A 57,671-nucleotide genomic window follows, 5' to 3' on the forward strand; every position below is an offset into this window, starting at 1 on the left:
ATAAAGATGCGAGTATTTGGCACCAATCACTCGTAGGTGCTGTAGAAAACATTTCGCCTAATGAAACAGCTTATTTCCACCGCAAGGCAATTATTGCTCAAGAATATATTACTTCTTGGAAATGCAACGATGAAGAAAATCGAAATATACGCTGGGTTAAAGATTTACGGGAAAGCTTAGATCCTTACACACTAGGAGACTATGTCAATTGGCCCGATATCGACATAAAAAATTGGCAAACTAGTTATTATGGCTCTAATTTTCAAAGGTTGCGTAAAGTGAAGACAGCATATGACCCTTGTAATGTTTTTCGTTTTCAACAAAGCATTCCTCCTTTCCATACGTAAAAAGGAAGAACAGAATTCTGTTCTTCCTTTTTACATTGAAAATCGTTCAATGGTTTGTTTCAAGTCCGCTGCTTGCTTCTCTAAATCCTTTAATAATTGATCGATTACTACCATATTTTTAGATTGTTGCAACGTCACACGTGCCACTTCTTGTGAACCAGCTGACGTTTCTTCCGCAATTGCTGCTACAGCCTTTGTTTGTGCTCCTGTTTGATGAATGTGACTCACTTGTTCATTCATATAACTACTAATTTGCTTAGTTGCATCGGCTACTTCCATAACACTTGATGACATTTCTTTTAAAATTAATTCTGTAGCTTCTCCGCGTTTCGCCTCTTCTTTAGCTGTCTTCACCTGCTCTGTCATTTTCAATGCGACTTGCTGTACTTCATCTTGCATATTCCGTAGTAACTGCGATATGTTTCTTGCGGAATGATCACTTTCATCAGCAAGTTTACGTACTTCTTCTGCTACAACCGCAAAGCCCCTTCCATGCTCTCCTGCACGAGCTGCCTCAATAGAAGCGTTGAGTGCTAATAAATTCGTTTGGCTAGCAATCTCACTCACAACAGAAACAATGTGTTCAACTTGTTTCATTCTCTCTTCTAATTTCTGTACATTTTCCATCGAATCTTCATTTTCTCTCGCCAATGTTTGAATACCTTGAATTAAAGACGTAAAGACACGTGTACTTTGTCCTAAAGCTTGAACCATTTCTGAAGACAACTCGTCAGACTGTTTTGCTTTTCCTTCTACTTCATTTGCAATAGAAGTCGTTGTATCAACAGTAGAAACGATCGCTTGAATCGATGCTGCTGATTGCTCGGCACCGTAAGAAATCTCCGCAAGAGTTTCAGACACACCTTGTGCTTGCTTTGTCGCTTCACCTGTTTGTTTTCTAATTTGCTGAATTTGATTATTTGTATACGAAAATGTAGTATCGATATTTTTTACCATGTCCCTTAAGTTCCCTAGCATCATATTAAATGCAACACTTAAAGATTTAATCTCATCATCGGTCTTTGGCAATGGGACATCTTCACGAATATCACCTTCAGCCGCTTTCCTTGCCGCTTCTTCCAACTTTCGAAGTGGTTTAATTAAAAATATTGCTGCCCCATACGCTAAAATTCCAGACCATACTACACCTAATAACATAACGATAATATTATAAACAGTTTGACTTACATAACTTTGAAAGTAATCATATATAACGTAAATGAAAATTAAACTTGTTGAATATGTAATGAAAGCTAAAACTGTAGTAAATAACATAAGCTGTATACGCAAGCCAAAGGAAAATGTTTTTCTTTCTTTTCCCATCTCTTCTTTCCCCCTTCTTATAAGCAATATAAGTACTACCTATATATTATTATCCATAATTTCGTTATAGAAAGATATAGGGATTTTAAAAATCATTATTTCTTTGAATATTAAATCCCTCTGAAAAAAATAAAGGATTCTGACAATTTATGACTAATAACAGAAATAAGGGGCAACATTTGTAAAATATATTTTTGACTGGGGGTTTTGTATGATTCAAGTTCGAAATCTAGTAAAATCATTTGGCTCACTTGATGTTTTAAAAGGAATTGATTTAGACGTAAAAGAAAAAGAAGTTGTTGTTTTAATCGGTGCCAGTGGTTCCGGCAAAAGTACATTACTTCGCTGTCTTAACTTTTTAGAAATGTACGATGAAGGTGAAATTCACTTACAAGGTGGACGAATTGATCCGAAGCATTCAAATTTAAACAAGGTCCGTGAAAATGTCGGTATGGTTTTTCAACACTTTAACCTCTTTCCTCATATGACCTCACTAGAAAACATCATAGAAGCACCTATTCACGTAAAAAAATTGGAGACAGCAGACGCGAAGGATGTTGGGAATCAACTCCTACAAAAAGTCGGCCTACAAGATAAGGCGGATGTAACTCCTCACCTACTTTCAGGTGGTCAAAAACAACGCGTTGCGATTGCACGAGCTCTTGCTATGAACCCTAAAATTATGCTATTTGATGAACCTACCTCAGCCTTAGACCCTGAACTTGTTGGAGAAGTATTGCAAGTTATGAAAGAACTTGCTGAAGAAGGAATGACCATGATTATTGTTACTCATGAAATGAATTTCGCAAGAGATGTAGCTGATCGCGTCATATTTATGGATGACGGAAAGATTGTAGAGGACGCTCCGCCAGCACAATTCTTTTCAGCTCCATCACATGAACGAGCAAAACAATTTTTACGCAACGTTTTATAATGTAACTTCTGTTTCAAATGAAAAGAAATACATCCATACGGTGCACAACTAATTGTCCAAATAAAATATCTCAGTAACATACTTAAAACCATCCGTATGATCAATATATAGGAGGGGTTTTATGAAAAGAAAACTATTAACCATTGTTGCGAGTATTACATTATGTACATCCTTCATACTAGGAGCCTGTAGTAAGGAAAGTGCTACTACTTCTTCAAATGGTGAAAAAGAATTTCGTTATGCGATGAGTGGATTATATAAACCTTTTAACTATAAAGAAAATGACGGAAAGCTTGCCGGTTTTGATGTGGAAATTGGTGAGGCACTTGCGAAAAAAATGAATATGAAACCCACTCCTATTACAAATCCATGGGAAACGCTAATTCAAGGTCTACAATCGAAAAAATATGATGCTATATTGGGCAGTATGGCAATTACAGAAGAACGCTTAAAAGCTGTTAGTTTCTCCAATCCTTATTATCGCTCTGGTGCCCAAATTTTTGTGGCTAAAAAGAATACATCTATCTCTTCTCCAGAAGATTTGAAAGGTAAGAAAATTGGGGTTGTAAAAGCTAGTACCTTTAAAGACCTTGTTGCAAAACATACAGATCAAATCACAGAATATGATAGCGATATTACTGCACTTATGGACTTAGAGCCTGGACGTATTGATGCAGTAATCACTGATCAAATGGTCGGTTTACGTATGATCAAAGAAGGTAAATCAAATATAAAAGAAGCTGGAAAACCATTAAATCTTGATGAAATGGGAATTGCTATTCGTAAAGATGATAAAGAAATGGTTGAGAAAGTAAATAAAGCTTTAGATGAAATCATTAAAGATGGTACGTATGAAAAGATCAGTAAAAAATGGTTTGGGCGTAATATTCTCGGTGAAGAGGAAAAAACGAAGTAAATTAGCTAGTCAAATGTTTCATATATTATGCCCCACTTTTTATGTGGGGTATTTCATTCCCTACTAAAATCCATACAATATGAGGTGACACATATGTTTGAAATTTTTATGTCTACTTATCCCACACTCTTAAAGGCTACTATTGTCACATTACAATTAACATTAACATCCCTATTACTCGGTTCATTAATTGGATTACTAGTCGCTTTCTTTCGAATCTCTAACAATAAGATTTTAAATAGTATTGCTCATGTATATATCGCCATTATTCGTGGTACACCTTTAATTGTTCAAATTGCCATTCTCTATTTCGGTATTACATCGATTATTGTCTTCACTCCTTTTTGGGCAGGAGCAATTGCTTTAGCAATTCATAACGGTGCATATATTACTGAAATTTTCCGCGGATCCATTCAGTCCGTTGACCGTGGACAATTGGAAGCTGCTCGCTCTTTAGGTATGCCTTACCCTTTAGCTATGCGCCGAATTATATTACCACAAGCATTTCGTCTGTCTCTTCCCCCTCTAGGGAACCAATTTATTATTGGATTAAAAGATTCTTCACTTGTCGCTTATGTAGGAATGTCCGAATTATGGGGATCCGGTTTATCAATTGCCGCAGGTAACTTCCAGCAATTAGATACATATATCATTGTTGGTGTATACTATCTCGCACTAGTTCTTCTATTTACTTATCTTGTTAGTCTTCTAGAAAAACGACTACAACGAAAAGAAAATAACTCTGTCCAGGTCAAGACGAAGAACAAGAAAGAAGTCTCTTTATAACAAAAAGCAAGCTCTAAGAGAGCTTGCTTTTTCATCGTAAGATATGTCTATTATTGATTTACTTTTTTTATAGTCTCTTTTTCCTCTATATGTTCCTCACGATATGAAATATTATGAGGATCCAATCCATTTCCTAAAGAACCATAGAAATGCTCCCTATGCGGATCAACTAATTCACTTCCGTGATAATACACACGTGGTGTATTCCAAAGTGCTGCCAAAGCTTTTGTCATCGGCATTTCGTGATAGCGTTCCGGCCACATTTCTTTAATTTTATCTTTTACTAATGGATAGTATTTAGAACTCATAGCAGGAAACAGATGATGTTCTGTATGGTATGAGAAATTGAAATGTAAAACGTCTACCCAGCGCGGTACTGTTACTGATAAACAGTTTGCTAAAGGATCATTTACTGGAACAATAGGATTTAAGCGGTGATTTGTTGCGATATACGCCATTACAATAAAGTTAGCAATTAACAACGGAATCACGTATGCAAAGAACCACTTTGTAGGTCCCATAATAAACAATAAACTAATCCAAACTGTCCAGGGCAAAAGAAGTTGAAGCCATACAGATTTTTGATTGGATGACTTAAATTCTTTTATAAAATGAAAGAACATTCGAGTCGAATGTAACGTAAATTGAATTGTTAGTGACAGGAAACTAAAGAATGAACGTACATGAAGAGGCATGCGATATACCCAACTCAAAAACTTACTCTTTTTCAGTTTCTCAAATGTCGGCCATGCATCTGGATCATTCTCTTCATGCTGTGTGTGAACATGATGCGTTGCATTATGCCACTTTCTCCAAAGTTTTGGGCCAGTTGATAATGGCATAAATGCTATCGCACCTAAAAAATCACGAAGCCATGCCTTTCTTACAACTGTTCCATGTAAAATTTCATGTCCTAAAAATCCAAGTGAAGCAAAACATAATCCAAGAACAATTGCAATTCCTAGATTTGCCCACACATTCAATTCAAATACACCGATCGTTATTAAACCAGCCAATGCCACAAGTAAATAAGCCAGTCCACCAAATAATCGATTAGGAACTGGTTTAAATGCTTTTTTCGGCAAATGTGGTGCTACACGTGCTGCATACCACCCAAACGTATGAAGCTCCTTCATCCTTTTGCCCCTTTCTTATGCCGCGCCCCGCGCAACTTGCATATATCAATTCTTGCTTCCAGATTGATTTTACTACGTGATCCAAAAAGCATTTATCATAAGGAAAATATACTCACTCTATCGTCACTTAATTTTCGCTTTTATTATCAATGAAAAACATTTCTCTTTTTACTCTCTATCAACCTTTCCACATGATGAATCATAACAATAGAATTTCTATATTGTCAACAACTTTTATGACCTAGTAATAAAAGTTGGTTATATTTTTATAATTATACTTTATTTCACTAAAGAAAAAGCATAGATTTCATAAGGCTTTATCAGGTATATATACATATCCACTTAAACAACATAGACTCTATCTTATTCAAGAACTCTCTATGTAATCAACAAATGGAATCACTTGAATTTAGCTTTATATAAATCCTACTTCTTCATACTGCCCCAATAAAATAATTATATTAAAATATTTTTTCTTTCGTTTAGTAAGAATAGAACGCTACGAAAACAACATACATGAATTCCATATAATATGGAAATATTAAAAGGAAAATTGTTCTAATTTGGAGGTTTTCAAAATGACAGATGACACATTTCCGCAGTTACCATCATCCTATTGGATTGAATCTACTCAATTTCCTACTTTTCCTCATTTATCCGAAAATATAAAGACAGAAGTTGCTGTTATCGGAGCTGGTATTACAGGCATTACCACCGCCTATTTACTCGCTAAAGAAGGAATGAAAGTCGTTTTAATTGATTCTGGTTCTGTTTTAAATGGAACAACTGGGCATACAACCGCAAAAGTAACAGCTCAACATGATCTTATTTATGATGAATTAATAAACAATTTTGGTGTTGAAAAAGCCAGGCTTTACTACGAATCAAATAGTAAAGCTCTACAATTCATAAACGAGACTGTACAAACATATAAAATCGACTGTAATTTCACAAATGAAGATTCGTATTTATATACAACTACCAATAATGGCCTGCGAAATTTAACGAAAGAATATGAAGCCTATCAAAAATTAAATATTCCTTGTGACTATGTTCAATCCCTGTCGATTCCTATTCCCGTACAATCTGCACTTGTGATGAAAAATCAAGCGCAATTCCATCCCCTCCTTTATTTAAAAACACTTTTAGAAAAGTTTGTGGAAATGGGTGGAAAAGTTTATGAGCAAACAACAGCTATTGATGTGGAAAAAGGAGATTATCCACAAGTTATTACAAAGGGTGACCATCGCATCACTTGTAAATATATTGTCTCTTGTTCACATTTTCCTTTTTATGATGCTAATAGCTTTTTCTTTACGCGAATGTACGCAGAACGCTCCTATGCCCTCGCAATAAAAGCAAAAACGGATTATCCAGGGGGCATGTATTTAAGTATCGATGATCCAAAACGCTCCATACGTTATACGACAAGCAATGGAGAAAAGTTGATATTGATTGGCGGAGAGAGCCATAAAACAGGCCAAGGAATTAATACGATGCTTCATTATGATGCACTATATTCCTTTGCTGAATCTACTTTTGGAGTAGATGAAATTCCTTATAGATGGTCAGCGCAAGATTTAATCACGCTAGATAAACTCCCTTATATCGGACATATTAACGAAAGGAATCCAAATATATTTGTGGCAACTGGATATCGTAAATGGGGAATGACGACTGGAACTGCAGCAGCTCATTTACTGAAGGACTCCATTCTAAAAGTCCACAGCCCATATAAAGAACTGTTTGCACCATCACGCTTTCATGCAAATCCGGATATAAAAACTTTCCTCTCTCAGAACATTGATGTTGCTAAACACTTAATTGAAGGAAAAATTGAAACCGCATTACGTAAGCCAGAAAATCTTGAAGTTGGCGAAGGTTCTGTTGTACATGTCAACGGTAAACGAGCAGGTGCTTATAAAGATAAAGAAGGAAAATTACATATCGTCGATACAACTTGCACACACCTCGGCTGTGAAGTTGAATGGAATAGCGGTGATTGTACTTGGGATTGCCCTTGTCACGGTTCCCGTTTTTCAATTGATGGGGATGTTATGGAAGGTCCAGCAGATCAACCATTAAAGCGAGTTGATAACGAATAAAAAAACAAAGAAGTTCAACGGGAATCCTGTTGAACTTTTTTATTTTTCATGACACCTTTTCATATAAATTTCGACATGCGCAGGAAAATATTAACATTAAATAAAATAATATATTCATCTACAAATAAAAGGAGTGAATACTATGCAACCTTCTGCTCCACCTCATCTAGAATCTACAGAAACTATCTTTTCAAGTTCTATTACAAAACTTGTTGTTTTTATTTGTTGGCTAGCCATTCTAGCTGACGGATATGATTTAGGTATTTACGGCGCCGTTCTGCCAAAGCTCCTAGAAGACAAAAGCTGGGCACTATCACCAGCCCACGCTGGAACAATTGCCAGCTATGCTTTATTTGGGATGTTTATTGGTGCTATTCTAGTTGGAACCATTACAGATCTAATTGGACGAAAATGGACACTTATATGCTGTTTAGCCCTTTTTTCTATCACAATGGGCTTAGCTGCAATTGCTCCTTCTCCTGAATTATTTGGGTTATCTCGATTTATCGGAGGAATCGGATTAGGCGGTGTTATCCCAACGGCCTCAGCACTTACTGTTGAATATTCACCAAAAAAACGGCAATCTTTTATTTATGCTCTTATGTTTACCGGCTATCCTTTAGGTATCGTGTTAGGCGCTATTTTATCCATGTTTATGCTAGAAGATTTCGGATGGAGAATTATGTTTGGCATCGGAATGATTCCGCTACTCCTCATTCCTTTCATTATTCGTTATTTACCTGAGTCCATTCAATTTTTATTATCGCGAAATCGACAAGAAGAAGTGAATAAAATTCTTAATCGCTTTCAAATTGAATTCCATGTAAAAGATGAAATTCCTGAAACACCATCTAATATACAAAAGAAAAATGGATTTCTTACGTTATTCTCAAAAGATTACATAAAAGCAACACTACTTTTTTGGCTCACTTATATAATGGGAATGTTTTTAATATACGGTTTAAATACTTGGCTACCACAGATGATGCGCCAGGCAGGATACCCTCTTGGATCTAGTTTATCATTTCTACTTATACTAAATATTACTGCAGCTATCGGTGCATTATTTGCTGGGGCGATTGCCGATCGTATAGGAGCAAAAATTGTTATTAGTATCTCCTATCTTATGGCAGCCATATGTATTGGACTATTAACAATTAAACCATCTGTTACAATCATTTATCTTTTAATTGGTCTTGCTGGAATTGGATCAGTCGGTATTACTCAAATATTAAATGCTTATGTAACACAATACTTCCCATCACATATACGAGCTACCTCCTTAGGCTGGGGACTTGGACTTGGCCGAGTTGGTGCGATTGCTGGCCCTATTCTTGTCGGTATTATTATGACAATGCAATATGACTTGGCGTGGAATTTTTACTTATTCTCCTTTGCAGGTCTTATCGCAGCTATATCTGTTTTCTTTATTCCTACAAAATAAAGTGAAACTTTAATCAGCCCTCACCAATCGGGCGTTTACGGGCAGTTGACCTCCCACCTAACTTCTTCGCTCCAGCCGAATCTTGAGGTGGGAGTCTTACTGCCCGTTAATGCGGGATAAAAAAGAGCACAAACTCACTTGTGCTCTTTTTCATATACTTCAAACAACATATCTCGAAATAATGTATTCAAACTCTCAATATCAATCCCTAATCCCTTTTCAATCCCTTTCACGTATTGCTGATAATAATCAATTTGTTCTTCTAAAAATTGATTTAACGCCTGAACTTTCAATCCAACATCTAATTCCGTACCCGCTTTTTTCTTTACTAACAACTTCTCAATCTCATTCAATACACTACGTTCTATAGATAGTTCTATAAGTAATCGGTCAAATTCTACTGGAGGTAATGTCCCTTTCTCTTCTAGCCACTGACAAGCTAAAATAGGACGTAATACATAAAAGTACTTTTTCAACTTTACATTTTCACCTTGCAAAAATTCACGATAATTTTTTGAAGCCATATGTAAGTAATGATATATCGTTGCTTTTGGATCAAAATTCTTTTCACTCTTTTGCTGAAGCTGCTCTGGAAAGTTAGAGTTTTTCGAATAAAAAATTGGTGATCGAATCCACTCAAGTAAAGCTGGATTTGACTTCGCGAATAGTTGCAATGCCTTTTTAATATCCCAACCACTTATGTCTAAATCATCACTAATTGGATATTCGATTACATCACGCTTATCATGGATTGATAAATACCATTCTACAGGGTGTATATAAACAAACCTAACATCATAATCACTATCTTTCGATGGAAACCCCCACGCCCGACTCCCTGATTCCACAGCGAATAAAATTTTCACACCATTCTCTTTTTCAATTCGCTCTAGTTCTAATTCAATTTTCTCTCTCATTTCATACCATCTCCATTTTTTGATTATTTCCCTGGGAATTCGACAAATATACGACTAATTTTACTATATACCAAAACAGCTGTCAGACAATTTCTGACAGCTCAATAAAGCACTTATTTTTTCTTTTCAATTACAGTAGCAGTAATTCGTTCAAACTCTTTTTGAATTTCCTCTTTATATGCATCCACTTTTGAAAAATCCATAGCAGCAATATAAATTCGTTCTAATTTATCACGAACTGATTTTGCTTTTGCTAAGAAAGACATTGCCTCATTCATTTTTGCTTTATATTGAATGGAAACATCACGAATTTCTGTAGCATACTTCTCATCCGTCCCTGGTTTAACAATAAGAGTATACATATCTATAATCTCATCACCTTCGCGACTTGGAAAATATTCATGTGGTGCGGTACTATCAAAAATTGCAAATCCTAATTCTCTTACGATAACCATATCAAGACTATTCGGGTCAAATCCGCAATGATATACTTCAACGTCAAAACCTTTTTCTTCTGCTGCCTTCGATAACTTTTTAAGCATTGTTGATTTTCCAGAACCCGGGCGTCCTTTTATAAAATAACGATGTGGTAATCCTTCTGTTAAATTAGGAACAAAATCAACTGCTCCTTTCGGTGTAGCAGCTCCTAAAAAACGATGTTTCACAATCGATTGTTTTCCCTTTTTATCTGCAAATAATTTCTGAATTAGCTGTTCTGTTAGTTCATTTGCTTTATTAAAATCAATGTTATTAATATATATTTTCTCCCACTCATCATGTATAACTAATGCCTCTTTAAAACATCCGTAAGCAGATTTGAAAGCCTTTCCCGCTTCTGATACAAACCGTTCAATTTCTAACTTCTGCTTTCTTAATTTATCTGAGTCCCAAGCAACTCCTAAATTTATATACTCTTCAATAACTCCTGGCATTTTCGGCTCAATAACATGCGGTGATGTTCCATCAACAATTCCTACTTTTAATTTCGGAATAATCACCCCATCAACTGACTTATTATCAGAAGAACAATGCAAAAGTTCAATATCATATCCTTTTTCAACCCATTCACGCCCTATTGCCTTTATTAAAGAAGATTTTCCTGTTCCTGGGCCTCCCTTTAAAATAAACAACCTGTCTAGCCCCTTCAAATTCTCTTCGTATAAATTATGAAATCCTCTAGCTGTATTTCCACCGGCATAATAATTTAATACATTCCCTGTCACTGCACTCACTCCTTCGCAACAGTCTACTTACATAAGCTACAATATGCGAGCAACTTTATTTGGGTGAACACCTAATTTGTATTGCACGAAAAAAGGAAATGAATTACAATTTAAATATCACGAATATTCCGAATTTAAAACCAAATAAACCTTTATCAAGAGAGGCAGAGGGACCGGTCCTTTGAAGCCCAGCAACCTCAGTTTATGCAAACTGAATAGGTGCTAATTCCTGCAAAATGCATTGCATTTTGGAAGATAAAACTCAACTAGTATGTAAAGCTCATCTTTCTTGATTATGAAGGATGGGCTTTTTATTATTTGAAAAAAATATATTGGAGGTATGTAAAATGAAAGTAATTGATCTATCACAAACGTTTGAAAATAATATGTCTCAATTTCCTGGAACACCAAAAATCCAACTAGAAGCCATTACAAGCGTTGAAGAAACAGGTTATCAAGTTACGGATTTTCATTCTGTCGTTCATGTTGGTACGCATTGTGATGCGCCTGCTCATTTCATTTCAGGCGCAACCACTATTGATCAATTACCCCTAAATCAATTTGTAGGCGAAGCTGTTCTTATCGATGTGACTCATGTTCAAGAGCGAAAATTACCTAAGGAAGTATTACATACTGTCGACATAAAAGAAGGCGATATTGTCATTTTCCATTCCAATCTATCTAATAAATGGAATACCGAAGCTTATGAGAAAGAAGCGTTTTATCTTTCCGAAGAATTAGCTGAAGAACTAGTTCAATTAAAAGTAAAATCTGTCGGTTTAGATTTTATTTCTCCTGATGAGGTAACGACAGAAACATCACCGATTCATCACATACTGTTAGGAAATAATATTTACTTAATTGAAAACTTAACAAACTTAGATGCCATTAAAGCGAAACGATTCTTTTTCTCAGCAGCACCTTTAAAAATTAAAAATAGTGACGGTGCTTTCGCAAGGGCATTCGCTGTTATTTTTTAAACATGGTCTACAAAAAAAGCAAAGATCACTTTTGACCTTTGCTTTTATATTTTTTATTTAAGTTAAAAAAGAATTGCTCCACCCTTGGTCGTATCCAAGCTAAATAATCTTTATCTTTCTTCTTTGTACAAGCTATCTCTTCTCCATCTACCATTTCGACAAGTTCTAGCTCTAACAGTTGCCTCGTAAATGCTACCATATTTACTTCTTCTGCTGGATATTCTTCTTTTAATTTCTCCTCAATTTCTCCCAATAAAAAACCGTCACGCATCATTGCTAGTGCATCAATCCAAAGTGGCGGCATTTCATATGTCTCTCCTGTAATCGTATCTTTTACAATATAGTTCTTTTGCTCTTTTCGAAATTGAATCGTGTGTAAACATACAGTCGAATTTAATGTTAATTCCATCATACCACCCCTTTCATCATATCCGCATAGAAAAAAGGATGCGCGTGCACCCCTTCTTTTCTTTTCTTTTCATAACACTACTGAACCGTTACATGAGCTAAAAGCTCTATGTCGATATTTTCCTCCATTATAAACGAAGTTTTTTATAAAAAAAACCCTTCTTGAAACATTTTATAAAATGTTTATATTTACACAACAAGAACACTTTTCTGAAAAGTAATTTCGTCTAATGCACTACACTGTTGGTAAATAAATTTCCACTTTCGTTCCTATCCCCATACTACTTTCAATCGCGATACTCCCTTGATGTTCTTCAATAATTTTATATGTAATCATTAATCCAAGACCTGTACCATTCTCTTTTGTTGTATAAAAAGCTTTTCCGATCTTTTCTATTTTCTCATTTTCTATCCCAAGACCTTGATCTTCAACAGAAATACACAAGTTCTCTCCAGCTTTTTCATATGCCAGAATCTGAATATTCCCGCCTCCTGGCATCGATTCAATTCCATTTTTGATGATGTTTAACAACACTTGTTTTAATTGCTTATCATCACCATTTATAACGGGTAAATTTCCATCTACTTGCAAATTAAATTTCACTTTATATTGAGTCGCATAGCTTTCCATTAACTGTACAACATATAAAAGGATTTCCCCTATATTACACCATTCATAATTTGTTGGTTTCGGTTTTCCTAATAACATCAATTCACTAACAAACCCATTAATTCTCTCAATTTCTTGCAGCATAATCTCATAGCTCATCGTATCTTCAGGATTTCTTTCTTTTTGAATTTGTGTAAATCCTTTTAAAGCTGTTAATGGATTTCGAATTTCATGAGCGATTGTCGTAGACATAGTCCCAATAACCGCTAAATTTTCTGTCTCTTTCATACTGTTCATCATCTCAACAACTGTCCTTACATAAGATTGAAATCTCTTTAATAAAGAATGCGAAATGATGAAAAAGAATATACATAATACAAGCGGAATCACAACTTTTACATCTTGTAATATCAAAGTAAAAAATACATATTTTCCAATTACACTACAGGAAACGAAATAAAAATATTTTCTGTTCACGAAAATCGGTGCAAATAAAATTAAAAATATTTCAACCATATTTCCATTTTCAAAAACACGATCACTGTGTAAATAAATCATTAAGTTATTAATAAGATCAATAAGCATATACCCAATTAAAAATAAGTATTTCACAAAATATTCATAACCTTGTTTTTGAAGATATATTGAAATAGGAAATAAAGATATTACTAATATATATACACCTATTCCCATACCACCTTCTGGCCACCCTACCCTTGCTTCATTAATATTCATAGCGGGATAAATAAAATAATAGATAACGTCATATAAAAAGAATATAATATAGAATAATAATATAAATACTTTTAAAGCTTCTCTTTCTTCATAAATCAAGCTCTTGTATTTGTTCATATAAAAACTCCTCTTGATCAATACAAAAAAACATTTCAAGTGTTATCTCTTTAAATTATAATTATGAAATTGCTTTCAGGGCAACATGTAACCTTCTAATACTAAAAGGAAGGAGATACATCTCCTTCCTTTTCAGTTACAATTTATATCCATCTTACCCTATCATTTAGCAATCCATCTGTGAAATTATTATGTCCTACTACAAAATCCTTCATATATAAATTTAAATATTCCCCATACTTACTTTCAGTATTTAATAATAATTCTTCTACATAATAAGCGCCTTGTCCAAAAGTATCTAACAGTAAACTACATAAGCCAGCATAAATTCCACACCCTACTTGGAAGTACGTCGCATTTGTTTTATATTTTTGAAAAACTTGGCTACTATTCATTACATTATACATGTATGTCTCATTATGTTCATAAACGAGTAACACACCGACTAAATCTTCTCCTATAATATCATCTTCTGCTGGATTAAATACTTTACGATTCCAATTCCATAAATCTTCCACTTTGTCTAAGTTCTGTCTAATTAAGTTTGTTGTATACTCATTGATCCGATAAAGAAAACCCACTTCCATATTAAAAGATTTCCCTAAAATTAAAACTTCTTCATGTGGCATTAAGCAACCATAAAATTCTTTTTCACCTAACTTTACTTTATACTCTGAAGCATATACATCCTCATAAAAGTAAAGTGGACGATGATGACTCATATACATAGGATAACTCCATATCGCTTCATCAAGAAAACGCTCAACTGCCCATGATGCATAAAGTGTATGAGGTTTTATAAGCTCTTTATCATTCAAAAATGAATTATCATGTTCTACAATATAGCATGCTCGCGGCTTTTCATTTGGACGTTCTTTCATAAGCTCAACAACCATCCATTGAACAACACCAGGATTCATACCTGAGCCTATAATCGCTCTTGTATTTGTAAATGTTTCTTTCTCCTTCTCAAACCTCGTATACCTTTCCGTAAGCTGAAAACCAAGTAAACTATCGTCTTGATCTACTGCCTCATTTTCCAAAGCCGAATTAATATAACAAATGCCAAGGTCATTACAACAACTCAGTACCCTAATTGTATCTGCACCTGAAACATCAATAACAACCTTCGTTCTTTTTTCCTTTAAATGATGTTTAAATTTGACTACATCTTGAAGGTTTATTTCATATAAAAAAAATTGCTCTTTCAAATTTGGAAACAACTCATCATAATAACTTTTATCTTTTTGCTTTATATCCACCAAATGGAAGTTCACATTCTTTATCACTTCATAAATTGGATCTTTTTCATTTACTACCGCTTGATTCAAAATTGCTAACACTGCTTTTGCTGCTCCACCAGCACTGCCAAGTAATGTAATCGAAAACGAATCTGGAAACTGCTCCACAAACAAAACCCCTTTAATAAAGTAGTTGAGCAGCACTTCCTCAAAAGTAAGTTGAATACACAAAAAGGTAGCTCGTACACCTTTAGTACAAGATTGCCCCTTCAAAGATCACACTAACATACCTATATGATATTCAATTCATTTCCCCCTCATATCCAAATCGAATTAAACAAATAGGCTCGACCTTTTCTTCCCTATATATAAAAGAAAAAGCCAGCCCTTTCAACTAGCCTACGGACAATGGACAGATTTCACATGTTGAATATTCACGTACATTTTTGCGTCACGTGCTTTTAATATTTCAATATGCCCTTCATCAATTTTCGTCATCTTTCCGATTTTATTAGATTCCTCGCCTAAATCAAACACCATAATTTTCCCTGACATTTTAATAAGCTGTTCTTCAAAAGTTCTAGCTAGAGTAATATTTAATGGATTTACGGGGAGTTCATTTTTATTGAGGGAATAAGGCACTTGGTTCTCTTTATAAGGAATTAACCACTTCAAATGCTTTAAAGATATATATACAGTTTTGTAAACAGGGCTATAAAAAACAATATAATCGTTCATCACACTTGTAACATAACCGTGTATCGGAACATTTCCTGCCACATAAATTTCTGTAAAAATCCCTTTAGATGTGATTAATACTTTTCTCAAAGAAATTGAAGGTGATTCCCTCTTAATTACAGAGTCCACACCAGGCTTTAATATTTCTTCATCATGCTCTCTTAAAAATTTATAATACTGGATATGGTATAAAGATATATATACATAGTCTTGTCCATTGTAAAGAACTACAATATCATTTCCTACATCAATTAATACACCTTTAAATCTTTTTTCACCGATTAATTTAACGTATATATTTTCTCCAATATTTTTGTTTAACTCATTCATCTATATCCTCCTTTCTATAAAATACTACTTTTCCTGCCTTCCATTTCTAAAAAAATAATCAGGGCAATGTTCTGTCTTTTAATAGTAAGAGATCCTTTTCATATATCGTTCATAATTGTAGCGAACTATGAAATCGTTCTTTACTTCCAATCATAATGCCCCTCTTATTTATTAAACATTATTCATCTTCATTCTTTTTACATTTCACTACTTGACTCACACTCTTAATATGATAATTAATTATATAAATAACTTCATCACAGTTTACTAGTATAATACATTCTTCATGCACTTCACTTAATAAACCTTCTACACACTCTGGTCCACCGCGATTAATCTTTATCCACTTATACTTCAGGTCTTTTAATACATCAAAAAAAGTATCTTCATCAGAATAGAAACATGAACCATAGTAATCGTCACATTTTGTTTCTTTCACTTTCTTGACTAGACTCTTCACATGTTTCAGCTGATAATACACTACTTCTCCATGAGGTAATTGTAGTGTAAGGTAATCTTTTCCTAACGATAACAGTACACCTACTCGACTTTCTGGTCCGCGCAGATTTACTTTTACATTCTCACCGACTAAACCTTTAATTTGATCACAGCATAATACGCTCTCCAAGTTCGTATCCTCCTTCCTTATTATCTTCCTCTACTTGATTGTCTTTGTGCACGAATTCGACCTGAATTATTGCTTTCACTGTTGCTTTCACTGTTACTTTCTTCGCTCTCTCCGCACACTACTGGGCTATAACTAACACTCTTAATATGAGCTATTGAGATTAATATAACTTCTTCTTTTACAATTAATGTCACATAATCACAAGAAACATCTTGTAAAATACCTTCAATTTTTTCTGGGCCACCCCGATTAATTTTCACCCAGCGATATTTGAAGCTTTGAAGTAGCTTTTCAAAGTCATCTTCATATTCCAACCATCCATAATCATCTGCTTCACAATCTTTCGTATTTTTTGTAACACTTTTTAGATGGCGAAGCTGATAGTAAGAAAGCTCTCCTTTTTCACTCTTTAATACAAAGTAATCCGAACATACTGCGACTATTATTCCTTTTTGAGATTCTGGACCACCTCTGTTTACTCTCACGTAAGATCCAATTAAGTCTTTCAAAAAATCACAATGAAATAAACTCACGAGAAAACCCCTTCCATTAATTTATAAGCTTTTGCACTGATAGTATATGTATCTGTACAGGTTATGTTCGCTATGTTTGTCCCCGCTATGAAAAAATATGCTTTTAACTAATAATACTAATCCCCATAAAATCTTCTTTCCCTTAAAGTAACTCTAGGATTTCGGATGACTTTTTCATCCCTTAATATAAAAAGCCCCCGTATTAAGATACATTTCTGCATATCTTAATACGGGGGCTTTTTATAAATTTAATCTTCGTCTTTAACATCCATATCTTCTGGAATTGGTTCATTTAATATTTCTTCCACTAACTGCTTATATTTCTCCATTTGTTCTAAATGTGTATTAAACTGTTCCTTATTTATTAAATATTGCTCTCCATCAAACAATGCACGAACTTTCTTTTGCTGAATTAAGTCTTCAACATACGATTTTGGTAATTTCAAATACTCCGCAGCCTCTTCTATCGTTATATACAATGTGTTCATTCCTTTATTATTTTTTCATATACATAATGTATCTTACTTTATTTTTGTAAACAAATAAAAAAGATTTTGTAAATACAAATTAAAAAGCAGGTAGATGCATTCCATATATTGTATAATAGTATAGTAAGTATTTTTTTAAATATAGAATGGTATTACCCATTTACACAAAGGAGAGTTAACATATGGCTACTCGTCACATCATTACAATGTTAGAAAAAACATTACGAGTTGAAACAGAAAACACAATTTCTCATCTATCTAAGTCTTTATCCGATCGTATTCTTTCACAAAGTGCAGCAGTACATGAAAATAATTGTTATCATACGATTGGTGAATGGTACAAAAATCATTTCTTATTCCAACAAGATGATTTCCTTTGGGCTAAATACGTTTTCTATGATGCATATTGTGAAGCTATAAAAAAACAAGGCAATCTTACAAAACGCGTTCGTCAAATATTAGAATCATTGGCTCGACAACATGGAAAACAATACATTGTTTCTATACAAAATATTCCATTTCCTAATGAACAGGAAAAAGGGACAGCATAATTTAATAATGGTCCGCACAAACCAACTATAGATTCATTGTTTCCTAGAAAGATTTACAAATAAAATGTTCAAGTCTTTGTGTTCCCTTTTTATAGAAATACATTCATATGACATGAACTAATGAAAACGGTGTCATGAAAATGATTGAAAATATAGTAAACAGGAAAAACCCCATTTGTATCTCTCGTCCATAGAAATAGAGATGTAAATGGGGGTATACTTGTTCCTTTATTATTTCATCATCTGCTTAATCAATTCTCGATTTCTCTTCTTAAATACTTCATTATGGGAAGAAACCATTCCGTACTCACTTGCATCTGGTTGAATGAATTGTTTCGCTTTATTCACAGCATTTCCAGCATCTTGGAATGCTCCTGCAATTAAATGTAATTTTCCATCATGCTTTAAAATATCTCCAGCAGCATATAATCCGTCTACCGAGGACTCACTATTTGCATTCCCTGCAATATAATAATTATCAACAATAGCAACATCTAGCTCACTATTTTCTAATAATGTTATATCGCGTTCATATCCATGATTAATAATAACTTCATCGATAGATAAATGAGAAACTTCTCCAGTTTCATGATTTGTTAATTCTACATATTCAATCGCTTCATGGTTATCACCAGCAATTAATTTTGTAATCGATGTATTAAAGAAACATTCTGCTGAACTATTCATAAGTTGTTTTACTTGTGCTTCGTGACCAGATAATTCTTCTTTTCTATATGTTAAGTACACTTTTTTCGCGATTGGTTCTAATTCATTCGCCCAATCAATTGCAGAGTTCCCTCCACCTGAAATAATTACCGTTTTATCTTTGAAACGTTTTAACGATTTAACTGTATAATTTAAATTTGAGACTTCAAATCTCTCCGCACCTTCAATTGACAACTTTTGTGGATTCAATATACCACTCCCAGTTGCGACGATCACTGTTTTTGAAAAATGTTCTTCCCCAGAGCTTGTTTTTAATGTGAAAATCCCATCTTGATTACGAATAATTGATTCTATTTTTGTATTCAATACAACTTCTGGCTGGAATGTTAATCCTTGTTGTACAAGTTGCTCAATTAATTTCTCACCAGTAACCGGTAACAATCCGCCGATATCCCAAATCATTTTTTCTGGATAAACATGTATTTTACCACCTAACTGTGGTTGAAATTCTATTATTTTCGTTTTCATCTCTCTTAGTCCACTATAAAAAGCTGAATAAAGCCCTGCAGGTCCTCCGCCTATCACAGTTACATCAAACAATTCTTCTTGATTCATTCGTGTCACTCCTCAGCTACTAATAATTGATTATCATTCTCAATAAAATATAACTTGTTTTTATAAATTTTACAATCAAAATCACTATTGACAATAGACCTATATAAAATTATAGTATTTAAAGAATCAATAGTGATAATCATTATCAATTTGTTAATTATTAGCAACTGTGAGATTACATCTTCTTCTATTACTATGGTGAATACTATATGGTAAAATCTCAAGTTCAAGATTGTTAATAAGACTTTTGTATTACCACTAACTTTTCAAAAGATCAAAGCTAAACAATTTATTGTATATCACATATCATCTATCTAAAGGAGAAAGACGATGAAAAAATTATTTATTTCACTAACAGTTCTGTTCGTCCTTGTTATGAGTGCTTGTAGCAATGGTTCAACAGACAAGAAGAACGACACAAAAGGTAAGAAATCAGAAACAATTACATACCAATCTGAAAATGGTAAAGTTGAAGTTCCAGCAAATCCACAACGTGTTGTTGTCCTATCATCATTCGCTGGTAACGTAATGTCATTAGGTGTAAATCTTGTTGGGGTAGATTCATGGTCTAAACAAAACCCACGTTTCGATAGTAAGCTTAAAAATGTCGCTGAAGTATCAGATGAGAATGTTGAAAAGATTGCAGAATTAAATCCAGATTTAATCATTGGTTTATCAAATATTAAAAATGTTGATAAGTTAAAGAAAATCGCTCCTACTGTAACATACACTTACGGAAAAGTTGATTACTTAACACAACACTTAGAAATCGGTAAATTATTAAATAAAGAAAAAGAAGCAAAAACTTGGGTTGATGATTTCAAGAAACGCGCACAAACAGCTGGAAAAGACATTAAAGCGAAGATTGGTGAAGATGCAACAGTTTCTGTTGTTGAAAACTTCAACAAACAGCTTTACGTATACGGCGAAAACTGGGGCCGCGGAACAGAAATTCTTTACCAAGAAATGAAATTAAAAATGCCTGAAAAAGTAAAAGAAAAAGCTTTAAAAGAAGGATACTACGCATTATCTACTGAGGTATTACCTGAGTTTGCTGGTGATTACTTAATCGTAAGTAAAAACAAAGATACTGATAACTCATTCCAAGAGACAGAATCATATAAAAACATTCCAGCAGTAAAAAATAATCGTGTATATGAAGCAAACATGATGGAATTCTATTTCAATGATCCACTTACATTAGATTTCCAACTAGACTTCTTCAAGAAGAGCTTTCTTGGTCAATAATACAAACATGAGGAATTCTTAATTTAAGAATTCCTCTTCCTTTATTCTATGAAAAGAAAAGATGTGAAACGAATGAAAAAAGAGCAAGACAACCTACGTTCCAACGCTTTTACATACAAATTAATTTTGAGTATCATTGCATTCTTTCTTATTTTTATGTTTGCAATGGTGTTAGGCGCTGCAGATACTTCTATAAAAGACGTATGGTTAGCACTTACTTCCTCTGCTAAAGGAGATAAGCTATCCATCCTTCGTGAAATACGTTTACCACGTGAAGTTGCTGCTATTTTTGTAGGAGCTGGACTCGCTGTTTCTGGTGCAATTATGCAAGGATTAACGCGAAACCCACTTGCCGATCCTGGATTACTTGGCCTAACTGGTGGCGCAAATGCTGCACTTGCACTAACACTTGCCTTCAATCCTTCTATAAGCTACCTTTACTTAACACTAGCTTGCTTTATCGGTGCTGCAATTGGCGCTATTATGGTATTTGGAATTGGCATGGTGAAAAAGGGCGGACTTTCCCCTCTTCGAATTGTATTAGCTGGTGCTGCTGTTTCAGCATTTCTACTTGCAATCTCAGAAGGTGTTGGCATTTACTTTAAAATTTCACAAGATGTATCAATGTGGACGGCTGGGGGCGTAATTGGAACGAGTTGGAGCCAATTAAAAATTATTATTCCGGTTATTTCAATAAGTATATTTATCGCTATCTTACTTGCAAAGAAATTAACAGTTCTTAGTTTCAGTGAAGAAGTTGCCGTTGGACTCGGTCAAAAAATTATCGTCATTAAAACGATTTTATTTATCATTATTATTTTGCTTGCAGGTGCTTCTGTAGCGCTTGTCGGAAACATGGCATTTATCGGCCTTATGGTACCCCATATGGTTCGTCCAATCGTTGGGCCAGACTACCGTTTTGTTATACCGATGTCAGCGATCGCTGGTGCTTCCTTTATGCTGCTCGCAGATACAATCGGACGTACAATTAACGCTCCGTATGAAACACCAGTTGCTGCAATCGTCGCAATTGTAGGATTACCATTCTTCCTATTCATTGTTCGTAAAGGAGGAAGAGCTTTCTCATGATGCAATCTATTATAAAGAAACAACGCCTTATCATACTTGCATTACTCATACTTACCATCACAACAATTGTAATTGGAATGGGACTCGGTTCTGCCGCTCTCTCCTATGACAGATTAATCCCAACACTTATGGGACAAGGTACATTTAAAGAAGAATTCGTTTTATATTCTTTAAGGCTACCTAGAATCGTCATTACATTATTAGCCGGTATGGCACTCGCTTTATCAGGTGCTATATTACAAGGTATTACCCGAAATGATTTAGCTGAACCTGGTATTCTCGGCATTAACGCTGGTGCTGGTGTTGCAGTTTCTGTTTTCTTTCTATACTTCCCGATAGACGTAAGTTCATTTCTTTACCTACTACCAGTCGTTGGATTTATCGGTGCGTTTCTAACAGCTGTTCTAATTTACGTATTTTCATATAGCAAATCCACAGGCCTTCAGCCAATAAGATTAACATTAACCGGCATCGGTTTTTCCTTTGCACTATCTGGCGCGATGATTGTACTTATTTCATCTGCAGATCGTATGAAAGTAGACTTTATCGCTAAATGGATTGCCGGAAACATTTGGGGAGATGACTGGACATTTGTTTTAGCAATGCTTCCATGGCTAATCGTATTAATCCCATTTGTCTTCTATAAAGCAAATCGATTAAATATACTAGCATTAAACGAACCAGTAGCAATCGGTGTTGGAATTGAAATTGAAAAAGAACGAAGATACTTATTAATCGCAGCCGTTGCACTTGCTGCCGCTGCTGTTTCCGTAACAGGAGGCATTAGCTTTATCGGACTTATGGCTCCTCACATCGCCAAATCTTTAGTAGGTCCAAGGCATCAAATATTCATCCCTATCGCCGTTTTAATCGGCGGATGGTTATTACTACTAGCGGATACAATTGGACGAAATATCGTCGAACCTAGCGGTATTCCAGCTGGTATTGTCGTTGCTTTAATTGGTGCACCTTACTTTATGTATTTGTTGCTTAAGAAAGTGTAAGAAACACCCTCAAGATTTTTTCTTGAGGGTGTTTTCATTTCATTTTACTGCTGTCCATACCCTTCAAACTTCTTCGACAAATTCTCCATCTCGTCTTCTGGCAGTAATTTCGGTTCTCCGACACTTTTCGTTTGATAATAAATTTGAGCACAAAACTCTATTTCTTCTGCAATAGTAAACGCCATTTTTATATTATTTGCACCAGCCATTAAACCATGATTCGCAAGTAAAACTGCACGACGATCAATCATTCCTTCAAAAGCAGCCTCTGCTAATTGCTTCGTACCAAATGTTTCATATGGTGCACAGCGAACATTCGGACCTGCAAAAGCAATTAAATATGATACAGCAGGAAGTTCCCATCCTAATGATGCGATTGTCTTCGCATAAGGAGAATGTGTATGTACAAGCGCATTTATATCTTCACGATTTCTATAATAGATAAGGTGCATATCTAATTCGCTTGATGGTTTTCTCTCTCCTTCTATCACTTCACCATCTAAATTCAATATAACTACATCTTCAGGCGTCGTTTCATAATAATCTAGACCACTTGGGCTAATTGCAACAAGACCTTGTTCACGATTGAAAATACTAATATTACCGCCAGTCCCCTTTGTTAAACCACTAGAAATCATTTTCTTTCCGTACGCTACAACTTCTTCTCTTTCTTTTTGCAGTAACATATACATCCCCCTAGTAAGAAACTTATGATGACTATTTTTCTAAAAACTATCTACTTATTGAAATAGCTTTTTTAAATTCTCCATAAACGGTGCTCTCACAATTCCTTTTTCCGTAATAATCGCTGTTACATTTTCATATGGCGTGACATCAAATGCCGGATTGTATACTTTACTTTCTTGCGGAGCAGAGTATTGTCCGAAACGATTGATCACTTCAGAAGCATCCCTTTCTTCAATTGGAATTTCTTTTCCTGTCAGTGTTTTCAAATCAATTGTCGGCGTTGGTGCTGCTACATAAAACGGAATGTTATAATATTTAGCCAAAATCGAAACACCTAATGTTCCAATTTTATTTGCTACATCCCCGTTTGCTGCTACACGATCACATCCAACGATTACTGCATCGATTTTCCCTTGTGACATGACCATTGCCGCCATATTATCTGTAATGACCGTTACATCAATTCCCGCTCGCTGCAGTTCTAATGCCGTTAACGTTGAACCTTGTAATCTAGGGCGTGTTTCATCGGAATAGATTTTTAAGTCCCATCCTTTTTCTTTCGCTAAGTACATTGGAGCTGTCGCAGTGCCATACTTAGTCGTTGCTAACGCACCTGCATTACAATGCGTTAATACCCCCATGCCATCATGGAATAATGTTAATGCATGTTCTCCAATTTGACGGTTAATTTCTTCATCTTCTCTATGAATCTCTTTTGCTTCTTCTAATAATCTATCTTTCAACTGCGCAATTGATAAGTGAGCATTCTCTTTCGCGACACTTTCCATTCTTTCAAGCGCCCAAAATAAATTTACTGCCGTCGGTCTTGATGTCGCTAAGTATGCACATACCTTTTTTACTTCCGCTATGAATTCTTCCGCCGAACTTTCCGCAACTTCCTTTACTCCTAAATATACACCGTAGGCTGCTGAAACACCTATTGCCGGCGCTCCTCGTACTTTCATTACTTGAATCGCATCCCACACACCCTCAGCCGTTTTAAAAGATTCATAGACTACTTCGTTCGGTAATACCGTTTGATCCAATAACACTAAAGCATCATCTTTCCACTGAATTGGTATTAATTGCTCTGCCATCATCTTCTCCCCTTATTTCGCACTATGCATTGACTGTTTTTTTAACGTTTCTACAAAGCTGCTACCTGTTTTATATTGATTCGCTTGTAAAATAAACTTCTTCGCTGTCTGAAGACAAATTCGCTCCGCTCTAGCACGCGCCTCTTCATTCTCAATACAAGTCATATCCTTTACCTTCGCCAGACCAACAATACGACGAATTAACTCAAGACCCGTCACTGCAGCTGTATCCTCTAATACAGATTGTAAATAAACTCGGTTAAAGCCTTCTTCCTTCGCCATAATCTCTGTCACATGAATATCCCAAGCATCTAAAAACTTCTTCTTAAATAAATCAATTACATCTATCATGGTAGATTCTATCCAGTTCATATATGTATCTTTCTCAATACCAGATTGCATCACTGCATCTGCATTCACCCAAGCAAACATTAAATTCGCCATTATATTCCCAACGTCATATCCCATAGGTCCATAAAAAGCAAATTCAGGATCAATAACCTTTGTAGAATCACTTTTTACAAAAACAGAACCAGTATGTAAATCACCGTGAAGTAGCGCTTGTGCATTCGTCATAAACGAAAACTTAAGTTTTGCTACTTCCATACGAAGCTCTTTATCACTATAAATATGCTCCCTAATCCATCCTTCATTTAATTGAAACAATTCGTTGCGTTTATTATGGTTTGTGAATGGCTCTGAATATACGAGGTCCTCTGTAATCTCACATAACTCAGGATTTATATAATTCTTCACGAGTTCCTTCTTCTCTTTATGATTCATTACAGCATCTGATGTTAATAGAAGGGTATTTACCATAAAAGTAGTTAAATCATCAGCAAGCCTCGGAAACATTTGATGATTTATGAGTGCTGTACGCAATATTGTGTGATCTGATAAATCTTCCATCACGCAACAATTCATCACACTATCAAACAAATATACATTTGGCACGAGTCCAGATGCTAACTCTCCTTCTAATCGCAAAACATCTGATTCTATACGGATTCGATTCGTCGACAACTTAAACTCATCTGAAATACGCGCTGTATCCCCAGCTTGCTTTACAATGACAGAAATGTTCTTCTGTTCATCCCAAACGCGGAACACATAATTTAAATTACCATCACCTATTTCTTTACACTTTAGCCCCTTTGCATGCTCGAACTTAGGTAATTTCTCTTGCACATATGCAATCACATCTTTAGCTTCCATTAAAAAATACTTCGTGAACTTAGACATGGTTTCCCCTCCACACTAAATGTAAACGTTTTCTAAAAGCCGTAAAAAATAATAGACTGAAATTTTTTCAATCTATACTATATCTTCTCTATTGCAATACATATCTCGCTTTTATTATATCTTGTTAGAAATGAGCGTCAATGTTTCTATTTCTCATTGCAATATACTTCTTATTATATATATTTATGATGACAATAATTGTTCACAAAGATTCCGATACATTTTGTTTTATTTATTGCACAATTCTTTGTAAAATAGAAGTAAGCAGTTCCTTTTCAAATCTACAACTTCTAAGAAATATTCCCTTCCTAAGAATTTATACTTACACCATGTCTCTAACATACTCACTACTCTTTCAAACACTCATTGAAAATTTATGACTTGAAAATTACCTTTTAATTCCCTAGCAGCCTTAATTGAGAATAAATATTAATTAAATTGGTATAAAGTTGGTTTATTCTCTTGACAAAATAACCACTTCTATATGATAATTAATATCGAATTAGAATTATTATAGTTAATTAAAAAATATATTTTATGAGCAAACTAATTTCCGATGCTCAAAACCAACCTTTAGGAGGAATTTTAATATGTTATTAATCGGCACAGAAGTAAAACCGTTTAAAGCTAATGCTTACCATAATGGAGAATTTATCCAAGTTACTGATGAAAGTTTAAAAGGAAAATGGAGCGTAGTTTGTTTCTACCCAGCAGACTTCACATTCGTTTGTCCAACTGAACTTGAAGACTTACAAAACCAATACGCAACTCTAAAAGACTTAGGCGTTGAAGTATACTCTGTATCTACAGACACTCACTTCACTCACAAAGCATGGCATGATAGCTCAGAAACTATCGGAAAAATCGAATACATTATGATTGGTGACCCAACTCGCACAATCACTACAAACTTCAACGTTTTAATGGAAGAAGAAGGTCTTGCTGCTCGTGGTACATTCATCATCGATCCAGACGGCGTTATCCAATCTATGGAAATCAATGCTGACGGTATCGGCCGTGACGCAAGCATCCTTGTTAACAAAATTAAAGCAGCTCAATACGTACGTAACAACCCAGGTGAAGTTTGCCCAGCTAAATGGCAAGAGGGTTCTGCAACACTTAAACCAAGCCTTGACCTTGTAGGCAAAATCTAAGGAGTTCGATCAAAATGATACTAGATGCAGATATAAAAACACAACTATCCCAATACCTTCAGTTAATGGAGAACGATATTTTACTTAAAGTAAGCGCAGGAGACGATAACGTATCTAAAGATATGTTATCTCTAGTAGATGAATTAGCTACTATGTCATCTAAGATTACAGTAGAAAAAGTTGAACTAGAGAGAACACCAAGCTTTAGCGTAAATCGCCCTGGTGAAGAAACTGGTGTCGTATTCGCTGGTATTCCATTAGGACACGAATTTACTTCATTAGTGTTAGCTTTACTACAAGTTAGTGGACGTGCTCCAAAAGTTGAACAAAAATTAATCGATCAAATCAAAAACATTCAAGGCGAATATCATTTTGAATCTTATATCAGCCTAAGTTGTCATAACTGTCCTGATGTTGTACAAGCTCTTAACGTAATGAGCGTTCTAAACTCTGGTATTACACATACTATGATTGATGGCGCTGCATTCAAAGAGGAAGTAGAAAGTAAAGACATTATGGCAGTACCAACTGTTTACCTAAACGGTGAATCTTTCGGAAGCGGTCGTATGACACTTGAAGAAATTTTAGCTAAAATGGGTAACGGTCCAGATGCATCAGAGCTTTCTGATAAAGATCCATACGATGTTCTTGTTGTTGGTGGCGGCCCAGCTGGTGCAAGTGCAGCAATTTATGCAGCACGTAAAGGCATCCGCACTGGTATCGTTGCTGAGCGCTTCGGTGGTCAAGTAATGGATACTATGGGTATTGAGAACTTCATCAGCGTAAAACGCACTGAAGGTCCTAAGCTAGTAGCAAGCCTTGAAGAGCACGTAAAAGAATACGACATCGATGTAATGAATCTACAACGTGCGAAACGTTTAGAGAAAAAAGAACTTATTGAAGTGGAACTTGAAAACGGCGCTATTCTGAAAAGTAAGAGCGTAATCGTTTCAACAGGTGCTCGCTGGCGTAATGTTGGCGTACCGGGTGAAGCTGAGTTCAAAAACAAAGGTGTAGCATACTGCCCACACTGTGACGGTCCATTATTCATCGGAAAAGATGTAGCGGTTATCGGCGGTGGTAACTCTGGTATTGAAGCAGCTATCGACTTAGCAGGTATTGTTAAGCACGTAACTGTTCTTGAATTCATGCCAGAATTAAAAGCTGATGCTGTATTACAAGAACGTCTTAACAGCTTACCAAACGTAACTGTTCTGAAAAACGTTCAAACGAAAGAAATCACTGGTACTGATAAAGTAAACGGTATTTCTTACATCGATCGTGAAACTGAAGAAGTACACCATGTTGAATTACAAGGTGTATTCGTTCAAATCGGTCTTGTGCCAAACACAGACTGGTTAGGCGAAACAGTTGAACGCGTTCGCGGTGAAATCGTAACAGACAAGCACGGCGCTACAAACGTACCAGGAGTGTTTGGTGCAGGTGACTGTACAAATAATCCGTACAAACAAATCATCATCTCTATGGGTTCAGGTGCGAATGCAGCTTTAGGTGCATTTGATTACTTAATCCGTAACTAATTATATAAACGTGAGTAAAAGACGCGCTACCTATTGGTAGCGCGTCTTTTTTATTACATTGTATGTAAATGGTCGTCAAATACCTTCCAACATATTAAATCATACGGTGGTTCTATATCTAATACTACATTTATATCTTCTGCTGCTACTTGTATTCTTTTGGCCGGGGTATCTCTTTTTCCTGAAGAATAAATAGCAAGCTTAATTATTTCCTGCTTTCCATCTTCATAAATCCTTTTCTTTAAGTCTAATTGGTCAATTTGTTCTTTTGAAGGAATCTCTTTCCCTTCCCAATCACACATTTCAAATAGAGGATATCGATCCCCGTACCATTCCTCAATAATCTCAATGACTTTAAGAATAATATAATTCCCCGATACTAATTCGTAACTAACAGCATCGCCTGCTTTTAAAGAAGTATTCGCTATAAATCTCTTCGGTACTTTTTTAGCTTGTGGCTGCGGAGAATGTAACTGTTCTCTAAGTTTATTTAACACTACTTCACGTTTTCTCTGTAATTTAGGTTCATCCTCCCAGCGGGATAAATCTGCACCACTCTCTATTATTTGCAATGCCTCAAGTTTAACATTCTCTTGAAGTCCTCCTAACTTCCATTGTATGCAAGCAAATGCTAGCCAAAAAACAATAATCTCTTCATCATCTAGTTCAGTCTGGTATTCCTCAATTACAATCCTACTTGCTTCTTCATTTGAATATTCATTTCCTAACAAATCCTTATAAATTAACTGAATATCTTTAGCAATATCATCTGACAATATCGCTACTCCCCAAGCCCCCATACATTAACGCTCCAATCTATACACTAAAAATCTCTCATTCCCATTCTTCTCATAAGCACCCGGCAATCTAACCTCTCGCTTCAATTCAAACGCAGTCTGGTTCTCTAAGAAGAAAATATAATCTTCAGAAGGGTAGTATAAAATAATATCAATTTCTCTCTCCACCGCTTCTACTGAAAGCAAAATGTTATTTACTACGTTCATAAACACTTGTACAGAAAATGGATTGAAGAAATAAAATCGGTTATCACGCGGATCAATCTCATATTCCTGTGCTAAACAACATTCAAATTGAATTTTATCTTTACTGTTTCTCACTTTTCGTGCATAACGATCACGATTATCCATTGCTTCTTTATAAAACTCTTCATTCATTTCAATTCCAACGGCCGAAGCACCACACTTATGGTGCATGTAAAAATTCAATCTCCCTTTTCCGCACCCAAAGTCTACAATTCGATCGCTACTTGTTATTTCATATTGATTCAATAACTCATCTAATCCGCTATATGGCGTCGGTTCATAACGGTGATAATGCATAGACTTATTAAATCCTTTTTGCTCACCGACAGTTTTTATATTTAATACAGCATCGTAATATTGTTCGTTCATTCGTTTGCTCCTATTAAGAAATATTACTATTATTATACACCACGTACTGAATGCTCATTTTTATCAAATTAATTGGTACGTGAAATTATATTATCGCAAAATCGAATATATCGAATTAACAACAAATCCCTACAAAAAACAGGAGCTTTCTAGCCCCTGTCTTCTAATACTTTCAATACAGTTTGTTTCAATATTTCCACACCATCCATTATACAGCTATGATCAAACTTCATATATGGATGGTGTAATCCAGGTTGTAAGTTCGCCCCTAGTCCAAGCATGACAGCTTTTAAATGGGGTCTTTTCACTGTATAGTAATGGAAATCATCGCTTCCTGTCGTATACAGTGGTCCAGTACATCCCTCTTCCCCGTACACTTCAAGAATGCCTTTCCGCATGAAACGCTCAGCTTCTTCTGACACTTCAGCTCCTGGTGCGAGATCAATCCACTCATAAGAAAGTTTAGATCCCATTGATTCAGCTGACTGAATTACTTGCTCTATTTTTCGCTTCAATTCATCTAGTAATATGTTATTTTCTGCTCTTACATCTAAACTAAAGTGCCCGTTACCTGGAATAATATTTAGATTATCACCACCAGCTTGGCATCTCGTCATCTTAACAGAATAAGACGTCTGCGGCGGTAACCATATATTTTTCAATCCAATATTGATCATCGAAATGACATCAATTGCATTTATACCTTGATGTGGGCGTGCCCCGTGTGCATCATCTCCATGAATCATCCCTTCTAAAAATGCTGCAGCTCCGTGACGAATAGATGGGGCTGCTTGTTTCAAAGGCAGTTCTTCAATCGGCCTTAAATGAACACCAAATAAGAAATCAGCATCATCCACGGCGCCCTTCTCTACCATCTTTAAGGAACCATTTCCTTTTTCCTCTGCCGGCTGAAAAATAAATCTAACAGTACCACTATCCCATCTCATATTTTTCAATTGTAAAATAAGGCCCATCACAATTGTCATATGAGCATCGTGGCCGCACGAGTGATTCGCTTTAAATTCTCCGTCTACTTCTTGCCATAGTGCATCCATATCAGCACGAATCGCGATAACTGGATTCCCTCTTCCGATTTCAGCAATCACGCCAGGGCAATCATCAAATATTTTATATGAAATTCCTTCTTCTTCTAGAAAGTTAGTAATATAAGCTGTCGTTTCATATTCCTTCCAGCTTACTTCAGGGTTTTCATGTAAATGCTGAAAAATTTCAGTTAAACGCTCTTGTAGTTCTAATGTTTTCAAAGCTTCATTCTCCTTCCCCTAATTACAAACCATTCAGATTAATTATACTTATGAAAAACAGATGTTTTTATGAACATATTGAATTTTAAGAAAAAAGTCAATTGTTTATTTTTCAATACCGTTAATACCCGATTTCAATTCATCTTATAAAGATATCCATACAAATAGAAGATTCGATATTTTCTGTTTTTATATTGACGCTTACATCTATTTTTAGTTATTATAACTTAATAACGTCTATTTTGCGACAATTCTAAAAATACAAACATACATAATGAGGAGGCAGTTTATGAAAAGAGAAATACCTTTTGGCATAGCAATAATCCCTATTATCATTACAGTTGCAGTTATGATGGTTACAATTGTTGTATTAGAACAAAGCCCTCACGTCCCACTTATTATCGGTACAACCGTTGCTTCGATCGTCGCTTGGCGATACGGTTACAAATGGAATGACATTGAAGAATCGATGTATAAAGGAATTCGCCTTGCATTACCCGCTATCGTTATCATTATTCTTGTAGGTTTAACGATCGGTGCTTGGATTGGCGGCGGAATCGTCGCTACTATGATTTATTACGGCTTAAAACTTTTAACTCCATCACTATTTTTAGTTTCAATTACAATTATTTGTTCTATCGTTGCATTAGCAATCGGTAGCTCTTGGTCTACAATGGGAACAATCGGTGTTGCTGGAATGGGAATTGGCCTAAGTATGGGAATCCCAGCTCCAATGGTTGCTGGCGCTATAATTTCCGGTTCTTATTTTGGCGATAAAATGTCACCGCTTTCAGACACGACAAACTTAGCAGCGGGATTAACAAATACAGATTTATTCACACATATTCGTCATATGTTATTTACTACAATTCCAGGTTTAATTATTACTCTTATCGTCTATGCTTTCTTAGGAAGAAGCTTCGGCGATAACAATATCGATGCAAAAAGCATCGATCAAACGTTACAAGTATTGCAACAAAACTTTGTTATTTCGCCTTTCCTATTAATTATACCCGTAGTCGTTATGGTATTGGTCGCTAAAAAAGTCCCTGCTATACCAGCTATTCTCGTAGGTGTTATTTTAGGATTCTTATCACAAGTCTTTATTCAAGGTGGCTCTGTCTCATCAGCTGTCGGTGCACTCCAAAGTGGATTTGTCATAGACACTGGAAACAAACTAGTAGATGAACTATTTAACCGTGGTGGCTTAAGCTCTATGATGAATACAGTTTCTATGACAATTGTCGCTATGACTTTCGGCGGAGTACTAGAACATACTGGCATTCTTCGCTCAATTGTAAATCAAATTTTAAAATTAGCGACATCATCAAAAGGACTTATCGCTTCTACCATCGCATCTTGCTTTGCAACGAATCTTACTTGCTCTGAACAATATATTTCGATTGTTGTTCCTTCAAGAATGTATGCAAATGCGTACACAGAAAAAGGACTACATTCTAAAAATTTATCCAGAGCATTAGAAGATGGTGGAACATTAACTTCTGTTTTCGTACCTTGGAATACATGTGGTGTATTTATACTCGCAACCCTTGGAGTCGGTGCATTCGAATATGCTCCTTATGCTATATTGAATTTCATCGTACCTATTATCTCAATCATTTATGGTATAACTGGCTTCACAATTACGAAGCTATCTGATATTGAAAAAGCAGACCTACTGAAAAAACAAAAGGCACAACTAGAAGCTTAAAATTTTTGAAACGAATACAACGGTAAATTTAGCTCATATATTGCACGAGGGCGCCCTTGTTGATAGGGCATTTCCTCGCCGCAAATATTGGCATATCTGTAATCAACTAATTTCTTTAACAGCCTTTCCGTCGATCGCCGAGTCACTTGTAAGTACTCAGAAAGATCCGCCGCTGTAAATTTCAATGATGGATGCGATTGACTAAACTGAATAATTTTTGACAAGTTTGCAGGACTAAGCTTCGTTTCCTTCGCTATTTTCATTAATTCAGGATTATCGTTTTTTAAACTTTGTACTCTCTGTTCTTTCGGGAACGGACCAAATAATTCTTTATCACTTGTTAGTATATAAAAGCAGCTTTCTATCGGATTATTCTTTGCGAAACCTCGAGCGATTTTTGCATTTTGTTCCGCTTCATTTACTGTTTTTCCGTAACCAAATCCAATAGATACTGCGCCTTCTATATTCATAAATAAACGATCTATCGTATTTGTTTTTATACTCAATTCAATATCACCACGAGTTGTATACAAAATAAAAGTCATTTCATCAACTTGTTTAAATGAACCATGTAATTCTTTTGAAATTACATTTAATTGTTCAAGCGAGCTTTCTTGTAACTCTATAAAGGATATAATACAAGCACCAACAGTAGCTGAATGGCTTTTTGCTAACTCAGCTTTTATTTTTGCATCTTTTAACCCATGTATAATTGATTGCGTTGGATCTATCATACGCTCTGAAGGAATCCCTATTTTTTGAAGTTCATCGTAGACAGCGTGAATACTAGTTAAAGCTAAATCAACCTCTCCAGATTGATATTTAGCTAAATGAAAATCAATGATTCTCTTAATTTCATCATTACTCCATAACATATTTTCATAATCCATCACTTGCGGCGTTTCTTTTAGACCGATGTCATGGAACACATTTGTAATAAACGAACGATCTACTAAATCAATTGAAATTTTATGAGGTTGAATACTTTGATGGTATATTATAGAAAGGAGTGAAGATGCGACAGTTGTCTCGTCTTGCTGCAAATATACACTTGGAATTGGTAATTGTTCTCTTATTTCTTTTGCCATATAATAAGGTAGGGCACCCGAGAAAAAGATAGCATCACAAGGTTTTAAACGCTTTAATAGTTCAGAAGATTCTGCCGGATGAAGGTAAATATATGGATCAATCTCTATTTCTTCTAGTTTATGAGCAATAGGTAAAAGATTCTCCATAAACTCTTTTGAACCGACAACTGCAATTTTTATCATCATTTTCTCTAACTCCTTATCATTAATTAACGACTATTTAACGTCAACTATATCAAATGTACAAAACCATTGTAAACAGGAAGGGGTCTTTATTCAATGAAAATTACAGCTATTCATCTTTACGCAATTCGTTTACCACTTCGCGATCCGTTTGTTATTAGTTATGGTTCTTATTCTGATATGCCTTCTATTATCGTCAAAATGGAAACAGATGAAGGCATTATCGGTTACGGTGAAGGCGTTGCTGATGATCACGTTACAGGTGAATCATGGGAAAGTACTTTCCATGTTTTAAAACATACACTAGCTCCTGCTCTAATTGGGGAAAATCCAATGAATATCGAAAAAATACACGATATGATGGACAATACAATTTACGGTATTCCTACTGCGAAAGCTGCGATTGATATCGCTTGTTTTGATATACTGGGTAAAAAACTAAATCAACCTGTATATCAATTAATTGGAGGACGTTACCATGAAGAATTTCCTGTCACTCACGTCTTAAGTATCGCCGATCCAGAAAATATGGCTGAAGAAGCAGCTTCCATGATTAAGAAAGGTTACCAATCTTTCAAAATGAAAGTCGGCACGAATGTAAAAGAAGATGTAAAACGAATTGAAGCTGTACGTGAACGTGTAGGAAATGATATCGCGATTCGTGTTGATGTAAACCAAGGCTGGAAAAATAGCGCCAACACATTAACAGCACTTCGTTCATTAGGTCATTTAAACATCGACTGGATTGAACAACCTGTTGTAGCGGATGATATTGATGCAATGGCTCATATTCGTTCGAAAACAGATCTTCCGCTTATGATTGATGAAGGACTAAAAGGCTCTCGTGAAATGCGCCAAATTATTAAATTAGACGCAGCTGATAAAGTGAATATAAAACTAATGAAATGCGGTGGCATATATCCAGCTGTAAAACTCGCTCATCAAGCTGAAATGGCAGGCATTGAATGCCAAGTTGGATCCATGGTCGAATCATCTGTTGCCTCTTCCGCAGGATTCCATGTCGCTTTCTCAAAAAAAATCATTACTAGCGTCGAGCTAACAGGACCATTAAAATTCACGAAAGACATCGGAAACTTACATTACGACGTACCATTTATTCGCTTAAACGAAAAGCCGGGACTCGGCATTGAAATAAACGAAAATACATTACAAGAACTAACCGTCTTTCAAGACGTTGTACGCTAAAGGAGGACTAACGCATGACGATTCTTTACGAAGGAACATTAAAACAAAACAACGATTCATTTCACGTTACATTACTATCTTTAGAACATATGGAACAAATTTTATCATTACAAAACGTTATAGTTGAAGCGCTAGAAGATAAAGGTCGTTTACAACCACTCTCGCTAGAAGAATTTCAATACATTCTAGAAGGAAACGGCATGATGATCGGGGCGTTTATACAAAACGAGCTCATCGCATTTCGTGCCCTACTAGTCCCTCCTATCGACGATGAACATTTAGGGCTTGATATTGGTCTACCAGAAAGTCAGCTACACCGCGTCATCTATCAAGAAATCTCAAACGTTCATCCAAACTGCCGAGGAAATGGCATGCAAAAAATATTAGCCACAGTCATCATGGATGAATTACAAAAAGAAGACAGCCAGTACGACTATGTTTGTTGCACCGTTGCACCTTTTAACATTCCTAGTTTAAAAGATAAGTTTGCGCAAGGTATGGAAATTGCTGCGCTGAAGGAGAAGTATGGCGGGAGTATGCGGTATGTTTTTGTGAAGGAATTGCGTGGGGATAAGGAAAGAGATTGGTCCGATGTTAAGAGCGTTCCGATGAGTGATGCTGGTGGACAGCAGGCGTTGCTTTCGGAGGGGTATCGTGGGTATGAGATGGAGAGAATAGACGATACTTTCACTGTGAATTTTGGACGATAATCTATGTACAAAGAGAACCCTAATTCATTAGGGTTCTACTTTATTTCATTCCACAATCTAAAGTAATAACTAAACCGTCATCTTCCAGCTCGATAACGCTAACCAGTTTTCCATTTCCTTATAATCAGGCATTATCTTCCCGACAAGACGCCAAAAAGAGCGATCATGATTTAAATGAACCATATGACACATTTCATGAACAACTACATAATCAATTACCCTCTGAGGTGCCATTGCTAGTTTCCAATTGAATGTTAGTTGTAGATTTGAATCACAAGTTCCCCACGTACGACTACTATCTGTAATACGAATAGAACGCGGTTTTGTTTTAAAGTTGTTTTGATGCGCTTTAATACTCTTTTCCACTACCGCCTTACACTGCTTATAATAAAATCGCTTCAAAGCTTGCTGGATTTTCTCATCCTTAAGCTCTTTCACATAAATATGTAGCTTATCCCCTTCAAACACTGCATTGTCTTGCGTAATACTTACATCTTGAGAAATCTGTATCGGATATGTGTTTCCTAAATACAGAAAACCCTCTCCTTGATCATAACCTTTTTCCTGTGGTCCAAGCGCTCGCTCCTGCATTTCCTTACGTGTTGCCTGAATCCAATCCCATTTCTCCTCTAACAATTGGACTAAGTATTCAACAGGTGTACCTTTCGGGGCTTGCACCTCAACATTTCCGTAAGAATCTACATAAAGACGCACCGACTTTTTCTTCTTATAAGTTATATGAAAATTAATTGTCTCACCTAAATATGTATGTACCATTTCATCACCTAACGTATTCGTTCATAATTATTTTTACAAATAAAAAAGAGCAGGATACAAACGTCCTACTCTACCTATTATATCATTTACTGCTTTATCATAAATGTTACAATGCTTATTTCTTATCCTCTATAGCTTACAGCTAATCCCTTTAAGAAATTCCTTGCGTATCTATCACCGCACTCTTTGTAATTCTTATGGCCTTCTTTTCTTAATAGAGCGCTTAATTCTCCTTTTGTTACAATGACTCCTACGTCTTCTAATATATCAAGCATATCTTCACTTGTTAATGATAGTGCTATCTTCAATTTTTTTAGAACGAGATTATTAACACTTCCATTACTCTTTAAAGACATCGCTTGTCTATCCGATTGCCCTGGTTTTGGATCTTGTTTTCCTCTTTTAAAAGTAATAAAACCATTCAAAAATGACTCTAACATAACATTATTGCATTTTATTTCGTAATCATATTCAACTACATCAATATCATCAACTTCATCATAGTAACTGTTTTTTAATTTTGTCAGCATCTTTCGCACTTCTTCTTTTGTTACTTCAACGCCACCAAGTTTAAATATCTCCACCATATCTGTATCTTTTATATCCAGAGCATATCTTACTCGAATTAATATATCATTATTACTTATAGCCATTGTTTGTCCTCCTGAAATGTTGATTATAGTAATGCTTTTAGCATGTGTAAATTAATGTCGTTAAGTTACTACTTTAACATTTTAGAGGTTGGTTTTGTAGTCTTAGGTGGATTAATGGTTTTGGGGATGATTTTAAAACAGCAACATATGTTGTTTAGGTACTTTTAATTATCCATTTTAACCCAATTAAATTATAATGATACTAGAGTTAATATGAGAGGGAATCAATATTGAATTATCTAATTGGTTATAAAGATGCTGAACGAAACTTCGGACATGAGGACCCAATGCTAACAGAATATACATATGGAGAGCCAGGATCTAATACCGAAAAGCTCCTAAAAGTACAAAAGGGAGATTTACTATTAATTAACACACTTGAAAATGGACTAACCTGATATAGGTTAGTCCATTTCTTTTTATTTTAGTGGGCAACTCAAACATGAATGTTACGCAAAATTCAGGTGAAATATATTGATTGTGTTTACTTAGGTTTTCCTTTTTATTTGTGGTACGGTTCACCGTAACTAATCTAAATGAGGTTATTGTTCATTATTTTCATAATTAAATTTAACAAAAAAGGTAGTGCCTTCCGAGCCTGTTTGAATTTCTATTTTCGCATTATGCCGGGCAGCAATAGCATAACATACGCCTAATCCCAATCCAGTTCCATTATCTTTGGTCGTGTAAAATGGAGTACCCAGTTTCTCTAATACTTCAGGCCTGATACCTTTTCCTTGATCCCGCACTGCAAGCACCACACAATTTCGACCTTCCTTGTAGGTGCTAATGGTTAGAACTTTCCCTGTGCTCATCGCTTCTAAGCCATTACGGTATAGGTTTATTAATAATTGCCGTATCTCATTACGATTTAAAAGTAATTCCGGAATGTCATTTGTATCGACTTGAATATATTTATTTTGATTATACGTATCAATTTTTATTAAAGGAATACTATCGTGGATAATTGAATTTAAATCTAACATCTGTAAATCCGATTTCTTTGTATTACCCATTGAGAGAAATTCCGTAATAATAGAATTGGAACGGTCAAGTTCTTCAATCATTAAATTAAAGTACTTATTATGTTTCTCATAGATGCTCTCTTCTTTTAATAACTGCAAAAACCCTCGTACTGTTGTCATTGGATTTCTAATCTCATGGCTGATACCTGCTGCCATTTGCCCTATTAAATCTATGTTGGATAACCTTTTCAATTCCTGCTCATATTGCTTTTTTTCCGTTATGTTTTTAAAAACACAACAAATACCATCATCATACGGGTATGCAATAACTTCGTGCCAATATTCATCAGAGATAGAAAAAGATTCGAAATGAACTGTAGTTCGCTCTGACATTGCACGATGAAATTCCTTATACATAACTGCGTCGACGCTACTCAGGAAAACATCCCATATATTCTTGCCTAATACATCTTTTGCTGTTTTTCTTTGTGGAAAATATTGATGCTTATTTACGTACGTAAATTCCCATTTATTATTCAAAGTAAAGAATCCATCCGTAATACTTTCAATCACACTTGTAACTTTTTCATTAGCAGCAGCTAGTTCTCTCGTTCGCTCTTCCACCATACTTTCAAGTTGATCCATATATAACAAGTTTGAAAACGTAGGAGCTGTGGCATCAACGATAGATTTTGCCAGTTGAATTTGGGAATTATCGTAATTGTGAGCTTTTCCCTCTTTGCCAACGACGATTACCCCTAATATTTCTCCCATTGAAACCAATGGAATCATCAGTAGACCCTTACTATCTATATTTTTTGTTTGAATAACCTCTTGGATCTTGGCTTCATAGCTTTTCTCCATCCAATCCGCTTCTGTCCAATCACAGTCCTTGCTTAACTTTGTTGTTTTAATCGTTGTTTTGTCTAGCGGATCTAAAAGGTGGGCAGCCATGTTTTTACTCTCTAAAATCTGTCCTAAGTAAAAAAAACATTTATCAAAACTCTCCTGTATCGAGGAACACATTGATAAATCACGGGTAACATCTAGTAATAGCTGCTTCTCGGCAATAAGGTTTTCCTTTTGTGTTAAATTATTTGCATTTTGAATTGCGACCGCAGCCATATTTACATAAGCTTCAACACTTTGAATCTCTGAATCTGTTAAGTTCATTGGAACTCCATAATCAAATAAAAAAACCAGACCAAATAACTCTTGTCCAAATGAGATAGGCAGGGCTAATAAGGACTTAATTTTGAACGCAGCAACTGGTCTCGGATCCGGCCGATGATCCTTTGATGTATCAGGAATATAAATGGTTTTTTTGGTTTCAATAACTTCTTTTGCCAGTAAGTCTATTTCAGGATCAATTACCTGAGTATCGAGCGTTACGCCATTTATGGTCTCTGGTTTTCCTGCAAAACCTCTAAATGTTCCATCTTCCTGAGGTAAATAAATTCCAACAGCGTTGCACCTAACAATCTCCTCTGATATCGCCATTGTTACACGCTGCAATACTTCACGTAGTTCTAATTTTGTATTTATTATTTTTGTTATATTCGCGAGCCTAGAATATCTCGTCTGATCACTTAACATTCACATAGCCTCCAAGTTATAGGCATAATAAAATAAACATGATAATATCAGTGAAAATCAAGACCAACCTGCCATTTTCAATTTTCTCCTGTATTCTTTTCTTACCCTTGTTTTACATAGAATACCTCACTTACTTATGATACGGTTCACCTTAATTAAAATGAAACAAACACTCATAAAATCGCTACACCCTATCCCCTCTAACTTTCAAAAGTTACACTGTTTCACTATCTCCATCCTTATCAACACTCGCCTCAAACTTATCAAGCAACGCACGCACTTCATCAGTTGATTTCGTGTTCATCAATTGATTTCTTAGTTCAGCAGCTCCAGGGAAGCCTTTTACATAAATTTTGAAGAAGCGATGAAGCCCTGTGATTGAGCGTGGTAGTACTTCTGCATATTGATCTTGAAGATCAAGCTGTAGTCTTAGAAGATCAAGGTGTTCTTTACTGCTATGTTCTCTTGGCTCTTTTTCAAAAGCAAATGGATTTTTAAAGATACCTCGTCCAATCATAACGCCATCAATACCGTATTTTTCAGCAAGTTCCATTCCAGTTTGACGATCAGGAATGTCTCCATTGATTGTTATTAGCGTATTTGGTGCAATGCGGTCACGTAATTTTTTAATTTCTGGAATTAGTTCCCAGTGCGCATCTACTTGGCTCATTTCTTCTCTTGTACGTAAGTGAATAGAAAGGTTCGCAATATCTTGTTTGAAAATGTGCGTTAACCAATCCTCCCACTCACTTAACTCTTTAAAGCCAAGTCGTGTTTTTACGCTGACAGGTAGTCCGCCCGCTTTTGCTGCTTGAATAAGTTCTGCCGCAACGTCTGGACGTAGAATAAGGCCACTACCTTTTCCTCTTGATGCTACATTCGGTACAGGGCAGCCCATATTAATATCGATACCTTTAAATCCTAGCTCTGCCATACCAATACTCATTTGGCGGAAATATTCAGGAGTATCTCCCCAAATATGCGCGACTATCGGCTGTTCATCTTCTGTAAAAATTAAACGGCCACGTACACTTTTCATACCTTCCGGATGACAATAGCTATCCGAGTTTGTAAACTCTGTGAAAAATACATCTGGGCAACCAGCTTCACTTACTACGTGACGAAAAACAACGTCTGTCACATCTTCCATTGGTGCAAGTACGAAAAATGGTCGTGGTAAATCACGCCAAAAATTATCTATCATTTCAAATTCAAATCCTCTCACTATGAATACAATTTCAAACTCTCAATTTAAAAATATAAAGCCAAATAGCAAAAGTACATTTGGACATTTATATTTTGTGAAAATCAGCAATATTCATTTTAACTAAAATCGTTGCTGAATGGTATTTTTATAAACCAAAAAGCAGATGGTATAGATTTTTCTATATCAACTGCTTTTTTATTATACCAACTTAAGCCAAGTCACACACTCTACATGAGTAGTATGCGGGAACATATCAACAGGCTGTACTTCCTGTGTTTTATATCCGCCTTCTTCTAGTACTTTTAAGTCACGTGCTAATGTTGCTGGGTTACATGATACGTATACGACGCGCTTTGGCTTCATGTCGATGATTGTGTTTAGTAGCGCTTCGTCACAGCCTTTACGCGGTGGGTCTACGACCATTGTGTCGGCGATTACGCCTTCTTTGTACCATTTTGGAATGACTACTTCTGCTTCTCCTACGCCAAATTCAGCGTTTGTCATGTTGTTTAGTGCTGCGTTTCGGTTTGCGTCTTCAATTGCTTCTGGGACGATTTCAACGCCGTACACTTTTTTCGCTTTTTGTGCTAGGAATAAGGAGATTGATCCAATTCCGCAATAGGCATCAATTACTGTTTCGTTACCATTTAATTTTGCGTATTCTAACGTTTTATCGTATAGCACTTTCGTTTGTTCTGGGTTTACTTGATAGAATGAACGTGCTGAAATCGCAAATTTAATGTCACCGATAAAGTCATAAATATATTCTGATCCGTACAGTACTGTCGTTTTGTCTCCGAAAATAACGTTTGTACGTTTCGTGTTTACGTTTTGAACGATTGATTTTACTTCTGGGAATTTCGCTGCGATTTCTTCAATGATTGCTTCTTTATTTGGCAATTCAGCTGTACGTGTAATGAAGACAAGCATAATTTCCCCTGTTACTTGTCCGTAGCGAGCCATTACGTGGCGAAGTTTTCCTTTGTTACGCTCTTCATTGTAAGCCGAAATACCGTGCTTTTCACAAATACGTTTTACTTCTTGAATTAATGTATCGTTTTCTTCCGCCTGAATTAAGCATGATTCCATATTAATGATGTCATGCGTTCCTTGACGATAGAAACCAGCTACAAGTCCACCTTCACGTTCTCCAATTGGCACTTGTGCTTTATTGCGGTATACCCACGGGTTTTTCATGCCAAGTACAGGATGAACAGGAACATCACTTAATCCACCGATGCGCTGCATAACGTCACGTACTTGTTTTTCTTTCGCTTTTAATTGTCCTTCATATGTTAAGTGCTGAAGTTGACAACCTCCGCACTCATTGTACACGGGGCATTCTGCATCTTTACGATATGGACTTTCTTGATGAAGCTTCATTAAACGACCAAACGCGAAGTTTTTCTTCACTTTAATAATTTTAATTTGCGCTTCCTCACCTGGTAATCCGTTTTTTACGAAAATAGGATATCCCTTCACTTTCGCAACACCGGCACCATCATGTGTTAAATCTTCAAACACTACATCTATAAACTCGTTTTTTTCAACTGGTGGCGTCATTTTTATACTCATTTTCCGACCTCTCTTTTTCATAACACTGCGTTACATTTTATCATACTTATATGGTCTATTTCTATTGGAAGAAAAAAAGCTATTGACGACAGTTCTCTAGTAATGTTACGCTACTACTAATTTAATACGGACGATGTTACCTCATATATAGTCGATAATATGGATCGAGAGTTTCTACCCGGCAACCTTAAATTGCTGGACTATGGGGAAAACTAATGAATATTAGCCTATGTATAAAAAAGACTCCTATTGATTAGCTTTCTCTCATAGATGAAAGTGAATCCATAGGGGTCTTTTTTTATTTTTCAAAAAGGTCAGACATCTTACGTATGACATGAAACTTCCATTACTTTATTTTTAGTAATATAACGAGCGTTTTATGTAAAAACTTTATACGAACTTCTGAAAGGGGCAACTACATGCAATATGTAATGAGCATTATCGGTATTCTTGTCGTTTTAGGTTTATGCTTTGCTTTGTCAAACAATAGAAGTAAAATCAACTTCCGTGCAATTGCTATTATGATTAGTTTCCAAATTTTAATCGGTTGGTTTATGTTTGGCACAAAGATCGGACAGCAAATTATCATCTTCATTAGTAAAGTTTTCAACAAACTAATTAAACTTGGTACGACAGGTGTCGATTTTCTCTTTAATGGAATTCAAAGAGATTTTGTCTTTTTCTTAAACGTATTACTAATTATCGTATTTTTCTCAGCACTACTTTCTATCTTTAGTTATTTAGGTGTTTTACCATTCATCGTTCGTATTGTCGGCGGTGCACTTTCAAAAATTACTGGTTTACCACGCGTTGAATCATTCCACGCAGTAAATTCTGTATTCTTTGGTTCAAGTGAAGCGTTAATCGTTATTAAAAATGATTTACAACATTTTAATAAAAACCGTATGTTTATCATTTGTTGTTCTGCAATGAGCTCAGTTTCTGCTTCTGTTACAGCATCATACGTTATGATGTTAGATGCGAAATATGTATTAGCGGCTCTTCCGCTAAACTTATTCTCAAGCTTAATCGTTTGTTCATTATTAACACCAGTTGATACGAAAAAAGAAGACGAAGTGGTTCAAAAATTTGATAGAAACCTATTCGGAGATAGCCTTATCGGCGCTATGATTAACGGTGCGCTTGATGGTTTAAAAGTAGCTGGTATCGTTGCTGCGTTAATGATTGCCTTCATTGGTGTTATGGAAGTTGTAAACTACGTAATTAGCGCTGCTTCAGGTGCAATGGGATATGCTGTTACTTTACAACAAATCTTCGGTTATATACTTTCTCCATTCGCATTCTTAATGGGTATTCCAACTCAAGATATTATCCCAGCTGGTGGTATTATGGGTACGAAGATTGTATTAAACGAGTTTGTAGCAATCCTTGATTTAAAAGGCGCTACTGCAACATTAGCTCCACGTACAGTTGGAATCGTTACAGTATTCTTAATTAGCTTCGCAAGTATTAGCCAAATTGGTGCGATTGTTGGTACAATCCGTGCCCTTTCTGAAAAACAAGGAAGCATCGTATCTAAATTTGGTTGGAAAATGCTATTTGCATCAACACTTGCTTCTATTTTATCTGCAACAATCGCTGGATTGTTTATTTAATAAAAAATCACCTTACTCTTTTAAGTAAGGTGATTTTTTTGATTCCTTATGAAATAGAACGGAATTCAATTACTTCCTCTTTACTAATAAGTTTTCCTTCGTGTATACCTTTTACTGAAATATCAATAATGGTTTTATCCTCTCCTTCAAGCTTACCCAAAGAAAATATATAAATTAAATTTTGTTCTTTTAGCATCCATTGCTTGCCATGCCAGGGCCCCGTTATCTTTTGTTCCAAAGATGTTTTTTCTTCTCCAACATACTGACATTCTCCAAACGAAGTTTTTACTATATTTTTCTCCGTATCAATTACTATATTTCGAAATAGCTCTAAGTTTTTACTTGAAACAATTGCTATCTCATGGTTACTTTTTTGTTTAAATTGCAGTTTTCCATCACTTGTATTAGATAAACTACTATTCTCAACGGCGTTCCTAAAAAAGTTATATTCTTCTTCTGTAATACCAAAATTAGGATGATATGGCTTCACCTGTTTATCTATATGCCCCGATATGTAGTTGACATACCACTCTTTATCATTTTTCACATGATCACTCATTTTTTTAGTAATAACCTCTACTTTTTTTAAGGTATCACGATCCATTTCAATCGTCATAATATCCGCCGTTACTTCCGCATTCATAAGGTGCGGTGGAATATACTCCTCCACACTATTCGCTTTACTCACTTCACTTTGACAACCGACTATGAATAGCGATATGAAAAGGATATATACTATTTTTTTATATTTCATTTCTGTTCTCCACTCCGTACATCATTCTTACTTACATTTATAGCGGTTCTTATTATAGTCCAATATCCTGATATTTTAATAGAAACTACTCTACATATGCAAAATTGCATATTAATAAACCTTTCTCTTACTTTAAAATTAACTTAAAACATTTACAAAAATATACAAATCACAAATAAACAATGTTATAATTTGTAAAAAAAATATTGGAGGATATTATGAAAGCTCACGCCCTTTTCGACTTCTTACACTTACTAGTTTTAAGCATGAAAAGCTATTATGTATGGGGAATGCCAATCTATGTATTCATTATCCCTCTTATTTTTGTAGTAGGTTATATCATTATCAAATCAAATAAGAAACGCAAGAATACCTCTATTCAAAGTCACTAACCTACCATTCACCTAAAAATGATATGATGAACAAGGGTATATCCCCACCTCTCTTATAGCGGTGGGGATTTTAATGTAAGCATGCAACATAATACACAATAGAAGGTGATTTTATGAGAAAATACGCAGCGATTGCTTTATGTACATCTGCTATTCTAGTAGGCTGTAATACTAGCAATGTAAGCCAAGAACCTAAAAAAGAGAAAAAGGTACAAGAGGTCAAAAAACAAGAAGAGACGGTGCGGGAACAAGGTAAAATTTCTTATAATCCAATTACGCACGAATCTACAAACGCAAATATTCATATTACAGACATAAAAGATTCTTTAACCGAAGTACAATATAAAATTTGGCGCACTGCTGATGGAAAGGAAAGTGCTAAATCCTTTTCTTCTAAAGAGAAAAATCAACAATTTACACTTCCCTTTGATATAAAAGAATTTGAAGGAAAACGCGGTGAATATCAAATTGAAGCTACAGGAACAACAGAGGGTGGAAAAACTATTCCACTTACGAAATCTACTATTACTTTCGAGCAAAAAGTTCCTGTTCTTATGTACCACGCAATTGATGATTATCATGGACAAGGTATTAAAGATTTATTCGTATCACCTGCTAACTTTGAAGCACAAATGAAGTATTTAAAAGAAAATGGTTATACTTTGTTAACGTTTGAACGCTGGGGCGATATAAATAAAGTAAACAAGCCGATTTTCGTTACATTTGATGACGGTATGAAAAATAATATGAATGCATTTCATGTTTTACAAAAACTAAAAGACGATACATTTAAACCAGCGGCAACAGAATATATGATTGTTGATAACGTTGATGTAGAAGGAGCTCTTTCTATATCTGAAATAAAAGAAATGGTTGATTCAGGTATTTTTTCTGTACAATCTCACACAGCAACACACGCAGACTTGCCGAAAATTACAAACTATGATGAAGAGTTAAAAGGATCAAAAGAAAAGCTAGAGAAAATAACAGGTAAGCCTGTTATCGCAATTGCTTATCCATTCGGTCATGTAGATGATAAAGTTGTCGCAGAAACAAAGAAACACTATCAATTTGCAACAACAACGAAGCCTGGACAATTCATTACGAAAGGTGAACCTGATGAATTGTTAAAAATGAAGCGTGTTCGCATACACCATACAACGACTGTAGAACAATTTGCTTCTTCGATTAAATAACTATCAGAGCTCAATACATTTTGAGCTCTCTTTTTACGTTATATTTATATATATTTTTAGAATTTTCTTGTATTATATATAGTAAGAAATCTTTCAAACTAAAGGAGATTATACATATGTCATTTGAACAAACGTTAGAGAAATATGCTGCCCTTGCAGTCAATGTTGGTGTTAATATTCAACCCGGACAAACTTTATCAATCAGTGCACCTCTTGAGGCTGTACAGTTTGTACGCCTCGTTACAGAAAAAGCATATAAATCTGGTGCAAAACACGTATATGTTGATTGGAATGATGAGACGTTAACACGCTTAAAGTTCGATCTAGCTCCTGAAGAAGCTTTCTCTGAATTCCCTTCTTGGAAAGCACATGCTCGTGAAGAATTAGCAAAAGAAGGCGCTGCATTTATGTCCATCTATGCAGAGAATCCTGATTTATTAAAAGGTGTAGAACCAAAGAAAATTGCAACAGCTCATAAAGTAGCTGGAGAAGCGATGAAAGTATACCGTGATTATGTACAAGCAGATAAAGTAAGCTGGTGCGTAATTTCTGTTCCTACGAAAGAATGGGCTGCAAAAGTATTCCCTGACGTAGCGCCAGAAGAACAAGAAACAAAGCTATGGGATGCTATCTTCAAAGCTACTCGTGCTGATTTAGAAAATCCTGTGGAAGCATGGAAAGAACATGATGAAACACTACATACAAAAGTAGATTACTTAAACGAAAAACATTATAAAGCTCTTCACTATACAGGCCCTGGAACAGACTTAACAATCGAACTTCCAGAGAAGCATGTATGGGCTGGTGCTGGTAGCTTAAATGAAAAGAACGTAGCATTTATGGCTAACATTCCAACTGAAGAAGTATTTACAATGCCTCTTAAAACAGGTGTGAACGGCCAAGTATCTAGCACAAAACCGTTAGCATTTGCAGGTAACATTATTGATAACTTCACGTTAACATTTGAAAACGGACGTATCGTAGACTATAAAGCTGAATCTGGTGAAGAGGCTTTAAAACATTTAGTAGAAACAGATGAAGGTTCTCACTTCTTAGGCGAAGTAGCTTTAGTACCTCATGATTCACCAATTTCAAACACAAATATTTTATTCTACAATACGCTATTTGATGAAAATGCATCTTGCCACCTTGCAATCGGAAATGCTTATGCATTTAACTTAGTTGGCGGAAAAACAATGTCTAAAGAAGAACTTGCTGAAAATGGCGCAAACGCTAGTATTACACACGAAGACTTCATGATTGGATCAGCTGAGCTTGATATCGACGGCATTACAGCTGATGGAAGACATGAGCCGATCTTCCGTAAAGGTAACTGGGCGTTTTAATAAAAATAAAAGGCTATCTTCCACGCCGGAAGATAGCCTTTTATGATGCCGATGACACTTTCAGTCCAATTACTCCTAAAACAATAAAGAGAATACAAAATGCTTGGAATAAATTAATATGCTCTTTAAAAAAGTACACACTAATGATTGTAATAAGTAGCGTTCCCACACCAGACCAAATTGCATAAGCAATGCTTAAATTAATCTTTTTAACAACGATAGCAAACACGCTGAAACAAATTCCATAGAATACGAAAATAAGTACACTTGGAACAAGCTTTGTTAAACCGTTCGATAACTTCATCGCAATCGTTCCAGCTACTTCAAAAATAATTGTTACGAGTAATAATAGCCAATATACCATACTAGAATCTCCTTCTCTGTTACCTTATAGAGATTCTAGTATACTACTTATAGTCCTAACGAAATATATTTAATTTCTAAATATTCCTCGATACCGAAATGGCCTCCTTCACGGCCGATACCACTTTCTTTAAAGCCTCCAAATGGTGCTTGTGCAACTGATGGAAGGCCATCGTTTAAGCCGATAATTCCGTACTCTAACGCTTCACTAATTTGGAATGCTTGGCTAATATCTTTTGTGAAAATATAAGCAGCCAAGCCATATGGTGTATTATTTGCTCGTTCGATTACTTCTTCAACTGTTTTAAATTTCGCAACTGGTGCAACCGGTCCAAATGTTTCTTCATTCATACAAAGCATCTTGTCATTTGCCAATCCAATTACTGTTGGCTGAATGAAATAACCATCTAACTCTGCAAATTTATGGCCACCGTATAAAACTTCTCCGCCCTTTTGAATTGCATCTTCAATATGTTCTTGTACTTTCGAAACTGCATTCGCATCAATAAGTGGACCTACAGTTGTTCCTTCGCCGAATCCATCTCCGACTTTAAGCTGCTCTACAGCTGTTGTGAACTTCCCTGCAAATTCTTCATACACTTCTTCTTGAACAAAGATGCGGTTTGTACATATACACGTTTGTCCTGCGTTACGGAATTTCGAACCAATTACCGCTTCTACCGCCTTATCTAAATCAGCATCATTCATAACAATAAATGGAGCGTGACCACCTAATTCAAGCGAAACCTTTTTCATCGTTTGCGCAGCGCTAGCCATTAATTCTTTTCCAATTTCAGTTGATCCTGTAAAGGAAACTTTTCGAACGCGCTCATCTTCCATCCACGTATCAGCAATTGCTTTTGCACTACCTGTTACAATATTTATTACACCTTTTGGAATATCTGCTTCATGTGCTAATTCAACTAACTTCAATGCAGTTAATGGCGTTTGACTCGCTGGTTTCACAACTGCCGTACAGCCTGCTGCAAGTGCTGGAGCTACCTTTCTCGTAATCATAGCAGCCGGGAAATTCCAAGGCGTAATAGCTGCCATAACCCCAACTGGTTGCTTCATAACTAAAATACGCTTATTCGGATGAGAAGCAGGAATCATTTCACCGTATATTCGCTTTCCTTCTTCTGCGTACCATTCAACAAAACTATTTGCATAATTCACTTCACCAAGTGCTTCTGCAAACGGCTTCCCTTGCTCTCTCGTCATGATTGCTGCAATTTCTTCTTTATTTTCATCAATGAGCGTGAACCATTTTTTTAACTTTACTGCGCGATCCGCTGCCGTTAATTTTGACCATAATTTAAAAGCCTCATGTGCAGCATCAACTGCTTGCTTTGCCTCTGTAATCCCGCCCTTTGGTACAGTTGCAAATACTTCCTTTGTCGCTGGATTATTCACTTCGATTTGTTCTTGCAGTGTAATCCACTCACCATTTATATACATCGCTTTTTTATCTAAGTTTACGAACGTCGCTTTTTTATCCAATGTTTTCTTCCTCCTCTATAAACTTCTTAATTTTCCTAGTAGCAGCAGATTGACTTATTTGCAAAAACTCAGCCACTTTATAACTTGATCCATACGTTTTATACGCTTTAAGAATAATATTTCTCTCTACCTCTTCCAGCATTCTATAAAGACTTTGTCCAGATTGTTCAACTGTTGCCTCTTGCATAGATAGTGGCAAATCTTCTACCGTTACAAAATCATCAGCAGTGATAACAATTCGTTCAATTACATTTTCAATCTCTCTATTATTTCCTTCCCAAGGGTACCCTACAAACATTTGTAACGTACTAGGTGCTAACTTCACATCACGTCCGTACTTTTTATTAAAATGCTGTAAATAATGATAGATGAGCGGCAAAATGTCTTCTGTTCTCTCCCGAAGTGGCGGAATTGAAATTGGAATGACATTCAGACGATAGTATAAATCTTTCCGGAATTTTCCTTGTTTCACCATCGTACTTAAATCTCTATTTGTTGCCGCTATAATTCTAACGTCCACCTTTTTTAATTCTCTTCCGCCTATAGGACGAAACGTTTTTTCTTGCAATACTTGCAAAAGCTTCGCTTGAATTTCAAGCGGCATTTCACCAATTTCATCTAAGAAAAGAGTTCCTCTATGCGCTGATTCTAATAGCCCCTTTTTCCCTTCACGATTTGCACCTGTAAAAGACCCACCTGAATATCCAAAAAGCTCAGATTCGATTAAATTCGTCGGCAATGCCGCACAATTAATTTCATAGAAACTTTCATTCTTCCGGTGACTCACTTCATGCAAATGGCGTACTAATCGGCTTTTCCCCACTCCAGTCTCACCTAATACGAGAACAGTACTATCTACTACTGATACTTTTTTTATTGTTTCGATTATTTTTTGCATAGCGATACTTTTAAAAATAAGTCCTTCGTGTTCATATGTTTCTCTTAATTCTTTTTTATATGTTTTTAACTGATTATCCATTTCCTCTACCTTTTGACGTAATTGATAGAGTTCTGTAAGATCACGAGAATAACTAATCACTCTTCTTAAATTTCCCTCATCATCAAAAACAGGCCTTGTACGAACATGCAAATACTCTCCTGATTTCGTTGTTTGAACAAGTTCAACTGGCCTTTTCTTTTCAATTACTTCTAACGTTGCAGACGGATAAAAAATCCCTTCTTTTTGTAGTTCTTTTACATGCTTTCCTACTAATTCCTTAGCAGAGAGCTGGTAATGTCTTTCACACATGCTATTTACACGTACAACGATTCCTTTATCATCCGTAACAAAAATTTCGTCAAATGCATATTCAAATACATCTTGTAAATCCATCAACACTCGTTCCTTTTCTGCAACCATCCTAGCCACCCCTTACTTTAAATCCATCGATTCACTTCACTACCTTTATTATAAAGTGAATTTTCTGCATTTTATATAGAGTAAGCTAGAATGTTTTCAATTTGTTATTTATACAAATCTATTTATATTTTTCAACACATAATTCGCTGCCTTGAAAAATACAGAATGCCATCGCAACCACACCCTCACTTTGTTTTAGCTTGGCATGGGGCAGGAAAAGGGGCTGATCGATTCTATATATGACCAGATGCTCTCTTCCGCCTAAAAAGAAAAGCTTTATGCCCTTTTTTAAGTTATCCCAATTCTTTAAACACGAGCGATATTTGCTTGCTCATAACAAGCTTGCAATGATTCTTCAATTATTGTTAAACCTTCCTCAAGTTGCTCATCTGTAATCACTAATGGCATTAAAACACGAATAACATTTCCATATGTTCCTGCTGATAGTAGAAGTAATCCATGCTTATTTGCTTCTGCACATAAATTAGACGCTAGTGTTTTATCAGGCGCTTTCGTCTTGCGATCTTGAACGAGCTCGAATGCACACATTGCCCCTAAGCCGCGCACATCACCGATGCAATTATATTTGTTTTTCATCTCTTGGAATCGGTTCATTACGACTTTCCCTACTTCTATCGCTCTATCATTTAATTTCTCTTTTTCTATTACATCAAGCACAGCTAATGCAGCCGCACATCCTAGTGGGCTTCCTGCATATGTTCCGCCCAGTTCTCCCGGTGCAGACTCATTCATAATTTCTTTACGCCCAATGACACCACTTATCGGTACACCAGCACCTAATGATTTAGATACCGTAATTAAGTCTGGAACGACATCATAATGATCAATTGCAAAGTATTTTCCGGTACGACTAAAGCCTGTTTGAATTTCATCAGCTACAAATAAAATACCGTGCTCTGAACAAATGCTGCGTACTTCTTGAACGAATTTCTTACTTGGAACGATAAATCCGCCTTCCCCTTGAACAGGTTCCATTACAACTGCTGCAATTGTTTCTGGTGCTACTTCTGATATGAAGAAGTTCTTAAACTCTTCAATGATAAAATCATCATATTGCTCTTCTGTTAACCCTTCTGGGCGACGGTATTCATATGGGAATGGCGCTTTATATACTTCTGGAGCAAATGGGCCAAATCCAAATTTATATGGTTTTACTTTACTTGTCATCGTCATTGTCATTAATGTACGCCCATGAAATCCTTTAGAAAATGCGATAATTCCAGGTCTCTTCGTATATTTACGAGCAATCTTCACTGCATTTTCAACCGCTTCTGCCCCACTATTTAAAAACAGCACTTGTTTATCGAAATTACCTGGTGCTAATGCGGCAAGCTTTTCCGCTAATTCAATATACGGCTCATACATCATCACATTAAATCCAGTATGAATATATTGATCTACTTGTTTATGAAGCGCTTCTTTAACAGCTGGATGACAGTGTCCTACATTAATTGTCCCAATTGCTCCTGCGAAATCAATGTACTGATTTCCATCCACATCTGTTACGAGTGCACCATTTGCAGACTGTACAAATGTTGGAATACCATTACTTACTCCTTTTGGTACTATATTTTGGCGGCGTTCTAATAAGGACGCTGCTTTCGGTCCTGGAATTTGTTCATTTACTTTAGCAAATTTTTTTGTGTTCATTGTGTACCCCATCCTTTTCTATACAATGTTTTCTCTTTATATTGCAAGATGTATGCCAACTTCCTCTTTCTAGTATTCATCCCATTCTCTTACTATCTCGGCATAAAAAAATAAGTCTATAAAGACTCATATAGAGTCCTTATAGACTTATTTTTTTATACATTAGACTTTCCTTGTTCCCAAATAAACTCACCTGAATGAGAAATTAAATCTTCAACAGATTGTAATACTAAATCTGCAAGTGGTTCTAACGTTTGACGATCACCCGTACCAGATAGTACGCCAATCGCATAACAGTCGCCACCATTTTTCGCTAAATGTAAATCCGTCGGTGTATCCCCGATGACTGCTACTTCACATGTTTCTAAATTAAATCTCTCACAAAACGATTCTACAATTTTTTTATCTGGCTTCTGTGCTGGAAATGTATCTGAAGCTATAACACAATCAAAAAAAGCTTCCAATTGATATTGCTTTAAAAATAATTCTGTCGGCGCGAAATCATCAGCTGTAACGACACCTAGAATAAACCCTCTATCCTTTAACGCTTGTAAAACTTTCGGTAAATCTGCCGTCATTCTCATATGTGAACGATGCTCGTACATAAGAGCAAACAACTTTTCACTCACCCATTGATGCATCTCTTCTTCTCTAGATGATGCAATATACTTACAAAGCCCCTTGGCCACATCAAGACTCGTTCCAGCAGCGAGCGCACTACGCGGGTGAACAAATGCTCCATCTACGCCAATCTCTTTTAATAAAGCCTGCTGCATTGACTGTGGGAGTTGATATAATTTTATACATTCAGCGACAAGCTCTTCAGCTACTTTTATCCAAATTGAATGAAAATCCATTAATGTCCCGTCTTTATCAAATAATATTGCTTTTACCTTCTCCATAGCATCCTACCTCTCATTTCTTATCTCTTCCAGTGTATCAATAAAATATGGATATAAAATAAACGGATTGTAAAAATACCATAAAAATCAAACTAACTTACAATTTACAATTCATCTGCATATAGAGAAACTTTAATCAGTGGGGGAATCTTATTACTCGCAAATAGTGAGGTGAAAGCAAAAAAAAGATGCCTTTACAGGGCATCCTCTTGATGTTCAGGAACAAATAGTTCCAGACAATGATATATATTTTCAAATTCCATTGGTGCATCTCCGCCATATTCACCATCTAAGTTGATCATTAATTTATCAGGTGAATGCACTTTAATACGATTCGCTTGTGTATATAGTACTTTCGGATTGTTAATATGTTCCCCACGCTGCGCTTGTGTTGCTGCTTTAATTAAATCAGCGATAGAACCTTTTTTCAGTACTAATAAATCAAATAATCCATCGTTAATAGATGCATATGGTGCTACTTTTTCGAATCCACCAACTGAACGAGTATTCGTAATTAAAAACATCGTAATTTCTTCTTGTAGCAACTTCCCATCATACTCAATTTCAACATATGTTGGATGTAATGATGGTAACATTTCGATTCCTTTTAAATAGTAAGCAAGTTGGCCTAATACCGTTTTTAGCTTGCTTGGTACTTCATATGTTAATTCTGTAATACGGCCGCCACCAGCGATATTAATGAAATATGTATCATTTGCTCTACCAAGATCTAACGGTACCGTTGTTCCTTCACAAATAATATCCGCAGCCTCTTCAATAACACGAGGTACACCGATCGCACGCGCAAAATCATTTGTCGTTCCAACTGGAATAATTCCAAACTTTGGACGATGCTCATGTCCTACTAAACCGTTCACTACTTCATTTAACGTACCATCACCACCAGCTGCGATAACAACATCAAACTTACGATCCGCAGCTTGCCTCGCTGCCACAGTCGCATCTCCAGGACCAGTTGTCGCATGACAAGACGCTTCATATCCAGCTTGTTCTAATTTTTGTAATACTTCTGGTAAGCTCTTCTTAAATAGCTCGCGCCCAGAAGTAGGATTATAAATAATTCTTGCTCGCTTCATCATTTATTAGCACAGGAAATTCCTTATTCATTGAAAAACGAATACACCGAACCCTTATTCAGTATCCCTATGCTTACCTCCTCTCATCTTCCTATCCTTCTTTAATTCCGCTCAAACAGGCAGTAAGAACCCGATTCGTGTAGCCCATCAAAAGTAACTATTCACTCCTGATAGTTTTGCTTTATTTAACCAAGAAATTTATCCCGCTATTTGCAGGCAGTAAAACTCCCACTGATTAAAGTTTCACTTTATGTCTATCCATTCTCTCACATCAATTTACATATAATGAATAATAATTATCTATTATTTCATGAGATGAAAAAACTCTCTATGTCTAGATTTATCATTATTCCCACCTTTTTGCAACTATCATACCATAGTTGCTATACAAACATTTTTTCACTTTTGACAGTTAATCAAACGTTTGTTTAAATTATTTTTCACCATTTAAACAAACGTTTGATTAACTCAGAAAAAACACCCAAATACGGGTGTTTTTTCTGTTTAATCTTTAAGAATCTATACTATTTTAGCGTTCAAAAATAAGAATTCTTCTCTTTTTTAGCGCTTATTAATCTCTTCAAGTAAGATTTTATTAACAAGCGGTGGATTTGCTTGTCCTTTTGTAGCTTTCATAATTTGACCAACTAAGAAGCCAATTGCACGATCTTTACCGTTTTTAAAGTCTTCAATAGATTGCTCATTATTATCAAGAATTTCTGTTACAACCTTACGAAGTGTTCCTTCGTCAGAAATTTGAACTAGACCTTTCGCTTTAACGATTTCTTCTGGGTCTCCACCTTTTTCAATTAATTCATTAAATACTTTCTTCGCGATTTTAGAAGAAATTGTACCTTTTTCAATTAATTGAACCATTTTAGCTAAGCCAGCTGGCGTTAATGCAACGTCTTTTAATTCTTTTTGTTGTTTGTTTAAGTATGCAAGTACTTCACCCATTAACCAGTTTGATGTTAATTTCGCATCAGCACCGTCTGCAACTGTTGCTTCAAAGAAATCAGACATCTCTTTCGTTAATGTCAATACATGCGCATCATAAGCTGGTAAGCCAACTTCTTCAACATAGCGAGCTTTACGTGCATCTGGAAGTTCTGGAATAGAAGCACGAATTTCTTCTTTCCACTCATCGTCGATGTAAAGTTCAACTAAGTCTGGCTCTGGGAAGTAACGGTAATCGTCAGATCCTTCTTTTATACGCATTAAGATTGTTTTCTTCGTTGCTTCATCATAACGACGTGTTTCTTGTTGGATGATACCACCAGATAATAATTCTTTTTCTTGGCGCACTTGCTCATGCTCAAGGCCTTTTTGCACGTAAGTGAAAGAGTTTAAGTTTTTCAGTTCTGCTTTTGTACCGAACTTCTCTTGTCCAACTGGACGAAGTGAAATATTCGCATCACAACGAAGAGAACCTTCTTCCATCTTACAATCAGATACACCTGTATATTGAATGATTGATTTTAACTTCTCTAAGTACGCATATGCTTCTTCTGGAGTACGCATATCTGGCTCAGATACGATCTCGATTAAAGGCATACCTTGACGGTTGTAGTCTACTAATGAACCGTCAGCTGCATGCGTTGATTTACCAGCATCTTCTTCTAAATGAAGACGTGTAATACCGATACGTTTCTTTTTACCGTCTACTTCGATTTCAATCCAACCATTTTCACCAATTGGCTTATCAAATTGAGAGATTTGGTAAGCTTTCGGATTATCTGGGTAGAAATAGTTTTTACGGTCGAACTTCGTTTCCGTTGCGATTTCACAGTTTAATGCCATTGCAGCTTTCATTGCAAAGTTAACTGCTTCCTTATTTAAAGTAGGAAGTACCCCTGGGTATCCTAAGTCAATTACACTTGTTTGTGTATTTGGCTCCGCTCCGAATTCTGTTGGACTCGCAGAGAAAATTTTCGAATTTGTTTTTAACTCAACGTGAACCTCTAAACCAATAATTGTTTCTAAATTCATCTATGCTCGCCTCCTTACAGACTTGCTTTTTTTGTATGATAGTCTGTTGCTTGCTCAAACGCATGTGCAACGCGGTAAATCGTCGTTTCATCGAAGTGTTTACCAATGATTTGTAGACCAAGTGGCATGTTGTTAGCACCGAATCCACATGGAACAGAAATCGCTGGAACACCCGCTAAGTTTACTGGAATTGTTAAAATGTCATTTGCATACATTGTCATTGGATCGTCCACTTTTTCGCCCACTTTAAATGCTGGAGTTGGCGTTGTTGGTCCAATAATAACATCGTAGTTAGCAAATACAT

The 57,671-nt window shown here is 35.7% G+C and carries 53 protein-coding genes and 2 riboswitches (2 of these 55 cut by a window edge); of the genes, 20 read left to right on the plus strand and 33 right to left on the minus strand.

Annotated elements, in window-relative coordinates:
• Nucleotides 1-347: the 3' end of an FAD-binding oxidoreductase gene (locus tag JFU20_RS13085; RefSeq protein ID WP_201038681.1), read on the plus strand. 988 nt of this gene lie to the left of the window's left edge; 347 of the gene's 1,335 nt are visible here — the last part of the coding sequence; its start codon lies off the left edge, out of view; it ends in the stop codon at nucleotides 345-347.
• A gap of 30 nt (nucleotides 348-377) precedes the next feature.
• Here the strand turns inward: JFU20_RS13085 and JFU20_RS13090 are convergent, their stop codons facing one another.
• Entirely contained in the window at nucleotides 378-1,670 is a 1,293-nt protein-coding gene (locus JFU20_RS13090; RefSeq protein WP_201038682.1) for a methyl-accepting chemotaxis protein, read from the minus strand.
• 211 nt (nucleotides 1,671-1,881) lie between these two features.
• On the opposite strand from JFU20_RS13090, the gene JFU20_RS13095 reads away from it, so the two are divergent.
• From JFU20_RS13095 to JFU20_RS13105, 3 genes are all read left to right on the plus strand, one after another.
• Entirely contained in the window at nucleotides 1,882-2,604 is a 723-nt protein-coding gene (locus JFU20_RS13095) for an amino acid ABC transporter ATP-binding protein (RefSeq protein ID WP_201038683.1), read from the plus strand.
• A gap of 121 nt (nucleotides 2,605-2,725) precedes the next feature.
• A complete protein-coding gene (locus JFU20_RS13100) occupies nucleotides 2,726-3,520 on the plus strand; it encodes an ABC transporter substrate-binding protein (RefSeq protein WP_002016697.1) in 795 nt (264 codons plus the stop codon).
• 93 nt (nucleotides 3,521-3,613) lie between these two features.
• A complete protein-coding gene (locus tag JFU20_RS13105; RefSeq protein WP_002016698.1) occupies nucleotides 3,614-4,306 on the plus strand; it encodes an amino acid ABC transporter permease in 693 nt (230 codons plus the stop codon).
• A gap of 50 nt (nucleotides 4,307-4,356) precedes the next feature.
• On the opposite strand, the gene desB is transcribed toward JFU20_RS13105, so the two are convergent.
• On the minus strand, nucleotides 4,357-5,442 hold the full coding sequence (gene desB / locus JFU20_RS13110; RefSeq protein WP_002091268.1) for a Delta(10) desaturase DesB: 1,086 nt from the start codon (nucleotides 5,440-5,442) through the stop codon (nucleotides 4,357-4,359).
• A 578-nt stretch (nucleotides 5,443-6,020) separates the two neighbouring features.
• On the opposite strand from desB, the gene JFU20_RS13115 reads away from it, so the two are divergent.
• Nucleotides 6,021-7,547, plus strand: a complete 1,527-nt coding sequence (locus tag JFU20_RS13115) for an FAD-dependent oxidoreductase (RefSeq protein WP_002016701.1) — start codon at nucleotides 6,021-6,023, stop codon at nucleotides 7,545-7,547.
• A 142-nt stretch (nucleotides 7,548-7,689) separates the two neighbouring features.
• The gene (locus JFU20_RS13120; RefSeq protein WP_002016702.1) at nucleotides 7,690-8,991 is read left to right on the plus strand and encodes an MFS transporter; all 1,302 of its coding nucleotides are present in this window, start codon (nucleotides 7,690-7,692) and stop codon (nucleotides 8,989-8,991) included.
• A 134-nt stretch (nucleotides 8,992-9,125) separates the two neighbouring features.
• Here the strand turns inward: JFU20_RS13120 and JFU20_RS13125 are convergent, their stop codons facing one another.
• Entirely contained in the window at nucleotides 9,126-9,908 is a 783-nt protein-coding gene (locus tag JFU20_RS13125; protein ID WP_002016703.1) for a nucleotidyltransferase domain-containing protein, read from the minus strand.
• A gap of 113 nt (nucleotides 9,909-10,021) precedes the next feature.
• The gene (locus JFU20_RS13130; RefSeq protein WP_002167024.1) at nucleotides 10,022-11,131 is read right to left on the minus strand and encodes a PRK06851 family protein; all 1,110 of its coding nucleotides are present in this window, start codon (nucleotides 11,129-11,131) and stop codon (nucleotides 10,022-10,024) included.
• A 149-nt stretch (nucleotides 11,132-11,280) separates the two neighbouring features.
• Nucleotides 11,281-11,393, plus strand: a riboswitch (SAM riboswitch).
• Nucleotides 11,394-11,478: 85 nt separating this feature from the next.
• On the opposite strand from JFU20_RS13130, the gene JFU20_RS13135 reads away from it, so the two are divergent.
• On the plus strand, nucleotides 11,479-12,111 hold the full coding sequence (locus JFU20_RS13135) for a cyclase family protein (RefSeq protein WP_002167025.1): 633 nt from the start codon (nucleotides 11,479-11,481) through the stop codon (nucleotides 12,109-12,111).
• Between the two features lie 25 nt (nucleotides 12,112-12,136).
• Here JFU20_RS13135 and JFU20_RS13140 read toward each other — a convergent pair whose 3' ends face one another.
• The 7 genes from JFU20_RS13140 to JFU20_RS13170 all read right to left on the minus strand — a co-directional run bounded on the left by JFU20_RS13140 (nucleotide 12,137) and on the right by JFU20_RS13170 (nucleotide 17,939).
• A complete protein-coding gene (locus JFU20_RS13140) occupies nucleotides 12,137-12,520 on the minus strand; it encodes a hypothetical protein (RefSeq protein WP_033708170.1) in 384 nt (127 codons plus the stop codon).
• Between the two features lie 234 nt (nucleotides 12,521-12,754).
• Nucleotides 12,755-13,981 carry an ATP-binding protein gene (locus JFU20_RS13145; RefSeq protein WP_002016708.1) on the minus strand — a complete coding sequence of 409 codons (1,227 nt, stop codon included), beginning with the start codon at nucleotides 13,979-13,981 and terminating at the stop codon, nucleotides 12,755-12,757.
• A 143-nt stretch (nucleotides 13,982-14,124) separates the two neighbouring features.
• Nucleotides 14,125-15,390: a hypothetical protein gene (locus JFU20_RS13150; RefSeq protein WP_002016709.1), complete on the minus strand. Its 1,266-nt coding sequence runs from the start codon at nucleotides 15,388-15,390 to the stop codon at nucleotides 14,125-14,127.
• A 231-nt stretch (nucleotides 15,391-15,621) separates the two neighbouring features.
• Nucleotides 15,622-16,290 carry an LSm family protein gene (locus JFU20_RS13155; protein WP_002016710.1) on the minus strand — a complete coding sequence of 223 codons (669 nt, stop codon included), beginning with the start codon at nucleotides 16,288-16,290 and terminating at the stop codon, nucleotides 15,622-15,624.
• Nucleotides 16,291-16,468: 178 nt separating this feature from the next.
• A complete protein-coding gene (locus tag JFU20_RS13160) occupies nucleotides 16,469-16,918 on the minus strand; it encodes a hypothetical protein (RefSeq protein WP_002016711.1) in 450 nt (149 codons plus the stop codon).
• A 20-nt stretch (nucleotides 16,919-16,938) separates the two neighbouring features.
• Nucleotides 16,939-17,451, minus strand: a complete 513-nt coding sequence (locus JFU20_RS13165) for a hypothetical protein (protein WP_033716066.1) — start codon at nucleotides 17,449-17,451, stop codon at nucleotides 16,939-16,941.
• A gap of 248 nt (nucleotides 17,452-17,699) precedes the next feature.
• The gene (locus JFU20_RS13170; protein ID WP_002010190.1) at nucleotides 17,700-17,939 is read right to left on the minus strand and encodes a helix-turn-helix domain-containing protein; all 240 of its coding nucleotides are present in this window, start codon (nucleotides 17,937-17,939) and stop codon (nucleotides 17,700-17,702) included.
• Between the two features lie 182 nt (nucleotides 17,940-18,121).
• Between JFU20_RS13170 and JFU20_RS13175 the strand changes: the two genes are divergently transcribed.
• Nucleotides 18,122-18,490 (plus strand): hypothetical protein, encoded by a 369-nt coding sequence (locus tag JFU20_RS13175; RefSeq protein WP_002010187.1) that lies wholly within the window; start codon nucleotides 18,122-18,124, stop codon nucleotides 18,488-18,490.
• A 231-nt stretch (nucleotides 18,491-18,721) separates the two neighbouring features.
• Here JFU20_RS13175 and JFU20_RS13180 read toward each other — a convergent pair whose 3' ends face one another.
• Nucleotides 18,722-19,771 carry an NAD(P)/FAD-dependent oxidoreductase gene (locus JFU20_RS13180; protein ID WP_002091284.1) on the minus strand — a complete coding sequence of 350 codons (1,050 nt, stop codon included), beginning with the start codon at nucleotides 19,769-19,771 and terminating at the stop codon, nucleotides 18,722-18,724.
• A gap of 330 nt (nucleotides 19,772-20,101) precedes the next feature.
• Between JFU20_RS13180 and JFU20_RS13185 the strand changes: the two genes are divergently transcribed.
• From JFU20_RS13185 to JFU20_RS13195, 3 genes are read left to right on the plus strand one after another with little or no spacing between them, the layout of a single operon-like run.
• A complete protein-coding gene (locus JFU20_RS13185; protein ID WP_002091285.1) occupies nucleotides 20,102-21,019 on the plus strand; it encodes an iron-hydroxamate ABC transporter substrate-binding protein in 918 nt (305 codons plus the stop codon).
• Between the two features lie 48 nt (nucleotides 21,020-21,067).
• Nucleotides 21,068-22,108 carry a FecCD family ABC transporter permease gene (locus JFU20_RS13190; protein WP_002167028.1) on the plus strand — a complete coding sequence of 347 codons (1,041 nt, stop codon included), beginning with the start codon at nucleotides 21,068-21,070 and terminating at the stop codon, nucleotides 22,106-22,108.
• Nucleotides 22,105-23,112 carry a FecCD family ABC transporter permease gene (locus tag JFU20_RS13195; protein WP_201038684.1) on the plus strand — a complete coding sequence of 336 codons (1,008 nt, stop codon included), beginning with the start codon at nucleotides 22,105-22,107 and terminating at the stop codon, nucleotides 23,110-23,112. The genes JFU20_RS13190 and JFU20_RS13195 overlap by 4 nt, the downstream gene beginning before the upstream one ends.
• A gap of 44 nt (nucleotides 23,113-23,156) precedes the next feature.
• On the opposite strand, the gene JFU20_RS13200 is transcribed toward JFU20_RS13195, so the two are convergent.
• Genes JFU20_RS13200 through mtnK form a run of 3 tightly spaced genes read right to left on the minus strand, consistent with a single transcriptional unit; the run spans nucleotide 23,157 to nucleotide 26,138 of the window.
• A complete protein-coding gene (locus JFU20_RS13200; protein ID WP_002010177.1) occupies nucleotides 23,157-23,798 on the minus strand; it encodes an L-fuculose-phosphate aldolase in 642 nt (213 codons plus the stop codon).
• Between the two features lie 54 nt (nucleotides 23,799-23,852).
• On the minus strand, nucleotides 23,853-24,896 hold the full coding sequence (gene mtnA / locus JFU20_RS13205) for an S-methyl-5-thioribose-1-phosphate isomerase (RefSeq protein WP_002124936.1): 1,044 nt from the start codon (nucleotides 24,894-24,896) through the stop codon (nucleotides 23,853-23,855).
• Nucleotides 24,897-24,908: 12 nt separating this feature from the next.
• Nucleotides 24,909-26,138 (minus strand): S-methyl-5-thioribose kinase, encoded by a 1,230-nt coding sequence (gene mtnK, locus JFU20_RS13210; protein WP_033715604.1) that lies wholly within the window; start codon nucleotides 26,136-26,138, stop codon nucleotides 24,909-24,911.
• Between the two features lie 590 nt (nucleotides 26,139-26,728).
• Between mtnK and ahpC the strand changes: the two genes are divergently transcribed.
• Both ahpC and ahpF read left to right on the plus strand, forming a co-directional pair.
• The gene (gene ahpC / locus JFU20_RS13215; RefSeq protein ID WP_000924420.1) at nucleotides 26,729-27,292 is read left to right on the plus strand and encodes an alkyl hydroperoxide reductase subunit C; all 564 of its coding nucleotides are present in this window, start codon (nucleotides 26,729-26,731) and stop codon (nucleotides 27,290-27,292) included.
• A 14-nt stretch (nucleotides 27,293-27,306) separates the two neighbouring features.
• On the plus strand, nucleotides 27,307-28,833 hold the full coding sequence (gene ahpF, locus JFU20_RS13220; protein ID WP_002010172.1) for an alkyl hydroperoxide reductase subunit F: 1,527 nt from the start codon (nucleotides 27,307-27,309) through the stop codon (nucleotides 28,831-28,833).
• Between the two features lie 53 nt (nucleotides 28,834-28,886).
• Here ahpF and JFU20_RS13225 read toward each other — a convergent pair whose 3' ends face one another.
• The 3 genes from JFU20_RS13225 to JFU20_RS13235 form a co-directional block, all read right to left on the minus strand.
• Nucleotides 28,887-29,633 carry a hypothetical protein gene (locus tag JFU20_RS13225; protein WP_201038685.1) on the minus strand — a complete coding sequence of 249 codons (747 nt, stop codon included), beginning with the start codon at nucleotides 29,631-29,633 and terminating at the stop codon, nucleotides 28,887-28,889.
• A 3-nt stretch (nucleotides 29,634-29,636) separates the two neighbouring features.
• Nucleotides 29,637-30,245 (minus strand): SAM-dependent methyltransferase, encoded by a 609-nt coding sequence (locus JFU20_RS13230; RefSeq protein WP_201038686.1) that lies wholly within the window; start codon nucleotides 30,243-30,245, stop codon nucleotides 29,637-29,639.
• 149 nt (nucleotides 30,246-30,394) lie between these two features.
• Nucleotides 30,395-31,510 carry a M20 peptidase aminoacylase family protein gene (locus JFU20_RS13235; RefSeq protein WP_002010166.1) on the minus strand — a complete coding sequence of 372 codons (1,116 nt, stop codon included), beginning with the start codon at nucleotides 31,508-31,510 and terminating at the stop codon, nucleotides 30,395-30,397.
• 289 nt (nucleotides 31,511-31,799) lie between these two features.
• Between JFU20_RS13235 and nhaC the strand changes: the two genes are divergently transcribed.
• Entirely contained in the window at nucleotides 31,800-33,221 is a 1,422-nt protein-coding gene (gene nhaC, locus JFU20_RS13240; protein ID WP_002010164.1) for a Na+/H+ antiporter NhaC, read from the plus strand.
• Here nhaC and JFU20_RS13245 read toward each other — a convergent pair.
• Entirely contained in the window at nucleotides 33,218-34,495 is a 1,278-nt protein-coding gene (locus JFU20_RS13245) for a hypothetical protein (RefSeq protein ID WP_033715602.1), read from the minus strand. The two genes, nhaC and JFU20_RS13245, sit on opposite strands and share 4 nt — an antisense overlap.
• Nucleotides 34,496-34,588: 93 nt before the next feature.
• Here JFU20_RS13245 and JFU20_RS13250 point away from each other — a divergent pair, with 93 nt between their 5' ends.
• Nucleotides 34,589-35,698: a mandelate racemase/muconate lactonizing enzyme family protein gene (locus JFU20_RS13250; protein WP_201038687.1), complete on the plus strand. Its 1,110-nt coding sequence runs from the start codon at nucleotides 34,589-34,591 to the stop codon at nucleotides 35,696-35,698.
• Between the two features lie 14 nt (nucleotides 35,699-35,712).
• Nucleotides 35,713-36,408, plus strand: a complete 696-nt coding sequence (locus tag JFU20_RS13255) for a hypothetical protein (RefSeq protein ID WP_002010161.1) — start codon at nucleotides 35,713-35,715, stop codon at nucleotides 36,406-36,408.
• Between the two features lie 69 nt (nucleotides 36,409-36,477).
• On the opposite strand, the gene JFU20_RS13260 is transcribed toward JFU20_RS13255, so the two are convergent.
• Nucleotides 36,478-37,185: a M48 family metallopeptidase gene (locus JFU20_RS13260; protein ID WP_002010159.1), complete on the minus strand. Its 708-nt coding sequence runs from the start codon at nucleotides 37,183-37,185 to the stop codon at nucleotides 36,478-36,480.
• A gap of 122 nt (nucleotides 37,186-37,307) precedes the next feature.
• Nucleotides 37,308-37,838, minus strand: a complete 531-nt coding sequence (locus tag JFU20_RS13265) for a YehS family protein (protein ID WP_002010158.1) — start codon at nucleotides 37,836-37,838, stop codon at nucleotides 37,308-37,310.
• A gap of 230 nt (nucleotides 37,839-38,068) precedes the next feature.
• On the opposite strand from JFU20_RS13265, the gene JFU20_RS13270 reads away from it, so the two are divergent.
• Entirely contained in the window at nucleotides 38,069-38,236 is a 168-nt protein-coding gene (locus JFU20_RS13270; protein WP_002010155.1) for a hypothetical protein, read from the plus strand.
• 144 nt (nucleotides 38,237-38,380) lie between these two features.
• Here the strand turns inward: JFU20_RS13270 and JFU20_RS13275 are convergent, their stop codons facing one another.
• The 3 genes from JFU20_RS13275 to rlmD all read right to left on the minus strand — a co-directional run bounded on the left by JFU20_RS13275 (nucleotide 38,381) and on the right by rlmD (nucleotide 43,181).
• Nucleotides 38,381-40,399 carry a GAF domain-containing sensor histidine kinase gene (locus tag JFU20_RS13275; RefSeq protein WP_002010154.1) on the minus strand — a complete coding sequence of 673 codons (2,019 nt, stop codon included), beginning with the start codon at nucleotides 40,397-40,399 and terminating at the stop codon, nucleotides 38,381-38,383.
• A gap of 214 nt (nucleotides 40,400-40,613) precedes the next feature.
• Nucleotides 40,614-41,603 (minus strand): tRNA dihydrouridine synthase, encoded by a 990-nt coding sequence (locus JFU20_RS13280; protein WP_201038688.1) that lies wholly within the window; start codon nucleotides 41,601-41,603, stop codon nucleotides 40,614-40,616.
• Nucleotides 41,604-41,804: 201 nt separating this feature from the next.
• Entirely contained in the window at nucleotides 41,805-43,181 is a 1,377-nt protein-coding gene (gene rlmD, locus JFU20_RS13285; protein ID WP_201038689.1) for a 23S rRNA (uracil(1939)-C(5))-methyltransferase RlmD, read from the minus strand.
• 121 nt (nucleotides 43,182-43,302) lie between these two features.
• Nucleotides 43,303-43,404: riboswitch (purine riboswitch) on the plus strand.
• Between the two features lie 196 nt (nucleotides 43,405-43,600).
• Here rlmD and JFU20_RS13290 point away from each other — a divergent pair.
• On the plus strand, nucleotides 43,601-44,797 hold the full coding sequence (locus tag JFU20_RS13290; RefSeq protein ID WP_002010061.1) for a NupC/NupG family nucleoside CNT transporter: 1,197 nt from the start codon (nucleotides 43,601-43,603) through the stop codon (nucleotides 44,795-44,797).
• A 46-nt stretch (nucleotides 44,798-44,843) separates the two neighbouring features.
• Here the strand turns inward: JFU20_RS13290 and JFU20_RS13295 are convergent, their stop codons facing one another.
• Complete coding sequence (locus JFU20_RS13295; protein WP_033715578.1) at nucleotides 44,844-45,551, minus strand: hypothetical protein; 708 nt, start codon at nucleotides 45,549-45,551, stop codon at nucleotides 44,844-44,846.
• A gap of 505 nt (nucleotides 45,552-46,056) precedes the next feature.
• Here JFU20_RS13295 and JFU20_RS13300 point away from each other — a divergent pair.
• Together JFU20_RS13300 and JFU20_RS13305 are read left to right on the plus strand one after the other, a co-directional pair.
• Nucleotides 46,057-47,139, plus strand: a complete 1,083-nt coding sequence (locus JFU20_RS13300; RefSeq protein ID WP_201038690.1) for a polysaccharide deacetylase family protein — start codon at nucleotides 46,057-46,059, stop codon at nucleotides 47,137-47,139.
• A gap of 116 nt (nucleotides 47,140-47,255) precedes the next feature.
• Nucleotides 47,256-48,485 (plus strand): aminopeptidase, encoded by a 1,230-nt coding sequence (locus JFU20_RS13305; protein ID WP_002010058.1) that lies wholly within the window; start codon nucleotides 47,256-47,258, stop codon nucleotides 48,483-48,485.
• A 40-nt stretch (nucleotides 48,486-48,525) separates the two neighbouring features.
• Here JFU20_RS13305 and JFU20_RS13310 read toward each other — a convergent pair whose 3' ends face one another.
• The 8 genes from JFU20_RS13310 to gatA all read right to left on the minus strand — a co-directional run.
• Nucleotides 48,526-48,849, minus strand: coding sequence for a DMT family transporter (locus JFU20_RS13310; protein WP_002029495.1), 324 nt, complete (start codon nucleotides 48,847-48,849; stop codon nucleotides 48,526-48,528).
• Nucleotides 48,850-48,896: 47 nt separating this feature from the next.
• Nucleotides 48,897-50,348: an NADP-dependent succinate-semialdehyde dehydrogenase gene (gene gabD, locus JFU20_RS13315; protein ID WP_002124905.1), complete on the minus strand. Its 1,452-nt coding sequence runs from the start codon at nucleotides 50,346-50,348 to the stop codon at nucleotides 48,897-48,899.
• Complete coding sequence (locus JFU20_RS13320; RefSeq protein ID WP_201038691.1) at nucleotides 50,341-51,708, minus strand: sigma-54 interaction domain-containing protein; 1,368 nt, start codon at nucleotides 51,706-51,708, stop codon at nucleotides 50,341-50,343. Before JFU20_RS13320 ends, gabD begins: the two co-directional genes overlap by 8 nt.
• A gap of 306 nt (nucleotides 51,709-52,014) precedes the next feature.
• Entirely contained in the window at nucleotides 52,015-53,379 is a 1,365-nt protein-coding gene (gene gabT, locus JFU20_RS13325) for a 4-aminobutyrate--2-oxoglutarate transaminase (RefSeq protein WP_002124901.1), read from the minus strand.
• A gap of 155 nt (nucleotides 53,380-53,534) precedes the next feature.
• On the minus strand, nucleotides 53,535-54,281 hold the full coding sequence (locus JFU20_RS13330; RefSeq protein ID WP_002010052.1) for an HAD family hydrolase: 747 nt from the start codon (nucleotides 54,279-54,281) through the stop codon (nucleotides 53,535-53,537).
• Between the two features lie 194 nt (nucleotides 54,282-54,475).
• Nucleotides 54,476-55,381, minus strand: a complete 906-nt coding sequence (locus JFU20_RS13335) for a diacylglycerol kinase (RefSeq protein ID WP_002010051.1) — start codon at nucleotides 55,379-55,381, stop codon at nucleotides 54,476-54,478.
• A gap of 558 nt (nucleotides 55,382-55,939) precedes the next feature.
• Complete coding sequence (gene gatB, locus JFU20_RS13340) at nucleotides 55,940-57,367, minus strand: Asp-tRNA(Asn)/Glu-tRNA(Gln) amidotransferase subunit GatB (protein ID WP_002010050.1); 1,428 nt, start codon at nucleotides 57,365-57,367, stop codon at nucleotides 55,940-55,942.
• A 14-nt stretch (nucleotides 57,368-57,381) separates the two neighbouring features.
• On the minus strand, nucleotides 57,382-57,671 hold the end of the coding sequence (gatA, locus tag JFU20_RS13345; protein ID WP_002010048.1) for an Asp-tRNA(Asn)/Glu-tRNA(Gln) amidotransferase subunit GatA. The gene runs 1,168 nt beyond the window's last position; the window shows 290 of its 1,458 coding nt (coding positions 1,169-1,458); the start codon falls outside the window, past its right edge; its stop codon occupies nucleotides 57,382-57,384.

The sequence above is a fragment of the Bacillus sp. TH30 genome (genome assembly GCF_016650875.1).
Classification (GTDB): Bacteria; Bacillota; Bacilli; order Bacillales; family Bacillaceae_G; genus Bacillus_A; species Bacillus_A mycoides.

Bases quoted from the DNA above. Each gene is read 5' to 3' on its own strand.
- JFU20_RS13245 (WP_033715602.1), bottom strand. From the start codon at position 34,495: ATGATGATAAAAATTGCAGTTGTCGGTTCAAAAGAGTTTATGGAGAAT.
- JFU20_RS13115 (WP_002016701.1), top strand. From the start codon at position 6,021: ATGACAGATGACACATTTCCGCAGTTACCATCATCCTATTGGATTGAA.
- JFU20_RS13145 (WP_002016708.1), bottom strand. From the start codon at position 13,981: ATGAACAAATACAAGAGCTTGATTTATGAAGAAAGAGAAGCTTTAAAA.
- JFU20_RS13135 (WP_002167025.1), top strand. From the start codon at position 11,479: ATGAAAGTAATTGATCTATCACAAACGTTTGAAAATAATATGTCTCAA.
- JFU20_RS13280 (WP_201038688.1), bottom strand. From the start codon at position 41,603: ATGATAGATAATTTTTGGCGTGATTTACCACGACCATTTTTCGTACTT.
- JFU20_RS13195 (WP_201038684.1), top strand. From the start codon at position 22,105: ATGATGCAATCTATTATAAAGAAACAACGCCTTATCATACTTGCATTA.
- JFU20_RS13330 (WP_002010052.1), bottom strand. From the start codon at position 54,281: ATGGAGAAGGTAAAAGCAATATTATTTGATAAAGACGGGACATTAATG.
- ahpF (WP_002010172.1), top strand. From the start codon at position 27,307: ATGATACTAGATGCAGATATAAAAACACAACTATCCCAATACCTTCAG.
- gabT (WP_002124901.1), bottom strand. From the start codon at position 53,379: ATGAACACAAAAAAATTTGCTAAAGTAAATGAACAAATTCCAGGACCG.
- JFU20_RS13265 (WP_002010158.1), bottom strand. From the start codon at position 37,838: ATGGCTATAAGTAATAATGATATATTAATTCGAGTAAGATATGCTCTG.
- nhaC (WP_002010164.1), top strand. From the start codon at position 31,800: ATGAAAAGAGAAATACCTTTTGGCATAGCAATAATCCCTATTATCATT.
- JFU20_RS13320 (WP_201038691.1), bottom strand. From the start codon at position 51,708: ATGGTTGCAGAAAAGGAACGAGTGTTGATGGATTTACAAGATGTATTT.
- JFU20_RS13225 (WP_201038685.1), bottom strand. From the start codon at position 29,633: ATGGGGGCTTGGGGAGTAGCGATATTGTCAGATGATATTGCTAAAGAT.
- ahpC (WP_000924420.1), top strand. From the start codon at position 26,729: ATGTTATTAATCGGCACAGAAGTAAAACCGTTTAAAGCTAATGCTTAC.
- JFU20_RS13140 (WP_033708170.1), bottom strand. From the start codon at position 12,520: ATGGAATTAACATTAAATTCGACTGTATGTTTACACACGATTCAATTT.
- JFU20_RS13310 (WP_002029495.1), bottom strand. From the start codon at position 48,849: ATGGTATATTGGCTATTATTACTCGTAACAATTATTTTTGAAGTAGCT.
- JFU20_RS13120 (WP_002016702.1), top strand. From the start codon at position 7,690: ATGCAACCTTCTGCTCCACCTCATCTAGAATCTACAGAAACTATCTTT.
- JFU20_RS13335 (WP_002010051.1), bottom strand. From the start codon at position 55,381: ATGATGAAGCGAGCAAGAATTATTTATAATCCTACTTCTGGGCGCGAG.
- JFU20_RS13260 (WP_002010159.1), bottom strand. From the start codon at position 37,185: ATGGTACATACATATTTAGGTGAGACAATTAATTTTCATATAACTTAT.
- JFU20_RS13275 (WP_002010154.1), bottom strand. From the start codon at position 40,399: ATGTTAAGTGATCAGACGAGATATTCTAGGCTCGCGAATATAACAAAA.
- JFU20_RS13200 (WP_002010177.1), bottom strand. From the start codon at position 23,798: ATGTTACTGCAAAAAGAAAGAGAAGAAGTTGTAGCGTACGGAAAGAAA.
- JFU20_RS13300 (WP_201038690.1), top strand. From the start codon at position 46,057: ATGAGAAAATACGCAGCGATTGCTTTATGTACATCTGCTATTCTAGTA.
- JFU20_RS13255 (WP_002010161.1), top strand. From the start codon at position 35,713: ATGACGATTCTTTACGAAGGAACATTAAAACAAAACAACGATTCATTT.
- JFU20_RS13305 (WP_002010058.1), top strand. From the start codon at position 47,256: ATGTCATTTGAACAAACGTTAGAGAAATATGCTGCCCTTGCAGTCAAT.
- JFU20_RS13170 (WP_002010190.1), bottom strand. From the start codon at position 17,939: ATGAACACATTGTATATAACGATAGAAGAGGCTGCGGAGTATTTGAAA.
- JFU20_RS13100 (WP_002016697.1), top strand. From the start codon at position 2,726: ATGAAAAGAAAACTATTAACCATTGTTGCGAGTATTACATTATGTACA.
- desB (WP_002091268.1), bottom strand. From the start codon at position 5,442: ATGAAGGAGCTTCATACGTTTGGGTGGTATGCAGCACGTGTAGCACCA.
- JFU20_RS13185 (WP_002091285.1), top strand. From the start codon at position 20,102: ATGAAAAAATTATTTATTTCACTAACAGTTCTGTTCGTCCTTGTTATG.
- JFU20_RS13175 (WP_002010187.1), top strand. From the start codon at position 18,122: ATGGCTACTCGTCACATCATTACAATGTTAGAAAAAACATTACGAGTT.
- mtnA (WP_002124936.1), bottom strand. From the start codon at position 24,896: ATGGCAGAGCAATTAATACCAATTCAGTGGAAAGATGATGCTTTAGTG.
- JFU20_RS13155 (WP_002016710.1), bottom strand. From the start codon at position 16,290: ATGAATGAGTTAAACAAAAATATTGGAGAAAATATATACGTTAAATTA.
- JFU20_RS13190 (WP_002167028.1), top strand. From the start codon at position 21,068: ATGAAAAGAAAAGATGTGAAACGAATGAAAAAAGAGCAAGACAACCTA.
- JFU20_RS13295 (WP_033715578.1), bottom strand. From the start codon at position 45,551: ATGAAATATAAAAAAATAGTATATATCCTTTTCATATCGCTATTCATA.
- JFU20_RS13095 (WP_201038683.1), top strand. From the start codon at position 1,882: ATGATTCAAGTTCGAAATCTAGTAAAATCATTTGGCTCACTTGATGTT.
- JFU20_RS13090 (WP_201038682.1), bottom strand. From the start codon at position 1,670: ATGGGAAAAGAAAGAAAAACATTTTCCTTTGGCTTGCGTATACAGCTT.
- JFU20_RS13105 (WP_002016698.1), top strand. From the start codon at position 3,614: ATGTTTGAAATTTTTATGTCTACTTATCCCACACTCTTAAAGGCTACT.
- JFU20_RS13250 (WP_201038687.1), top strand. From the start codon at position 34,589: ATGAAAATTACAGCTATTCATCTTTACGCAATTCGTTTACCACTTCGC.
- JFU20_RS13230 (WP_201038686.1), bottom strand. From the start codon at position 30,245: ATGAACGAACAATATTACGATGCTGTATTAAATATAAAAACTGTCGGT.
- JFU20_RS13125 (WP_002016703.1), bottom strand. From the start codon at position 9,908: ATGAGAGAGAAAATTGAATTAGAACTAGAGCGAATTGAAAAAGAGAAT.
- mtnK (WP_033715604.1), bottom strand. From the start codon at position 26,138: ATGTCTAAGTTCACGAAGTATTTTTTAATGGAAGCTAAAGATGTGATT.
- rlmD (WP_201038689.1), bottom strand. From the start codon at position 43,181: ATGAGTATAAAAATGACGCCACCAGTTGAAAAAAACGAGTTTATAGAT.
- JFU20_RS13180 (WP_002091284.1), bottom strand. From the start codon at position 19,771: ATGAATCAAGAAGAATTGTTTGATGTAACTGTGATAGGCGGAGGACCT.
- gatB (WP_002010050.1), bottom strand. From the start codon at position 57,367: ATGAATTTAGAAACAATTATTGGTTTAGAGGTTCACGTTGAGTTAAAA.
- JFU20_RS13290 (WP_002010061.1), top strand. From the start codon at position 43,601: ATGCAATATGTAATGAGCATTATCGGTATTCTTGTCGTTTTAGGTTTA.